38 protein-coding genes, 3 tRNA genes, 1 other RNA gene and 2 pseudogenes are annotated in these 47,399 nt (G+C 70.2%); 22 read left to right on the top strand and 22 right to left on the bottom strand.

Translation table 11 applies throughout. From position 1 onward, the window contains the following. Positions 1-694 (bottom strand): annotated as a pseudogene (locus tag QM626_RS08325) (hypothetical protein); the annotation flags it as partial. A 121-nt stretch (positions 695-815) separates the two neighbouring features. Here QM626_RS08325 and QM626_RS08320 point away from each other — a divergent pair. Beyond that, positions 816-1,523: a DUF4191 family protein gene (locus QM626_RS08320; RefSeq protein ID WP_415075905.1), complete on the top strand. Its 708-nt coding sequence runs from the start codon at positions 816-818 to the stop codon at positions 1,521-1,523. 6 nt (positions 1,524-1,529) lie between these two features. On the opposite strand, the gene QM626_RS08315 is transcribed toward QM626_RS08320, so the two are convergent. After that, positions 1,530-1,976 (bottom strand): RDD family protein, encoded by a 447-nt coding sequence (locus QM626_RS08315; protein WP_415075903.1) that lies wholly within the window; start codon positions 1,974-1,976, stop codon positions 1,530-1,532. Positions 1,977-2,110: 134 nt separating this feature from the next. Between QM626_RS08315 and glnA (QM626_RS08310) the strand changes: the two genes are divergently transcribed. Next, complete coding sequence (glnA, locus tag QM626_RS08310) at positions 2,111-3,535, top strand: type I glutamate--ammonia ligase (RefSeq protein ID WP_415075901.1); 1,425 nt, start codon at positions 2,111-2,113, stop codon at positions 3,533-3,535. Between the two features lie 60 nt (positions 3,536-3,595). Here glnA (QM626_RS08310) and QM626_RS08305 read toward each other — a convergent pair whose 3' ends face one another. The 6 genes from QM626_RS08305 to QM626_RS08280 are packed head-to-tail and all read right to left on the bottom strand — an operon-like array spanning position 3,596 to position 12,322. Continuing rightward, positions 3,596-4,582, bottom strand: coding sequence for an ROK family protein (locus QM626_RS08305; RefSeq protein WP_415075899.1), 987 nt, complete (start codon positions 4,580-4,582; stop codon positions 3,596-3,598). Further along, positions 4,579-7,818: a GH92 family glycosyl hydrolase gene (locus QM626_RS08300; protein ID WP_415075897.1), complete on the bottom strand. Its 3,240-nt coding sequence runs from the start codon at positions 7,816-7,818 to the stop codon at positions 4,579-4,581. The genes QM626_RS08305 and QM626_RS08300 overlap by 4 nt, the downstream gene beginning before the upstream one ends. Further along, the gene (locus tag QM626_RS08295; RefSeq protein WP_415075895.1) at positions 7,815-8,711 is read right to left on the bottom strand and encodes a carbohydrate ABC transporter permease; all 897 of its coding nucleotides are present in this window, start codon (positions 8,709-8,711) and stop codon (positions 7,815-7,817) included. Before QM626_RS08295 ends, QM626_RS08300 begins: the two co-directional genes overlap by 4 nt. Next, positions 8,708-9,682 carry an ABC transporter permease gene (locus QM626_RS08290; RefSeq protein ID WP_415075893.1) on the bottom strand — a complete coding sequence of 325 codons (975 nt, stop codon included), beginning with the start codon at positions 9,680-9,682 and terminating at the stop codon, positions 8,708-8,710. The genes QM626_RS08295 and QM626_RS08290 overlap by 4 nt, the downstream gene beginning before the upstream one ends. 16 nt (positions 9,683-9,698) lie before the next feature. Next, positions 9,699-10,745 carry a LacI family DNA-binding transcriptional regulator gene (locus tag QM626_RS08285; protein ID WP_415075891.1) on the bottom strand — a complete coding sequence of 349 codons (1,047 nt, stop codon included), beginning with the start codon at positions 10,743-10,745 and terminating at the stop codon, positions 9,699-9,701. Next, positions 10,742-12,322 carry an FAD-dependent oxidoreductase gene (locus QM626_RS08280; protein WP_415075889.1) on the bottom strand — a complete coding sequence of 527 codons (1,581 nt, stop codon included), beginning with the start codon at positions 12,320-12,322 and terminating at the stop codon, positions 10,742-10,744. Before QM626_RS08280 ends, QM626_RS08285 begins: the two co-directional genes overlap by 4 nt. 237 nt (positions 12,323-12,559) lie before the next feature. Between QM626_RS08280 and QM626_RS08275 the strand changes: the two genes are divergently transcribed. Genes QM626_RS08275 through QM626_RS08245 form a run of 7 tightly spaced genes read left to right on the top strand, consistent with a single transcriptional unit; the run spans position 12,560 to position 20,971 of the window. Continuing rightward, a complete protein-coding gene (locus QM626_RS08275) occupies positions 12,560-14,182 on the top strand; it encodes an extracellular solute-binding protein (RefSeq protein WP_415075887.1) in 1,623 nt (540 codons plus the stop codon). 28 nt (positions 14,183-14,210) lie between these two features. Beyond that, on the top strand, positions 14,211-15,878 hold the full coding sequence (locus QM626_RS08270; protein ID WP_415075885.1) for an FAD-dependent oxidoreductase: 1,668 nt from the start codon (positions 14,211-14,213) through the stop codon (positions 15,876-15,878). After that, positions 15,875-17,512, top strand: coding sequence for an FAD-dependent oxidoreductase (locus tag QM626_RS08265; protein WP_415075883.1), 1,638 nt, complete (start codon positions 15,875-15,877; stop codon positions 17,510-17,512). The genes QM626_RS08270 and QM626_RS08265 overlap by 4 nt, the downstream gene beginning before the upstream one ends. 2 nt (positions 17,513-17,514) lie before the next feature. Then, complete coding sequence (gene tatA, locus QM626_RS08260; RefSeq protein ID WP_415075881.1) at positions 17,515-17,697, top strand: twin-arginine translocase TatA/TatE family subunit; 183 nt, start codon at positions 17,515-17,517, stop codon at positions 17,695-17,697. Between the two features lie 13 nt (positions 17,698-17,710). Then, positions 17,711-18,016, top strand: a complete 306-nt coding sequence (locus QM626_RS08255) for a Sec-independent protein translocase TatB (RefSeq protein WP_415075879.1) — start codon at positions 17,711-17,713, stop codon at positions 18,014-18,016. 16 nt (positions 18,017-18,032) lie between these two features. Next, positions 18,033-18,845 (top strand): twin-arginine translocase subunit TatC, encoded by an 813-nt coding sequence (gene tatC / locus QM626_RS08250; RefSeq protein ID WP_415075877.1) that lies wholly within the window; start codon positions 18,033-18,035, stop codon positions 18,843-18,845. Next, positions 18,842-20,971: a hypothetical protein gene (locus QM626_RS08245; RefSeq protein WP_415075875.1), complete on the top strand. Its 2,130-nt coding sequence runs from the start codon at positions 18,842-18,844 to the stop codon at positions 20,969-20,971. The genes tatC and QM626_RS08245 overlap by 4 nt, the downstream gene beginning before the upstream one ends. A gap of 32 nt (positions 20,972-21,003) precedes the next feature. Here QM626_RS08245 and QM626_RS08240 read toward each other — a convergent pair whose 3' ends face one another. The 3 genes from QM626_RS08240 to QM626_RS08230 form a co-directional block, all read right to left on the bottom strand. Further along, the gene (locus QM626_RS08240; RefSeq protein WP_415075873.1) at positions 21,004-23,991 is read right to left on the bottom strand and encodes a bifunctional [glutamine synthetase] adenylyltransferase/[glutamine synthetase]-adenylyl-L-tyrosine phosphorylase; all 2,988 of its coding nucleotides are present in this window, start codon (positions 23,989-23,991) and stop codon (positions 21,004-21,006) included. A 7-nt stretch (positions 23,992-23,998) separates the two neighbouring features. Beyond that, entirely contained in the window at positions 23,999-25,336 is a 1,338-nt protein-coding gene (gene glnA, locus QM626_RS08235) for a type I glutamate--ammonia ligase (protein ID WP_415075871.1), read from the bottom strand. A 62-nt stretch (positions 25,337-25,398) separates the two neighbouring features. Then, positions 25,399-25,584, bottom strand: coding sequence for an SPOR domain-containing protein (locus QM626_RS08230; RefSeq protein ID WP_415075869.1), 186 nt, complete (start codon positions 25,582-25,584; stop codon positions 25,399-25,401). 66 nt (positions 25,585-25,650) lie between these two features. Between QM626_RS08230 and ppgK the strand changes: the two genes are divergently transcribed. Then, positions 25,651-26,451, top strand: a complete 801-nt coding sequence (gene ppgK / locus QM626_RS08225; protein WP_415075867.1) for a polyphosphate--glucose phosphotransferase — start codon at positions 25,651-25,653, stop codon at positions 26,449-26,451. Between the two features lie 5 nt (positions 26,452-26,456). Here the strand turns inward: ppgK and rnpB are convergent. Together rnpB and QM626_RS08215 are read right to left on the bottom strand one after the other, a co-directional pair. Next, positions 26,457-26,817, bottom strand: an RNA gene (gene rnpB / locus QM626_RS08220) — RNase P RNA component class A. A gap of 26 nt (positions 26,818-26,843) precedes the next feature. Beyond that, positions 26,844-27,578: a zinc ribbon domain-containing protein gene (locus QM626_RS08215; RefSeq protein WP_415075865.1), complete on the bottom strand. Its 735-nt coding sequence runs from the start codon at positions 27,576-27,578 to the stop codon at positions 26,844-26,846. 129 nt (positions 27,579-27,707) lie between these two features. On the opposite strand from QM626_RS08215, the gene QM626_RS08210 reads away from it, so the two are divergent. From QM626_RS08210 to QM626_RS08190, 5 genes are all read left to right on the top strand, one after another. After that, a complete protein-coding gene (locus QM626_RS08210; RefSeq protein WP_415075863.1) occupies positions 27,708-28,511 on the top strand; it encodes an ABC transporter ATP-binding protein in 804 nt (267 codons plus the stop codon). A 63-nt stretch (positions 28,512-28,574) separates the two neighbouring features. Next, positions 28,575-29,576: an aliphatic sulfonate ABC transporter substrate-binding protein gene (locus tag QM626_RS08205; protein ID WP_415075861.1), complete on the top strand. Its 1,002-nt coding sequence runs from the start codon at positions 28,575-28,577 to the stop codon at positions 29,574-29,576. Positions 29,577-29,595: 19 nt separating this feature from the next. Further along, positions 29,596-30,426: an ABC transporter permease gene (locus tag QM626_RS08200; RefSeq protein WP_415075859.1), complete on the top strand. Its 831-nt coding sequence runs from the start codon at positions 29,596-29,598 to the stop codon at positions 30,424-30,426. A 112-nt stretch (positions 30,427-30,538) separates the two neighbouring features. Beyond that, complete coding sequence (locus tag QM626_RS08195; RefSeq protein WP_415075857.1) at positions 30,539-33,739, top strand: lamin tail domain-containing protein; 3,201 nt, start codon at positions 30,539-30,541, stop codon at positions 33,737-33,739. 124 nt (positions 33,740-33,863) lie between these two features. Continuing rightward, positions 33,864-33,939, top strand: a tRNA-Val gene (locus QM626_RS08190). Here QM626_RS08190 and QM626_RS08185 read toward each other — a convergent pair. Beyond that, positions 33,940-34,566 carry a GNAT family N-acetyltransferase gene (locus QM626_RS08185; protein WP_415075855.1) on the bottom strand — a complete coding sequence of 209 codons (627 nt, stop codon included), beginning with the start codon at positions 34,564-34,566 and terminating at the stop codon, positions 33,940-33,942. A gap of 53 nt (positions 34,567-34,619) precedes the next feature. Further along, on the bottom strand, positions 34,620-35,078 hold the full coding sequence (locus QM626_RS08180) for a peroxiredoxin (RefSeq protein WP_415075853.1): 459 nt from the start codon (positions 35,076-35,078) through the stop codon (positions 34,620-34,622). A 126-nt stretch (positions 35,079-35,204) separates the two neighbouring features. Here QM626_RS08180 and aceE point away from each other — a divergent pair, with 126 nt between their 5' ends. From aceE to QM626_RS08150, 6 genes are all read left to right on the top strand, one after another. After that, a complete protein-coding gene (aceE, locus tag QM626_RS08175; RefSeq protein WP_415075851.1) occupies positions 35,205-37,931 on the top strand; it encodes a pyruvate dehydrogenase (acetyl-transferring), homodimeric type in 2,727 nt (908 codons plus the stop codon). Between the two features lie 4 nt (positions 37,932-37,935). After that, the gene (locus QM626_RS08170; RefSeq protein WP_415075849.1) at positions 37,936-39,153 is read left to right on the top strand and encodes a PucR family transcriptional regulator; all 1,218 of its coding nucleotides are present in this window, start codon (positions 37,936-37,938) and stop codon (positions 39,151-39,153) included. Positions 39,154-39,238: 85 nt separating this feature from the next. Then, positions 39,239-40,159 carry an ACP S-malonyltransferase gene (locus QM626_RS08165; protein WP_415075847.1) on the top strand — a complete coding sequence of 307 codons (921 nt, stop codon included), beginning with the start codon at positions 39,239-39,241 and terminating at the stop codon, positions 40,157-40,159. Then, the gene (locus QM626_RS08160; RefSeq protein ID WP_415075845.1) at positions 40,156-41,160 is read left to right on the top strand and encodes a beta-ketoacyl-ACP synthase 3; all 1,005 of its coding nucleotides are present in this window, start codon (positions 40,156-40,158) and stop codon (positions 41,158-41,160) included. Before QM626_RS08165 ends, QM626_RS08160 begins: the two co-directional genes overlap by 4 nt. Before the next feature lie 80 nt (positions 41,161-41,240). After that, positions 41,241-41,489, top strand: a complete 249-nt coding sequence (locus tag QM626_RS08155) for an acyl carrier protein (RefSeq protein WP_415075843.1) — start codon at positions 41,241-41,243, stop codon at positions 41,487-41,489. 54 nt (positions 41,490-41,543) lie between these two features. Beyond that, a complete protein-coding gene (locus QM626_RS08150) occupies positions 41,544-42,782 on the top strand; it encodes a beta-ketoacyl-[acyl-carrier-protein] synthase family protein (protein WP_415075841.1) in 1,239 nt (412 codons plus the stop codon). A 142-nt stretch (positions 42,783-42,924) separates the two neighbouring features. Here QM626_RS08150 and QM626_RS08145 read toward each other — a convergent pair whose 3' ends face one another. From QM626_RS08145 to QM626_RS08135, 3 genes are all read right to left on the bottom strand, one after another. Then, positions 42,925-43,428: a DUF3145 domain-containing protein gene (locus tag QM626_RS08145; protein WP_415075839.1), complete on the bottom strand. Its 504-nt coding sequence runs from the start codon at positions 43,426-43,428 to the stop codon at positions 42,925-42,927. A 141-nt stretch (positions 43,429-43,569) separates the two neighbouring features. Beyond that, positions 43,570-43,643 (bottom strand) — tRNA-Ile (locus tag QM626_RS08140). Positions 43,644-43,666: 23 nt separating this feature from the next. Further along, complete coding sequence (locus QM626_RS08135; protein WP_415075907.1) at positions 43,667-44,644, bottom strand: DMT family transporter; 978 nt, start codon at positions 44,642-44,644, stop codon at positions 43,667-43,669. Between the two features lie 56 nt (positions 44,645-44,700). Here QM626_RS08135 and def point away from each other — a divergent pair, with 56 nt between their 5' ends. Further along, positions 44,701-45,267, top strand: a complete 567-nt coding sequence (gene def, locus QM626_RS08130; protein ID WP_415075837.1) for a peptide deformylase — start codon at positions 44,701-44,703, stop codon at positions 45,265-45,267. Between the two features lie 6 nt (positions 45,268-45,273). On the opposite strand, the gene QM626_RS08125 is transcribed toward def, so the two are convergent. The 4 genes and pseudogenes from QM626_RS08125 to QM626_RS08110 all read right to left on the bottom strand — a co-directional run. Continuing rightward, complete coding sequence (locus QM626_RS08125) at positions 45,274-45,615, bottom strand: YbjQ family protein (protein WP_415075835.1); 342 nt, start codon at positions 45,613-45,615, stop codon at positions 45,274-45,276. 86 nt (positions 45,616-45,701) lie between these two features. Next, a tRNA-Asn gene (locus tag QM626_RS08120) sits at positions 45,702-45,774 on the bottom strand. 291 nt (positions 45,775-46,065) lie between these two features. Next, positions 46,066-46,815, bottom strand: a complete 750-nt coding sequence (locus tag QM626_RS08115) for an ATP-binding cassette domain-containing protein (protein ID WP_415075833.1) — start codon at positions 46,813-46,815, stop codon at positions 46,066-46,068. 33 nt (positions 46,816-46,848) lie between these two features. Further along, positions 46,849-47,399: pseudogene (locus QM626_RS08110) on the bottom strand (DNA primase); the annotation flags it as partial.

The following is a 47,399-nucleotide window of genomic DNA, read 5'->3' as shown; positions in this document are numbered from 1 at the left end:
CGACGCCGGCGACCAGGGCCGCCGCTCGGCCCCGCGGCTCGGTGACCAGGGCGCGACGCCTGTCGGCAGGACGCGGCCGCGCCGCATCGGCTCGTCGCAACGTCGGCGCGGCGGCCGAGCCCATCGACACCGCGCCCGGGACGTGCAGCGCGAACAACCGCTCCTCCCAGTCCGCGACGTCTCGCGGTTCGAGCTCGCACACCTGCTCGGCGAGCTCGGCGAGCAGCGCGAGACCGCTCGCCGACGCCGCCTCGCGCAGCACGTCGGCGGTCGTCGCCGTGGCATCCGGGCCCGACATCATGGGCACGAACAGCGGACGGCCGTCGTCACCGAGCCACCACGCCCCGCACGGACGCGTTTCGCCGAGCTCGGCGAGACCTCGCACCAGGCTGACCGCGATCGTCACCGCCGCGCCCGCATCGGACGCCATGCCGCCGACGATCGGACGCAGGACCCGCGGCATCAGCACGGCGTGCCCGGCGCTCGTGCGGTACACCTCGCACGGCCGTGCGACGTGCTCCCCGGCCGGCCGGTACACCTCGTCCGGCAGCAGATCGGCGTCCACCAGCAGCCCGGTCTGCGCGCCCGCTCGCACCAGGGCCGCCGGCCAGGGCGACTCCGGCGGCGCGACGCGGCGGAGCACCGGCGGCAGCGCCGTCAGGAACGGGTCGTCGACGGGAGGCGTGTCGGTCATGCCCTCACCGTGCCCCGCCGCGCCGGGCCGCGCGGGCAGGTCTCCCCGCACGGCGCACGGCGTCGCGCACCGGCGCCGCTGGGGAGAAGAGGATGCACGCCGCGCCGCTAGGCTGGAACCCATGGCCCGCAGCACCGCCCCCGAGAAGCGTCCCGGCTTCTTCTCGCAGCTCAAGACCCTCTTCCGCTTCACGAAGGAGGCGTATCCGTGGCTGCCGTGGCTGCTGGCCGGCATCCTCGTGGTCGGCGTCGCGATCGGTGTGCTGGTCGGCTTCCTGCTGCCGCCCGTCGCGGTCTGGAGCGTCATCCTGTGGGCGATCACCGGCCTCGTCTTCGGCGTGCTGGGCGCCATGTTCACCATGACCCGCCTGTCGACGACCGCGATGTACAAGAAGATCGAGGGGATGCCGGGCGCGGCCGGCTATGTGATGTCCAGCTCCCTCGGCCGCAACTGGCAGGCCGGCGAGACCCCGGTGGGCGTCAACCCGCGCACCCAGGAGGCCGTCTACCGCGCGATCGGCCGGGGCGGGGTCGTCGTCGTGGGCGAGGGCGCCCGCGGCCGGCTCACCCGCCTGGTCGCGGACGAGCGGGCGAAGGCGCAGCGCGTCGCCACGGGCGTGCCGGTGACGGTCATCTTCATCGGTCACGGCGAGGACGAGGTGCCGATCGCGAAGCTCGCGGCCACGATCAAGGGTCTGCCCAAGGCGATCGACCGCACCACGATGGCCGCCGTGATCAAGCGGCTCGACTCGGTGTCGCAGTCGCTGTCGTCGCTGCCGATCCCGAAGGGCATCGACCCGACGAAGGCGCGCGCGCCGCGTCAGCGCTGAGTCGTCTCAGCTCCGGATGATCGCGGTGCCCGCGATCTTGTCGTGCAGGCCGCGCTGATCCGCATCCCAGATCACCGCGGGGATCACCAGGACCAGCAGCAGGCTCCGCACGATCGGGCGCCACAGGCCGATCCACCGGCCGTTCAGCGCCACGACCCGCATGCGCAGGACCCGGTGCCCGGGACTGCCGCCGAGCGTCGGGATGAACAGCACCTGCACGATCACGAACACCGCCATCGGCGCGAACTGCACCAGGCCGGACTGCGTCTGGACATCGGCATCCGACGGGATCAGCTGATAGCCGAGGAACGCGACCGCGATGATCGTCGCGCAGGCCCAGTCGATCGCCAGCGCGCCGAGACGCCGCGGCACGCGGGCGACGCTGCGGGGACCGCTCCGGGGCAGCCCGAGACGCTCGCCGGGATAGGAGTTCTCGATCGGGGTCTGCGCCACTCATCAACCCTAGACGGGGACGCGTAACATGCCCGAAACATTAGGGATACCGCCGGGCAATGCCCTCCCGATAGCGTCGAGGCAGTCCGCTGTGGCGGGCGGAACTTCCCGAATGCCCTACCTCTGGAGTCTCCATGTTCAGTGATTCATCCGAGGTGCTGAAGTTCATCAAGGACGAGGACGTCAAGTTCCTCGACATCCGGTTCACGGATCTCCCTGGTGTGCAGCAGCACTTCAACATCCCCGCCAGCACCGTCGACGAGGAGTTCTTCACCGTCGGCCAGCTGTTCGACGGCTCCTCCATCCGGGGTTTCGCCAACATCCACGAGTCGGACATGCAGCTGATCCCTGATGTGTCCACGGGGTACGTGGATCAGTTCCGTGAGGCGAAGACCCTCGTGATGGTCTTCGACATCTACAACCCGCGCACCGGCGAGATCTATTCGAAGGACCCGCGCCAGGTCGCCAAGAAGGCCGAGAAGTACCTGGCCTCGACCGGCATCGCCGACACCGCGTTCTTCGCCCCCGAGGCCGAGTTCTACATCTTCGACGACGTGCGCTACGAGGTGAAGCAGAACACGAGCTTCTACGCGGTCGACTCCGAGGAAGGCGCCTGGAACACCGGTCGCGTCGAGGAGGGCGGCAACCTCGCCAACAAGACGGCGTACAAGGGCGGCTACTTCCCCGTGGCCCCGGTCGACAAGACCGCGGATCTGCGCGACGACATCAGCCTCAAGCTGATCGAGTCCGGCCTGATCCTCGAACGCGCCCACCACGAGGTCGGCACCGGTGGTCAGCAGGAGATCAACTACCGCTTCGACACCATGGTGCACGCGGCCGACGACATCCTGAAGTTCAAGTACATCGTCAAGAACACCGCCGAGCAGTGGGGCAAGGTGGCGACGTTCATGCCCAAGCCGCTGTTCGGCGACAACGGCTCCGGGATGCACACGCACCAGTCGCTGTGGCTGGGCGGCAAGCCCCTCTTCTACGACGAGAAGGGCTACGGCGGGCTGTCCGACATCGCCCGCTGGTACATCGGCGGCCTGCTGGCCCACGCCCCGGCGGTACTCGCGTTCACCAACCCGACCCTCAACTCGTACAAGCGCCTGGTCAAGGGCTACGAGGCCCCGGTCAACCTGGTCTACTCGGCCGGCAACCGCTCCGCCGCCATCCGCATCCCGATCACCGGCTCGAACCCGAAGGCCAAGCGCATCGAGTTCCGCGCTCCCGACGCCTCCGGCAACCCGTACCTCGCCTTCGCCGCGCAGATGATGGCGGGCCTGGACGGCATCCTGAACCGCATCGAGCCGCACGAGCCGGTCGACAAGGACCTGTACGAGCTTCCCCCCGAGGAGGCCAAGAACATCCCGCAGGTACCGAACTCGCTGCTCGACTCGCTCGAGGCGCTGCGCGCCGACCACGAGTTCCTGACCCGCGGCAACGTGTTCACCGAGGAGCTCATCGAGACCTGGATCGAGTACAAGATCGAGAACGAGATCAAGCCGCTCGCGGCACGTCCGCACCCGTTCGAGTACGAGCTGTACTTCGGCGTCTGAGCGACGCCGTCATCGAAGAGGGCCCCGGGGATCGTCTCCCGGGGCCCTCTTCGATGTCGCTCACAACCACCTCACGGCCCTCTCGGTCGCGATGACCCGGTGCGGCTCGAGGACGAGCCCCGCAGCCCCGATGAGCGGGCCGCTGTCAGCGAGCGTCGAACTGACGACGGCGATGCCGCGGAGCGTCTCGAACGGTGCCGCGTCAGCGAGGACCATCGCGACCCTGTCTGCGAACCCGGGGATCGCATTCGCGAAGCCTCCGCCGATCGCGACGGCTTCCAGGTCGAGCAGCGCGCCCGCGTTCACGATCGCTTCCGCCACCGCGTTGACGGAGCGGGCGATCGCCGCGGAAGGGACCGGCTCGCCCTCCAGCATGGCCGCCACGAGAGCCTCACCGGATGTCCCCTCCCAACCGTGGCGACGTGCCCATGCGACAGCGCGCGGTCCCGCGGCGATGCCTTCGAGCGTCGCCGCGGCATCCGGGCCGGAGTCGGCGCGCTCGCGGATCTGGATCTGCCCGATGTGGCCGGCATTGCCGGTGCGGCCGGCATGGAGGCGACCATCGATGAGGAGTCCTCCACCGACGCCCGTGGATACGACGATCGCCATCGCATCGCGACACGCGGCCAGCGCGCCGATCCAGTTCTCCGCGAGCGTGATGCACAGACCGTCGTGGCGAAGACACGCCTGCTCGAGTCCGGTCGCGCGGCGCACGACGTCCACGATCGGGTGGTTCCGCCACTGCGGCAGGTTGATCGGGGACACGGTGCCGCGCGCCACGTCGATGGGGCCGGCCGACCCGATGCCGACGCCGACGACCTCCGTCGAGTCCGCGGCGGCCGTGAGCGCCGCGCGCGCGACGGTCGCGACGGCGTCATCGAGCTGTCGCGCGGTCCGCACGCGACCGGTCTCCGCACGATGCCGAGTGCCGGGCAGGAGGCGTCCCCGACTGTCGACGAGAGCCGACTCGACCTTCGTTCCGCCGATGTCGAGCGCGAGCGCGGCGCGGCGGGAGCGCACGGTGGGACGCGGCGTGCTGTCGTTCACTCCGGCGACCTCCGTGGTGCGGGGCCGACGGCGAGGAGCTCGAGTTCGGCGATGCTGGCCGGCGCGCCTCCGGCGGTGGCGTGGAAGCGGATACGGTAGGCGGAGCACGGCACCGCGGGAACCGCGAGCCCGAACGGGCGCGTCTGCCGGTCCCACGCGAACCGCTCCTCCCGTCGCGAGTCCAGCTCGATCCACCCGCCGTCCGCCTCGCCCTCGAAAGTCCAGGAGGCAGGCGCGGAGGACCGGTCGCCGCTGGTGAGGGTGTACATCTCGATGACGGTCGCGGCGGGGAGGCGGATGGTGACCGTCGGACGGGCGGTGGCGAAGACGGCATCGGTGGTGGCGTCATCGTCGATCAACGTGCCGGTCTCGGTCCCGTCGTCCGAGGTGACGACGGCCGTGCTCGCGAGGTCGCGGAGGAGCGGGGAGGGCGGCGACGTGACGATCGCCGTGCCCCACTGCGAAGGCGCCGAGCCCATCCGGAAGGTGAGGACGCCGCCGGCGAGGAGTCGACGGTGGTCGATCCACGGCGACTCGATCGGCTCACCGTTCAGGTGCACGGCCTGCACATAGACGTTCCGGTCGGCGTGGTTCTGCGCCACCACCTCGAGCACCTGGCCGCCTGCCAGACGGAGTCGGGCCCGGGGGAACAGCGGTGAGCCCAGCGCGTAGATCGGGGAGCCGACCGCGAGGGGATACATGCCGAGCGCGCTGAAGAGGTACCAGGCCGACATCTCGCCGTTGTCCTCGTCGCCCGGATAGCCCTGTCCGATGGCGCTGCCGCGGAAGAGCCGGTGGAGGACCTCGCGCACGAGCCGCTGCGTCTTGGCCGGCGTCCCCGCGTACAGATACAGATACGGCATCGCGTGCGCGGGCTGGTTGCTGAAGCCGAACTGGCCCATGCGCACGTCGCGCGCCTCCACCATCTCATGGATGACCGAGGGATAGGTGCCCGGCTTCGCGGCGAGCTCCGGGGTGGCGAAGTAGGCGTCGAGCCGTCGTTCGAGACCGGCCCTGCCGCCGTACATCTCAGCCAGGCCGGCGCCGTCGTGCGGGGCATGGAAGGCGAAGGTCCACGCGTTCGTCTCGGTGTACGCGCCTCCCCAGGACTCCGGGTCGAAGGATGCCGCGTCCTCGAAGGCGCCGGCGCGATCACGCGGGCGGAGAAACCCCGTCGCACGGTCGAACAGGTTCCGGTAGCCCCGGGAGCGATGCCGGAAGTAGGCGGCTTCGTCGCGAAGCCGCCCTCGGCGGCGTTCCGGGGTGGCCGGGTGGGCTGCCAGATAATCGGCGAGGTTGCCGATGCCGGCATCGTTGATCGCGTTCTCGGTCGTCCAGGACACGCTCTCGGGGACCTCGATCGGCACGTAGCCGAGGAACGGGCTGAGCGCGCCGCCCTTGCGTCCGACCGCGTCCGAGGGCGGTGCCACCGTCGCGCTCTTCAGAAGAGCCTCGTACACTTCCCACGGGTCGGGCACCGGAACGCCTTTGAGGATCGCGTCGGCGAAGGCCACGTCCGCGTTCGTCCCGGTCATCAGGTCCGCGTGCCCCGGCGATGACCAGCGGGCGATCCACCCGCTGTCGCGGTACTGCTGGACGAAGCCGTCCAGCAGCTGCGCGGCCCGCTCCGGGTAGAGCAATGAATACGCCGGCCAGACGGTGCGATAGGTGTCCCAGAAGCCGTGGTTCACCGCCATCCTGCCGCTGCGCACGACCGCGCCCGTGCTCGTGCGGGTCGAGGGGCGTTGCGCGAGCACGGGGCTCGCGTACCGCGGTCCGGCATCCCAGTCGCCACCGGGCTGTTCGTGCTGCCAGTTCGGATAGAGGTTCACGCGGTACAGGCTCGAGTACAGGGTGACCAGCTGGTCGTGGTTCGCGCCCTCGACCTCGACGACCCGCAACCGGGTGTTCCATGCTTCACGCGCGGCATCCCGCAGCCGATCGTAGGATTCGGCCGTCTCCTGGAGGTTCGCCCTCGCCTGATCGAGTCCGATGAACGACGACGCGAGCCGCAGTTCGACACCGGTGACCCCGGCGGTGAAGGTCACCGCCAGCGCGGTCGGGCGTTCGGCGAAAGACCTGCCGTCTGCAGGCGGGTGGTCGAACCGGCCGACGAAGAACATCCGGCTGCGCCCCGCCGACAGCGTGGTGCCCCCGTCGACCCAGCCCTCGATCTCCCCCGCGTCGGTGAGCCGGAAATGGGAGGCGCCCGCAACCCGATCGACCACGACGGCGATGTCCGACGGCGACGTGAACCGGAAGCAGGCGCCGTGCATCGTCGGCACCATGCGCGCGCGGATGCCGCCGTCGAACCTCACGTCGTACTCGTGCGGATGCGCCTTCTCCGCATCGTGCCCGAACGGTTGCGCACGTGCGGCGGGTGAGACGGGTACGGCCCCGGCTCCCCCGGCCAGGACGGGCATGACGGCGAGCTGATTGCGGTCGCCCATCCACGGGCTGGGCTGGTGGGAGAGACCGAGACCCTGCAGCACGGGTCGGTTGTCGGCGTTGTTCGCCCGCGCGTACTGATACAGCCACTTCTCGGATTCGGCGTCCGTCATCGGAGTCAGGAGATTGGCGCCGTTGGGCATCGCCGTCGCCGGGATGGTGTTGCCGCGGGAGTAGTCCCGGCTGGAGTTCGTGCCGCGACGGGTGTCGACGTAGTCCACCGGATCGAGGCCGGTCCGCGGCGGAATGCGTGCGATCGTGACGTCGTCGAGCCAGCCGCTGAACGGTGCGCTCGAGGCAGGAGCATGGACGCTCAGTTCGATCGCGGACACGGTGCGGCCGGCGGCCGGCGCCAGCGGTACCACGACGCGGTTCCACTGCTCGGGAACGAGCACGCGCGACCGCCCCTGCGCCCGGGCGGTGGCGGGCGTGCCATAGTCGTCGCGCGCACCGATCTCGGACAGCCGCGCACCGTCGGCGAAGACCAGGTCGATCGCGACGGCTGCGGCCGCGTAGCGGTCGCCGGCGGCCTCGGGGAAGACGAGGTAGCTGAGCTCGCTGTCGACCGCGAGGCCGACCGCCAGGCCCCGCTCCACCGCCACGGCGACGTCTCCGGGCGCGCGCCCGGTGTGCCGGTACGCGAGCGAGAGGGGGCCGCTGAACCCCCTGCGCAGGGCAGCGGTGGGGCTCGCGACCGGCCCGTCGCCGAGCGCGGTCGTCAGCGGGCCTGCGCCGGCCGGTGCGTTCCCGGAGCGGTCGCCGAACGCACTGCGGTAGCAGTCGGTCATCCCTTCACTGCGCCCACGAGGACGCCCTTGGCGAAGTGCCGCTGCAGGAACGGGTACACCAGGAGGATCGGGATGATGCTCAGCACGAGAATCGCCATCTGCAGCGACTGCTGCGGCAACTGGGCGACCTCGGAGCTGCCGCTGTCGGTGCCGAGGGGGCTGCCGTTGATCACGTAGGTGCGCAGGATCAGCTGCAGCGGCCACATGGAGGTGTCGTTGAGATACAGCAGTGCGTTGAAGAAGCTGTTCCAGTAGGACACGGCATAGAACAGGCCGACGACGGCCAGCACCGCCCCGGACAGCGGCAGCACGATGCGCAGGAAGATGCGGATCTCCCCGGCGCCGTCGAGCCGGGCGGACTCGATCAGGTCCGGCGGGAGGTCCATGAAGAACGCCCGCATGATGATCACATTGAACGCGTTCACCGCCACTGGCAGGATCAGCGACCACCAGCTGTCGATGAGGCCCAGCTGGTCGACGACGAGATACGTGGGGATGATCCCCGGGCTGAACAGCAGTGTGAACAGCACCATCAGCAGGATGGGCTTGTGGGCGAACGAGCCCGGGCGCGACAGCGCGTAGGCGAGCGTGGCGGTGCAGGCCAGCGAGACGGCCGTCCCGACCACCGTGATCCCGATGCTGATGACGACCGCACGGGTCACCGTGCCGCCCGAGAGGATCGCCTCGTAGGCGTCGAACGAGGGATGGTCCGGCCACAGCACGAACCCGCCGGCGGCGTTGACCTGGTCAGGGGCGGCGAGGCTGGTGGAGACCACCATGACGAACGGGATGATCACCGCGATGCACGCAGCGGCGAGGACGATGCCTTTCAGCGCGCTCCACGGCAGCGAGCGGAGACGGCGGCGGACGGGACGCGACACGGTGGCAGTCATGACTGGTAGATCCCTCTCTCGCCGAAGATGTGGGCGACTTTGTTGGCGCCGAGCACGAGCGCGACGCTGACGAGGCCCTTCACGAGGCCGACGGCGGCGGCGGTGCCCCATTCGCCGTTGATGATGCCGTTGTTGTACACGTAGGTGTCGAGGACCTCGGACACCTCACGTCCCACCGACTGCTGTTGCAGGATGATCTGCTCGAACCCGACCGTCAGCACGTCGCCCAGCCGGAGGATCAGGAGGAGGACGATGATGCTCCGGATGCCGGGCAGCGTCACGTGCCACGTCTGCTGCCATCTGTTGGCGCCGTCCATGTCGGCGGCCTCGTACAGATTCGGGTCGATGCGGGAGAGGGCTGCGAGGAACAGGATCGAGGCCCAGCCGACGTCCTTCCACGCGGCCTGACTGGTTATCAGCATCAGGAACGCGTCCGGGTTGCCGATGATGTTGAACCCTTCGGAGCCGATCGAGTGCAGCCATGTGTTGAAGAGTCCGCCGTTGCCCAGGACGTTCTGGAAGATGGCGACCACGATCACCCATGACATGAAGTGCGGCAGGTACAACACGGTCTGCACGACCTTCTTGACGGTGTCGCTGAGCAGGCTGTTCAGCATGAGGGCGAGAGCGATCGGCAGCGGGAAGACGACGACGATCTGGATGAAGGAGATGACCAGGGTGTTGCCGAGGGCGCCGAGAAACGCGCGGTTCCCGTCGAAGATGAGCTGGAAGTTGTTCAGCCCGACGAAAGGAGAGTCCCAGATGCCGATGTACGGCTGGTAGTCCTGGAACGCGATCACGTTGCCCAGCAGCGGCAGATAGTGGAAGAGCAGCACCAGGACGATCCCGGGCAGTGCCAGCAGCAGCAGCATCCGATCGCGCCGGAACCGCGTCCGGAAGGCGACCCTGCGCGTCGGGACCGCGGGCGCGATCTCGCGTGCGGTCAGGTGTTCATGCTGCATGGTGACCATGTCTCAGTCCTCGACTTCATTGGCGGAGGCGGGGTGCGCCGACGGTGGTGCCGAGCGTGTATCGGCACGGCAGCAGCACCTGGCGTTCGTAGTCCCCGGTGGGGTTGCGGATGGTCTGGATGAGCAGCTGCACCGAACGCCGCCCCATCTCGGGACGGGGCACGGTCAGCTGCGCCCAACGGGCCTGCCTCGGCCCGTCTTCGGGGAGGTCGACGAGGAGCACGACCGAGAGGTCGTCGGGGATGCCGATGCCGGTGAGGGCCGCCAGGGTCTGGAGCACCTTCAGCTGCGAAGCCGCCTCGACCAGGAGGGCCGTGACACCGGCGGCGCGCTGGGCCTGGAGCCAGGCCGCGCTGATCTCATCAGGCGCGAGGTAGCTCGGCTCCGGGGGCGTGAGACCGAATCGCGTCACGACGTCCCGGAACCCCTCCCATCGCTGCGTCTGGAGGCTGGTGCGCAGCGGCTCGCCCAGATACGCGAACCTGCTGTGACCGAGCGTCAGCAGTTCAGCGGTGATCTCTCCCGATGTCGACCGATAGTCGGCGCCGACGTAGTTCACCGCGTGCCCGTCGACGGCGCGCTCGCCGACGTAGACGAAGGGATACCGGTCCGCGATCAGACGCGCCAGATCCTCGTCATTGGTCGACCGGCCCAGGAGCAGGCTCCCGGATGCGTGCCGCAGCTCGTTGCGACCCTCCGGATACAGCCGCCCGTCCCCGCCCGCCTGGTGCAATGCGGTGAACAGCAGCAGATTGCATCCTTCGGCCGCCGCCTGCTCCTCGATCGCCGTGAGGAACTGGCTGTAGTAGTCGCCGGCCTGCGTCGGGAACACCGGTTCGAAGGTGTGCACGCCCAGCTGCAGACGCCGGCTGCGCGGTCTCGTCGCGATGGGACCGTCATAGCCGAGCTCCGTGGCAGCTCTGATGACCCGCGCGTACGTCGCAGGCGCGACCCGGGACAGATCCCCCGACCCGGTGAGCACGAGGGAGACCGTGGACTGCGAGACGCCGGCCTTGCGGGCGATGTCGGCTTGGCGTGCGGGGGCGGCGCGTTCGGAGGTCATGACACATTCTCCCGCGCGGCATCCGCGGTCACCGAGCGGGGCCGCAGGATGACGCCTCGCGCCTCCAACGCCGCGGCCAGCTCGGCGTAGTCGACGTCGTGGAGCGCGGTGTCCGCCTCGACCGAGATCGCCGCGGCCACCGCGGCCGCATCTCCGAGCATCATGAAGACCGGCTCCATCCGTACGGCCGAGTACGCGACATGCGAGGCGGAGATCGCGGAGATCACCAGCAGGTTCTCGCACTCGCTGCGCACCGGGAGGATCGACCGATAGGAGACGCCGAACGGCTCGTCGACCTCCTGCTGCACGTTGCCCTCGTTGACGACGCGGCCGCGATCGACGTATCGGCGCACGTGATGGGAGTCCATCGTGTAGGAGGCCAGAGCGATCGGATCGGTGACGGCGTCCGGTGCGAGTGCGTCGTGCTGGGTGACGACGCGCTCGCCGACCATGCGGCGCGCCTCCCGCACGTACAGCTGGGCGGGCCAGTTGCTCGTCGAGGTGTACTCGTGCGGCGACAGTCCGAAGGCGTTCGCGACGTCCCGCGTCGCCGCGGGCACGCGCGGGTCGTTCGCGAGGAAGTAGAGCATTCCCGCCTGGTAGTTCACGTGGTCGTCGAAGAGCTCCTGACGTCGCTGGTAGGTCGCCTCCGGCCACTCCCAGGAGCCGCCGATCAGATCGCTGGAGACCGCGCCGTGGTTGTTCATGTCGTACACGTCGCCGTGGACCGGACACGTGCGCCCGGTGAGGTCGAACTCGCTGGTGGCGATATAACGCAGCAGAAGCTCGTACCTCTCCGGTGCGTACCCTCTCGGCCGCGGGAAGGGGATGCGGTCGGATGCGGTGGTGACGCACAGCCGGAAGTTGTAGGCCTGGACGCGACGGTCGCCCTTGCCCACCGCCCCGAAGCCGTCCGGGTCGATGCCGGGAAGCAGTCCGCTCGTGGGCATCCCGGGGATCGTATGGGGGTCGACGGGAGCCACGAACTGATGCCCGCGATCGTGCCGGGCGCCCGCCGACGGCTCTCCGTAGACGTCGGCGTCCTCCCGCCCGACGACATAGGTCACCCCGGCGCCCGCCAGCAGATCGCCTTCGTAGCTGGCATCGATGAAGATCTCGGCGCGGAAGCGCGAGCCGTCTCCGGTGGCGATCTCTCGGATCCTCCCGTTCTCCACCTCGACCGCGGCCAGCTGCTGCCGCGATCGCACCGTGATCGAGGGGTGCGACAGCCACTGCGCGAACACGTCCTCCGCCACGTGCGGCTCGAAGTACCACTCGGGTCTTTCCACGCCGTAGCGATCGGCGACGCCGTCGTAGAACGCTCGCGCCAGACCGCCCACGGTCTCCGGGTCACCGACGTCGGTCAGCCCCAGGCCGCCGGTGCTCATGCCGCCGATGTGGTCGCCGAACACCAGCAGCGCCACCCTCAACCCCTCCAGTGCGGCGCGGTAGGCCGCAGCGACGCCGCCCGATGTGGCTCCGTACACGACCAGGTCACAGTCGACGTCGATGGGCGGCGACTCCGGTTCGAGCAGATAGCGGACGCCTTCGAGGGACGTGGGTGCCGGGTCGGACAACGGGGGCTCCTCTCGTGACGGCGATGTCGCAGGGCTGCGGCGCGACATGTCTATCAAGAACCCAATCAATACACAAGCTGAATATGACCAATATCTACGTAGAGAGAAAACTCCGAATTTTTCGGTTGACAAGCCGCCTCGAAGGCCGGATATAGTGCTCGAAGCGACTGAGCTCCAGTTCTGGAGCATAGATTATGACCAATAATTGCGTCACGTCGAAGCCAAAGGAGGAACGACATGGCACCGTCCGAGATCACACGCAGGCAGCTGATCGTGGGGGTCGGGGGCGTCGCGCTCGCCGGCGCGCTGACCTCATTGCTTGCCGCCTGCAGCACCGGCGGGACCGCCACAGCGGCGGCGAGCGTCGCGGGGGGCGTCGCGCTGCCCACGTACATCCCGTGGGACAAGGTCGCGCCTGATCTCGCAGCCAGCGGCAACGCGATGGCCGGCTTCTTCCGCTACCCGTCCGATCTGATCACGGGGATCGACTCGGTCCCCGGCTCGGGCGGAGACGTCTCGGTGCTGGTCAACCTCTTCTCGTCGGTGCCGCCCTCGCTCGATCAGAACGCGTACTGGCAGGAGCTGAACCGACGGCTCGGTGTGAACCTTCAGCTCAACATGGTGCCCGACAGCACCTACACGCAGAAGCTGGCCACCGTGTTCGCCGGCGGCGACCTGCCGGACATCGTGCAGATCAGGCTGAACCAGACGCGGCGCGATCAGATCCTTCCCGCACTGTTCGCCGATCTCACCGAGTACCTGTCCGGCGACGCGATCGCCGACTATCCCTTCCTGGCGAACATCCCCACCTACGCATGGAAGAGCATGGTGCAGTCGGGTGGGATCCGCGCGATCCCGACGGCGCGCGCCCCGATCGGCCAGATCTACTTCGGACGGCAGGACCTCCTCGAGGCGAAGGGGCTGACCCTGGAGCCTGCCGACTTCGCCGAGTTCGAGGAGATCTTCAAAGAGGTCACCGACAGCGGCGACAACGTGTACGCGACCGCGAACGGTCCAGGGACGGTCGGGGTGGTGCAGGAGATGAACGGAACCCCGAACAACTGGGCGGAGGAGGACGGCGAGTTCACCTTCGGGCTCACCACCGATCAAGCCCGCCAGGCGATCAGCGACGTCGCTGGGCTCGTGAAGAAGGGCTATTTCCATCCCGACGCCTTCGCCGGCTCACTCGACTCCCGGCAGCTGATCGAGGCGGGGCGGGTCGTGTTCAACCGTGACGGCTACGCCGCATGGGACGTGATGGCCAATGCGAACTCGGACGCCACCTTCGGCGCACTGGTAGCGCCGAAGTACGACGGCGGCGGCGACGCGCGGCACTGGTTCGGGCAGACGACGTTCGCCCTGACGGCGATCAAGAAGTCTGACAGCGCAGAGCGGGTGCAGGAACTGCTGCGGATCGCGAACTGGCTGGCTGCGCCGATCGGCACCTCGGAGGAACTGTTCCGGAAATACGGTGTGGAGGGCGTGAACTACACGATGGACGCCGGGACGCCGGTCGCGATCGACGGTGCCACCGCCGATCTCGGACTGCCGCTGAACTACATCGTCGACGAGCCGCCGATACTCGGCCCCGGCCCGCAGAGCCGGGTGCAGGCGCAGTACGACTATCAGGTACGGGTGGGTCCCAACCTGCTGCCCGATGCCGCCGCTGACCTCTTCTCCACCACGGACAACAGCCAGGGCGCTGCGCTGAAGAAGGCGCTGGTGGACGCGCAGACCGAGGTTCTGAAGGGATCGCAGGACCTCTCCTACTGGGATGACGCCGTCGCGACCTGGAAGAGCTCCGGGGGCGATCAGATCAAGCAGGAGCTCGAGGCCGCCTTCGCCGAGGCGAACGGCTGAGCATCCACTCCGAAGGAGCATCCTCATCGTGCCCATCCCGCAACGCAGTCGGATCCTCGTCGTCGGCGGAGGCCTCGGCGGCGTCGCCGCGGCTCTCACCGCCGCGCGACTCGGGGTGCCTGTCGTCATCTCCGAGGAGACGAACTGGCTCGGAGGTCAGCTCACCGCCCAGGCCGTCCCGTCGGACGAGCATCCGTGGATCGAGTCGGCGCACATCTCCCGCACCTACAGCGAGCTGCGGCGCCGCATCCGCGACTACTACCGACGCAACTATCCGCTCACCGCTGCAGCACGGGGCATCCCCGCGCTCAATCCCGGCCTCGGCAACGTGAGCAAGCTCTGCATCGAACCCGCCGTCGCGGTCGCGGTGATCGACGAGATGCTGGCCGGATACCGCTCCGCCGGCCTGATCACGGTGGCCTACCGCCACGTGCCGGTCGCCGTGGACGTCGAGGGCGACCTCGTGCGGGGCGTCACCCTGCGCGAGACGAGAACGGGAGAGGAGACGCACGTCACCGCCGACATCGTCGTCGATGCCACCGAGCTCGGCGACCTGCTGGAGCTCGCGGGCGTCGAACACGTCGTCGGAGCCGAGTCGGCCGACGAGACCGGCGAACGCTTCGCGGCGGAGGTGGCCGACTGGCGCGATCAGCAGGCGGTCACCTGGTGCTTCCCGCTGGAGTACCGCCCCGGGGAGGAGCATGTCATCGACAGGCCCGCCTCCTACGACCACTGGCGCACCCACGTGGATCCGTTCTGGCCGGGACCTCAGCTGTCGTGGTTCAAGATCGACATCCATTCGAACTCGGGGCGTGAGAACCGGATCTTCGAGGCGGACATGGATGCCCCTCACGGGGCCGACCTGTGGCATTTCCGACGCATCCGTGCGCGAAGTCAGTTCGATCCGGCGAGGATCACCACCGACATCTCGCTCGTGAACTGGCCCAACACGGACTACTGGGAGGCACCGCTGGTCGGTCCCGGTGTCGGCGAGTCCGAGCGAGAGACCGGTCTGCGGCGAGCGCGCGAACTCTCGCTGTCGTATCTGCACTGGATGCAGACGGAGGCGCCGCGCCACGACGGAGGTACCGGATACCCGGGACTCATGCTCCGCCCGGATCTCACCGACACGTCCGACGGGCTCGCGAAGCAGGTGTACATCAGGGAGTCCCGCCGCATCGCGGCGCAGTTCACGATCCTCGAACACCACGTCGCGGTCGTCGACCGCCCCGAAGGGGCTGGTGCCCACCTCTTCGACGACGGGGTCGGAGTAGGTCATTACAACATCGACCTGCACCCCTCCGCGGCCGGCGTGAACTACGTCAACCTCGAGTGCTACCCCTTCCAGATCCCGCTGCGTGCGCTGGTCCCCGTGCGGGTGCGCAATCTGCTCCCCGCTGCCAAGAACATCGGCACGACGCACCTGACGAACGGGTGTTACCGACTGCACCCCGTGGAGTGGTCCATCGGCGAGGCGGTGGGGGCGCTCGCCGCGACCTGCGTGGAAAGCCGCACGGAGCCGCACGCGATCACCGCCTCGGACGAACGCATCCGAGATCTCCAGCGCGTTCTCCACGAGACGCTCGGAGCCCCGGTCCGATGGCCCGACGAGATCCGGCGGACGCGCCCCTCGCAAGCCGCCGGAGCCACGCCGCTCTACCCCCTTCCCGGTGAGCGACGCGGAGCGACCCCATGACGACCCCGACCGCATCCGCCCCGCACCACGTCGACGTCGTGATCTACGGGGCGAGCCTCGCCGGGATCATGGCAGCGGTCCGGCTGAGTCGTCGAGGCCACACGGTGTGCGTGCTCGAACCGACCGGACACGTCGGCGGTGTGATCGCGGCGGGCCTGGTCAAGACCGACATCCCCAACATCATCTCGGCGCTCGGCGGCCTCACCCTCACCGAGTACTTCCAGGGGATCGGCCGGGCCTACGGCAAGGACCAGGCGCAGTACCGGTTCGAGCCCAAGGTCGCGGAGCGCGTCAGCCGGCGTCTGCTCGACGATGCCGGTGCGACCGTGCATCTGAACTCCCGCATCGAGGGACCCCGAGACGTGCACGTCCGCGGCGGTCGCATCCGCGGCGTGCGCCTCCGCGACGGCCGGGAGCACTGGGTCGCCGGCGACTTCTTCATCGACGCCTCCTACGAGGGCGATCTGCTTGCGGCGGCCGGCGTCTCCTATCGCACCGGCCGTGAGGGGCGCGACGAATACGGCGAGTCGCACGCGGGATACCTCCCCGAGCGTGCGCACCGCGTCGACGGGTTCACCTCGACGCAGGTGTATCCGGTACGACCGACCCCCGCGCTGCCGTCCGGGAGCGCCGACGAGGCCGTGCAGGCCTACAACTTCCGCGGAGTGCTCACCACGGCGGCGGACCGCATCCCCTTCACGAGGCCGGACGGGTACGATCCCGCCGACTACCGGCTCTTCGCCGATCTCGTACGACTGCGCGGGATGGGCGGGCTCGACGCGGTCGTCACCGACACGGCTCTGCTCCCACAGGAGAAGTACCAGACCAACCAGGGGCCGATCGTCGGCTTCGATCTCCCGGGGGTGAACTGGGACTATCCCGACGGCAGCTGGCAGCGACGCGACGAGATCATCGCCGAGCACGCGCGGTGGCATCAGGGGCTCCTGCACTGGATGACGAACGACTCCTCCCTGCCGGCGACGTTCCGCGAGCGGTCGGCCCGCTTCGGCTATCCGCCCGACGAGTTCGTCGACAGCCCGTACGGACAGGGCTTCCCGCACGCCCTCTACGTGCGCGAGGCCCGTCGCATGGTCGGCACGTACGTGCTGACCGAACACGATCTGCTGGCGCCGGGCAACGAGAAGGCCACGGCGGTCTGCTGCTGGAAGTACGGCATGGACTGCCACCTCACCCAGTACAACGGCGACGGCGCGCATCGGCTCGTCGGGGAGGGCACCCTGACCGGCAGCACGCTCAACGCCGCCGTCGACCTCTACCAGCTGCCCGCCGAGTCGCTCATCCCCCGCCGCGGCGACGCGGAGAACCTCGCGGTCGCGGTCTGCTTCTCGGCCAGCCACATCGGCTACCTCTCCGCACGGATGGAGCCGAACTTCGGCATGCTCGGCGAGGCGTGCGGGGAGCTGGCCGCGCAGTCGTTGCGCACCGGCCGCCCCGTCCAGGACTACGACTACCCCGACCTGGCCGCGGCGCTGCGAGAGCACGGCAGCGTGCTGCAGCTGAGCGCCGACGATCTCCACTCGGCCATCGACTACCCCGACACCCTCTACGTCGGGGATCCCACCGGTGCCCACGCCGGCACAGCAGAAGGCACCGACCGACAAAGTAAGGAATAACGATGTTCGCAAACCTCACCGGCTGGCATCTGATCGTCATCGTCGCGGTCGTCGTGCTGCTGTTCGGCGCCTCGAAACTGCCGCAGCTGGCCCGCAGCGTCGGCCAGTCCACCCGCATCCTGCGCACGGAGTTGCGGGACGCGAAGACCGATGATGCCGCCTCCCCCGACGACCCTGCAGCATGACCGGGGTGACCGCGTGTTCGGCCTGACTGTCGAGAAACTCCTCCTGCTCGGTGCGCTCGCCGCCTTCCTCATCGGCCCCCGGCGGCTGCCCACGGTCGCGGCCGGCCTGAGACGCCTGATCGTGCGGATCAGATCGTACGGCGCCGTCGCGCAGGATCGTCTGCGCGACGACCTCGGCATCGACGCCGCCCAGTGGCGCGAACTCGACCCACGGCGCTACGACCCGCGCCGGATCATCCGCGCGGCCCTTCTCGAAGATGCCGTGCCCACCCGCACACCGCCGCCCTCGGATCGTTCCGGGACGTCCGGACGGCCCTGAGACGGCAGGAGCGAAGATGCGTCCACGTTCCCGTGCCGACGGCGTCCGGCGCGGCACGATGACGTTCGGCGGTCACCTGGCCGAGCTGCGTCGCCGGCTCATGGTCAGCGCTGCCGCGGTGCTCCTGGGAGCCGTGGCGGGATGGCTGCTGACCGATGCCGTCTGGGCGTTGCTGTCCGATCCGGTCGCCGGCGCGGGGCAGGCGGGCGGTCGCGCCGCGGCCATCAACTTCGGCAGCGTGACCGCTGCATTCGACCTCCGCATCCGGCTCGCCCTGCAGCTCGGCATCCTTCTCTCCGCACCGATCTGGCTCTACCAGGTCTTCGCGTTCATCGTGCCCGGTCTCACACGCCGCGAGAGCCGTGTGACCGTCGCGTTCCTCGGCAGCGCCGTTCCCCTGTTCGCGCTGGGCTGCGCCGCCGGTCTCTACGTGCTTCCCCACGTGGTGCTCCTGATGACCGCGTTCGCGCCCGAGCAGTCCGCCACCCTTCTCGACGCCGCCACCTACTACGACTTCGTCCTCAAGCTCGTGCTCGTGGTCGGCGTCTCGTTCGTGCTTCCGGTGTTCCTCGTGCTGCTCAACGCGATCGGCGTGATCTCGGGGCGGACGATCCTCCGGTCGTGGCGGTATGCGCTGCTGGCGATCTGCCTGTTCACCGCTGTCGCCACCCCGGCCGCCGATGTGCTCACGATGTTCGTGCTCGCAGCGCCGATGGTGGTGCTGTACTTCGCGGCGGTGGGGGTGGCGATGATCCACGACCGCCGTGCCACCCGTGCGCTCGCCGGAGCGCCCCCATCCCACCCCACAACGAAGGAGATCACCCCATGACCGTCACGTCGGAGCGCGCCGGAGGGCCGAACGTCGGACGACGCGCATTCACCCTGCTGGGACTCGGCGGGGTCGCAGCGGCCGGGGCGTCGATGCTGGCCGCGCCTGCGGCGGCAGAGGAGCTCGCGGGCATCCCCACCATCGCCGGGGCCGACGCGGCCCGGCAGACCGCCGGCACGGCCGACGGGGAGGTCGTGTACCTCCTCGGCTACCGTGCCGATCGTCCTGGCGTGGGCGCGAGCATGCTGATGTGGGATGCGGCCGCCACCGACGACGACGACGGCGGCACGGTCTTCGCCGTCGACGGAACCGCGACCGGCCGGTGGCGGCGACCGGTCACGACCGAGATCCCGGCCGCCTGGTTCGGCACGCTGCCGGATCCGGACGAGGACCAGTCGGCTCGCATCCAGGCCGCGGTCGATGCGCTGCCCGACGGCGGGAAGATCCTCTTCGACGCCGGCGTCTACCGCATCGAGAACACCATCACGGTCACGCTCGCTCCGATCACCTTCATCGGCGCGGGGATGGGCGACGGGCGCGACGCGACCAGCGGCGCGGAGCTCGACCTCGGCACCCAGCTGCTGATCAAGACCGGCGACCAGGACGCGTTCGTGCTGCGCGGCGCCCGCGGCGGCGGGTTCCGTGACCTGCAGATGCGGGGAGACATCGATGCAGACGGGGTGCCCACCCTCACCGGCGGCGCCTTCGTGCGCACCGAGTACAGCCCCGACGGCACCCTGAACAACTACTTCCTCTCGTTCTCGGCATGCCGGTTCAAAGAGGGCTACAACGCGATCGTGCTGCAGGGCTGCAACACCGTGCGTTTCCAGAACTGCGTGTGGAACGGCTTCCGCGGCGAGCAGGTCATCCTGCTGAACGGGGCGAGCGACGAGCTCCGGGCCGACCCCGTCGAGTTCGTGCAGTGCGCGATCGCCGCCGGCACCGCGAACCCGGGCACCGACAACGTGGTCATCGACGGACTCGGCGGGTCGATCAAGTTCATCGCCACCGCGATCCTGTTCGGACGCCACGGCATCTGGATGCGCAACACCACCGGAAGCAGCAGCCTGCCCAAGTTCCTCTACTTCGCCGGAGGCGGGTTCGAGAACGGGCACGGCTATCCCATCCTGCTGGAGGCGGGAGCGGACGCGAAGTTCTCCAACGCGTACGTCTCCGCCGACGGCCTCCTCGACTGCGTGCGGATCACCAGCGGCTTCGTCGGCTCGGCCATGTTCTCGGACGTCATCGTGCGGGGCGCGGGGCGTCACGGCTTCGACCTCGACTCGACCCGGATCACGATCACGGGCTGCATCATCGGCAACAACGGCCGTGCCGCGCATCCGAACTTCGCCCAGCAGATCACGGCGGCTGTCGCCGACGGCGACAACGTGCGGATCACCACCGCGAGCGCGCACGGCTGGGAGACCGGCGACTACGTCACCGTCGTCGACGCCACGGGGACCACGCTCAACGCGAAGTGGCCGATCACCGTGGTCGCGGACGACCAGATCGACCTGGTCGGGGCCGAGCTCGGCGGCTACAGCGGCGGCGGCTCCGTCTATCGCCACGGGTCCGGCATCAACCTCCGGGAGAACGCGTCCCGCACCGTGATCACGGGCAACGCCATCGGCGGCCTCGCCGATGGTACGAACCGCCAGGACTACGGTGTCGTGAGCGCATCGACCGATGTGCTCGTGGCCTCCAACGACCTCGCCGGAAACCTGTCGGGCCCCTCCCTCCTCCTCGCGCAGGGGCCGCAGACCGTCTTCGCCGGCAACAAGGGGGCATTGCAGTATGACGGATGGTTCAGCCTGCACCTCGCAGGGGACGTCAGCGACGGCGCCTACGACCTCAGCGACATCCTCTACCTCGACGGACGGCGCGTGCGGGTGATGAAGGTCATCCGCAGGACCGGCGCGGGCACCGCCAAGGTGAGGCTGCTGGTGGACGGAGAGCCGGTCGGGGGCGCGGACAGCACGGCGACCACCGCGACCGGCGCGAGCACGCTGCAGTCGCCCTTCGTCATCGACGGGATCGACACGCCGCGGCGCATGCAGCTGCGCGTCGCGAACGCCTCCGATGCGCAGGACCTGGAAGTGCAGTTCGCCTACCAGACCGTCGGATGACGCCCCGGGACCGCCACCTCGTCACCACCGCGCTAGCCGTAGAAGAGCTTCTCGAACACGCGGCGGGCGCGGCGGGCGGTGCCCATCCAGTCCTCCTCGACACGGGTGGCCGAGCGGGGCGGATAGTCCAGGAGCCGGCCGATGCCGTCCAGGCGCTGACGGTCGGCGGGCAGCACGTCGCTGGTCTGGCCCGACAGCAGCGTGTTCGCCGAGCGCAGCCGGCTCGCCAGCCGCCACGCCTCCCAGAGCCGGCCGGCGGAGGCCTCCGGCACCAGCCCCGCCTCGGTGGCTGCGGTCAGCGCGGCAGCGGTGGAGGTCGTGCGCATGCCCGGGACGGCGTGCGCGTGCTGCAGCTGCAGCAGCTGCACGAGCCACTCGACGTCGCTGAGTCCCCCCGGGCCGAGCTTCAGGTGCCGCGCCGGGTCGACGCCCTGCGGCAGCCGCTCGTTCTCGACGCGTGCCTTGATGCGTTTGATCTCGCGCAGGCCCTGCGGGTCGGGATCCACCGGGTAGCGCACCCGGTCGGCCAGCTCGACGAACGCCCGGACGAGCTTCACGCTCCCCGCCACGCCGCGGGCGCGCAGCACCGCCTGCGCCTCCCATGACAGCGACCAGCGGCTGTAGTACTCGGCATACGCGTCGAGCGAGCGCACGAGCGGGCCGTTGCGCCCCTCCGGCCGCAGGTCGGCGTCCAGGTCGAGCGGCAGCCGGTGGTCCTCGGAGTGCTTGCGGAGCCCGGCGACGAGCCGCAGCGACAGCTCGTGCGCGCGCTGCTCGTCGACGCCGTTGGCCCGGTAGACGTACAGCACGTCGGCATCCGACCCGAACCCGAGCTCGCGGCCGCCGAACCGGCCCATCGCGATCACCGAGAAGTCGAGCGCATCGTCCTCGGGGGGCACGACCTCGCGCCGCACGGCACGCAGGGTCGCCTGGATGGTCACCTCGGTGACGGTCGACAGGGATGCCGCCAGCTCCTCCACCGTGATCGAGCCGACCACGACCGCCATCGCGATGCGCAGCATCTCCCGCCGCCGCAGCGCGCGCACCGACCGCATCGCCTCGTCGATCGTGTCGTGGCGCGTCTGGATCGCGCGCGCCTCCTCCTCGAGGGCCGCGCCACGGCGCGGACGCAGCTGCTCCTCGTCGTCGAGCCAGGCGACGGACTCCGGGATCCACTCCATCAGGTCGCCGATGTAGCGCGAGCCGGACAGCGCGTGCGTGAGCCGCTCGGCGGCGCCGGCGGAGTCGCGCAGCATCCGCAGGAACCACGGCGTGTCCCCCAGCCGTTCGCTGATGCGCCGGAAGGCCAGCAGCCCGTAGTCGGGGTCGACGCCGTCGGCGAACCACCGCAGCATCACCGGCATCAGATGCCGCTGGATGGTCGCCTTGCGGCTCAGGCCGCTGGTCAGCGCCGCCATGTGCCGCAGCGCGCCGGCCGGATCGCGGAACCCGATCGCGGCGAGGCGGTCGTGCGCCTGCTCCGCGGACAGCGCCCGGTCGGCCTCCGGGAGCGCCGCGACCGCGGACAGCAGCGGCCGGTAGAACAGCCGCACGTGGATGTCGCGGACCTCGCGCTTGATGTCCTCCCACATCTCCCAGACGCCGTCGCCGGTGTCGGCGAGCCCGCTCGCCCGTGCGAGCACCCGGCGCTCGTCGTCGCCGGCCGGCATGAGGTGGGTGCGGCGCAGCCCGCGCAGCTGCAGGCGGTGCTCGAGCACGCGCAGCACTCGGTAGTCGCGTTCGAAGGCCGCGGCATCCGACCGGCCGATGTACCCCTCGGACACGAGCGCGTCGAGGGCCTCGAGCGTGCCCCGCTGACGGATGCGGTCGTCGCTGAGCCCGTGCACGAGCTGCAGCAGCTGCACCGTGAACTCGACGTCGCGGATGCCGCCCGGTCCGAGCTTGAGCTGATACGGCACGTCGGCGGCGGGGATGTGGTCCGTGACCCGCTCGCGCATCCGCTGCACGTTGTCGACGAAGTTCTCCCGCGCCGAACTGGTCCACACCTTCGGCTGCACGGCCGCGACGTAGGCGTCGCCGAGCTCCGCGTCGCCGGCGATCGGGCGGGCCTTCAGCAGCGCCTGGAACTCCCATCCCTTCGCCCAGCGGTCGTAGTACGAGACATGCGAGTCCAGCGTGCGCACCAGGGCGCCCTGCTTGCCCTCCGGGCGCAGGTTCGGGTCGACCTCCCACAGCGGCGGCTCGATGTCGTCGCCGGAGATCCCGCGCATCGTCTGCACCGCCAGGCGCGTCGCGATGTCGATGACACGGCTCTCGCCGAGCTCGTCGACCGCGTCGCCGGCGGCACCGCAGACGAAGATGACGTCGACGTCGCTGACGTAGTTCAGCTCACGCGCACCGGTCTTGCCCATGCCGATGATCGCGAGGCGGGTCCGGGCGACCTGCTCGCGGGGGAAGAGACCGTCGCCCACCCGCGCCCGGGCGACCGCGAGCGAGGCCTCCAGGGCGGCGGCGGCGGCATCCGCGAGCACCGACGCGACCCGCGGCAGCACCGCGACCGCGTCGGGCGCCAGCAGGTCGAACGCCGCGATCCGGGCCAGCATGCGCCGGTACCGCACCCGCATCGCCATCCACGACGTCTCGTCGCCCGACGCCGCGAACCCGCCCATCGCCCCGACCGCGTCCAGCAGCTCGTCGTGCAGCTCCGCCGCCGTGGGCAGCCGGTCGGGTGCCGTGGTCAGGTCGGCCAGCTCACGCGGATGCCGGAAATAGAAGTCCCCGAAGCCCTTCGATGCGCCGAGCACCGCCCACAGGGCGACGCGTCCGCGCGGCGAGCGCAGCACGTCGCCCACCACCGCGGCGTCGCGGCGGGCGATCTTCGCGAGCGCCGAGATCGCCCCGTCCGGGTCGGCGGCCCGCCCCGCCTCCGCGATCCATTCGCCGCGCGGCAGGTCCGTCAGCTCCTCCAGCTCCGCCAGCAGCCGCTCGGCGTCGGTGATCGCGCCGAAGCCGAGCCGGGCGAGGTCGGTGCGCGCCGAGAAGCGGTCGATGCCGGCCACGACGGCCTCAGAGCATCTCGAGGTTGCTCTGCAGCTCGAAGGGCGTCACCTGAGAGCGGTAGCCCTGCCACTCCTTGCGCTTGTTGAGCAGCACGTAGTTGAACACCTGCTCGCCGAGGGTCTCGGCGACCAGCTCGGAGTCCTCCATCGCGTGCAGGGCCTGGTCGAGGCTCGTGGGCAGTGGCGCGTAGCCGAGGGCGCGGCGCTCGGCGTCCGTCAGCGACCAGACGTTGTCCTCCGCCTCGGGCGGCAGCTCGTAGCCCTCCTCGATGCCCTTGAGACCGGCGGCGAGCATCAGCGCGTAGGCGAGATAGGGGTTCGCGGCGGAGTCGAGCGCACGGTACTCGACCCGCGAGGACTGTCCCTTGCTCGGCTTGTACAACGGCACGCGCACGAGCGCGGAACGGTTGTTGTGTCCCCAGCAGATGAAGCTCGGGGCCTCGTCGCCGCCCCACAGGCGCTTGTACGAGTTGACGAACTGGTTCGTCACGGCGGAGATCTCGTTCGCGTGACGCAGCAGACCGGCGATGAACTGCCGCCCCACCTTGGAGAGCTGATACTGCGCGCCCTCTTCATAGAACGCGTTCTGGTCGCCCTCGAACAGCGACATGTGCGTGTGCATGCCGCTGCCGGGCTGGCCGCTGAGGGGCTTGGGCATGAACGTCGCGTACACGCCCTGCTCGATCGCGACCTCTTTGACGACCGTGCGGAAGGTCATGATGTTGTCCGCGGTGGTCAGCGCGTCGGCATACCGCAGGTCGATCTCGTTCTGGCCGGGGCCGCCCTCGTGGTGGCTGAACTCCACCGAGATGCCGAGGTCCTCCAGCATCCGCACCGACCGGCGCCGGAAGTCATGCGCGGTGCCGCCGGGCACGTTGTCGAAATAGCCGGCCGAGTCGACCGGCTCCGGGCCCTCTGCGCCGTAGGTGGACGACTTCAGCAGGTAGAACTCGATCTCGGGGTGCGTGTAGAACGTGAATCCCGCGTCGGCCGCCTTCGCGAGCGTGCGCTTGAGCACGTGCCGCGGGTCGGCGACGGCCGGCTGGCCGTCCGGCGTCGTGATGTCGCAGAACATGCGCGCGGTCGGGTCGACCTCGCCGCGCCACGGCAGGATCTGGAACGTCGTCGGGTCGGGCAGCGCCAGCAGGTCCGACTCGTACGACCGGGTCAGCCCCTCGATCGCCGATCCGTCGAACCCGAGCCCCTCGCCGAAGGCGCCCTCGACCTCGGCCGGCGCGATCGCCACCGACTTCAGGGTGCCGATGACATCCGTGAACCACAGGCGGATGAACTTGACGCCGCGCTCCTCGATCGTGCGCAGCACGAAGTCCCGCTGCTTGTCCATGGCTTCTCCTCTACGCGCCGGATCCTCCGGCGATCACAGTCTCGACGCGCCGATCGGCGCGCTCAGTCGTCTTCGCGGGCGTCTTCCTCGGCCCACTGCCGGGACCGTTCGCGGATCACTTCCGGCGCGTTCGCGGCCTCCTCGGCCGTATCGAAGGGGCCGGCACGGTCTGCGGCGGGTGACTCGAAGCCACGCTCCACGTGACCGGTCTTCAGGTTGTACCAGTACTTGTCGTTCTCGTCGCCCACGATGCTCCCGTCGATGCCTGATCCGATCCTACTGATCGGCCCGCGCCGGGTCGCTAGGCTGGGCCCATGGCTTCGACAACCGATCGCGCAGTGGGGATCGACATCGGCGGTACCGGCATCAAGGGCGGCATCGTCGACCTGGAGAAGGGGGAGCTGGTCAGCGATCGGGTGAAGGTCGCGACGCCCGAGGGCGCGAAGCCCGACGACGTGCTGGCGGCGGTGGAGCAGGTGCTCGGCACGCTCGAGGTGAGCGACGCCGGCATCCCGCTGGGCGTCGCGTTCCCGGCGATCGTCAAGAACGGGCACACCCTGTCCGCCGCGAACGTGTCCGACGAGTGGCTCGACTTCGCGGCGGAGGACTTCTTCGAGCAGGGCCTCGGACGCCGCATCCACTTCGCCAACGACGCCGACGTCGCGGGGGTCGCCGAGGTGCGCTACGGCGCCGCGAAGGACGCCGAGGGGCTCGTCATCCTCACCACGCTCGGCACCGGGATCGGCTCGGCGCTCATCTACCGCGGCGAGCTCGTGCCCAACAGCGAGCTCGGTCACCTCCAGCGGGCCCAGCACGGGAAGGACGCCGAGGCGTACGCCGCGTACTCCGCGATGGAGCGCGACGACCTGAGCTGGGAGCAGTGGGCCGAGCGTCTGCAGTGGTACTACAGCCACGTCGAGTTCCTGTTCAGCCCCGACCTGTTCGTCGTGGGCGGGGGCGTGTCCAAGCACGCCGACAAGTTCCTGCATCTACTGGAGCTGCGCACGCCCATCGTCCCGGCGGTGCACCGCAACAACGCGGGCATCATCGGCGCTGCGGCGCTCTCGCGCGGCGCCGCGCCGGCCCACCTGGCGGCCACGACCGCGAAGGTCTGAGAGGGCGAATGGGCCGGCCTGTACGCCGGGTTCTGTTCGGGGGCTGACGCCCCGTCGACGGTCATCTCTCTCGGCGACACGTTGCCGTGCCGCTCCAGCGGCCTACCCGGGGACTCGGCGGGCCGCGTCGTCATCCCCTGTCTGGCCTTGCTCCGGGCGAGGTTTACCTTGCGAGCCGTGTCACCACGGCCCCGGTGGTCTCTTACACCACCCTTTCACCCTTACCGCGGCCGAGGCTGCGGCGGTCTGCTCTCTGTGGCACTGTCTCGCGGATCGCTCCGGGTGGGTGTTACCCACCGCCCTGCCCTGTGGAGCCCGGACGTTCCTCGGCGCGGATACCCGCGACGCGACCGTCCGGCCGACCCATTCGCACCCGGAAGTCTACCGGCGGGTCACAGCCCCGACTCACCGGTGCGGACCAGGATGCAGCCGCACTCCGGGCAGAGGGCGACGTCGTCGGCCTCAGCCTGTCGCAGCACGCCGAGGTCTGTGCCGGAGAGCATCATGTGGCATCCCGTGCAGGTGCGTGCGCGCAGCAGCGCGGCGCCGACGCCGCCGCGGGCCGTGTTGCGCTCGTACTGCGCGACGAGGTCGGCGGGAACGGATGCCGTGACCGCCGCGCGATCGCGGGCGAGCTCCTCGACGCGCGCCGTCGCGTCCGCGACCAGCTGCTTCGCCTCGGCGGACAGACGCACCCCCTCCGCATTGGTGTCCGCCAGCAGCGCCTCCTGCGCGGCGACGGCCGTCTCGGCGGTCTCGAGCTGCTCCATGACCTCGAGCTCGGCGTCCTCCAGCTCACGCTGCCGGCGTGCGAGCGAGGCGAGCTCGTGCTCGAGGCCGGCGGCGTCCTTGGGGTTCGACACCGTCTGCAGCAGGGCCGCGTCGCGGTCACGGCGGGCCTGGACGACCTTCACATCCGCCTCGATGCGGTCCTGTTCGCCACGCAGGTCGTCGACCGCGGACTGCCGCTGCGCCAGCTCATGGGAGAGCGCCGGACGCGACTCGAGCAGCTCCTTCACCCGCGCCGCCTGCGGCGGGTTGCGCCGCGCATGCTCGGTCTGCCGAAGCCGCGCGTCGAGGTCGGCGAGGTCGAGCAGGCGGAGCTGGTCTGCAGGCGCGGCTTTCACTCCTCCAACCTACGCCAGCCGCACGGACGGAGCCTGCGTCGCTGTTACCGCCTGTGTCGCGCGGATTCGCTCGGCGGGCCTCCTCCCGGCTAGGGTCGGCTGGCCCCTGTCCCTGCCCGGAGGAGAACGATGTCCGCGTCCGCGCCCGCCGCTGAGATCCTCGGTGATCGCTCCGTCGGCGCGCAGCTGCGATTCCGCGGCCTGGGCCGCACGTTCGGCACGCGTATCGTGCTCCGCGACATCGACCTCGACGTCGAGCCGGGAGAGCTCGTCGCGATCCTCGGCGCCTCCGGTTCGGGCAAGTCGACGCTGCTGCGCATCGCGGGCGGCCTCGACGCCGCCAGCGCCGGCACCGTCACGCTGGACGGAGAGCCGGTCACCGGCATCGACCCGCGCATCGCGATCGGGTTCCAGGAGCCACGACTGCTCCCCTGGCGGTCGGTCGCCGACAACATCGCCCTCGGCGTGCCCGCCGGACTGCCGCGTGCCGAGCGCACCGCCCGCATCTCCGAGCTGCTGCACCTGATCGGCCTCACCGACTTCGCCTCCCACCGGCCACGAGAGATCTCCGGCGGCATGGCCCAGCGCACCTCGCTGGCCCGTGCGCTCGCCCGCCGCCCCGAGGTGCTGCTGCTGGACGAGCCGTTCGGTGCGCTGGACGCCCTGACCCGGCTGCGGATGCAGGACCTCCTCCTCTCCGTGCTGGCGGAGGCTCCCACGACCACGCTGCTGGTGACGCACGACGTCGACGAGGCCCTGCAGCTGGCCGATCGCATCATCGTCCTCGGCGCCGACGCCGGCGCGACCGGCGCCCGCATCCAGCAACTCGTCATCGTGCCCGGCGAGCGTCCCCGCGACCGCGGCTCGGCCGAGCTCGCCGAACTGCGCGCGGGCCTGCTCGGCGCCCTCGGCATCGACCGGCACGCCCACTGACACGGGGCCCTCGCGCCCCACCCCCGCACAGCACACAGCACACAGCACACGAAAGGCACCACCATGTCTCTGACTCGCCGCCTGATCGGCGTCGCCGCCGGCGCAGCCGTCGCCGCGCTCGCCCTGTCCGGATGCGTCGCAGGGGAGAACTCCTCCTCCGACGACGCCGCGTCCGGCGACACCGGCACGACGATCAACATCGACTGGGCCACCTACAGCCCGCTCAGCCTCATCGTGAAGGACCAAGGCTGGCTCGAGGACGAGGGCTACACCGTCAACTGGGTGCAGTCGACCGGCTCAGCGAAGGCCAACGAGTCGCTGCGCGCCGGCGCGATCGACTTCGGCTCCACCGCCGGCTCCGCGGCGCTGCTCGCACGCGCCAACGGCGCTGAGCAGCAGATCGTGGACGTCGTCGGCCAGCCGGAGTGGACCGCTCTCGTCGTCCCGGCCGACTCCGACATCACGTCGGTCGCAGATCTGAAGGGCAAGTCGGTCGCCGCCTATCTCGGCACCGACCCGTACTTCTTCCTGGTGCAGGCGCTGGACGAGGCCGGACTCTCGATCGACGACGTCACCGTGCAGAACCTGGTCCACTCCGACGGCTGGGCGGCGCTGCAGAGCGGTTCTGTCGACGCATGGGCGGGCCTGGATCCGATCATGGCGTCCGCCGAGGCTTCCGGCGCACAGCTGCTGTATCGCAACATCGACTTCAACTCCTACAGCGTGCTCAACGCGAGCGAGTCGATCATCAACGACCACCCCGAGGTCGTGCAGGCCGTCGTCGACGCATACGAGAAGGCGCGCGCGTGGGCGATCGCGAACCCGGAGGAGACCGCGCAGATCGTCGCGGACGCCGCGAGCATCGACCTGTCGGTGGCCGAGACCGTCGTCAACGAGCGCTCCGGCTTCGACGTCGACCCGGTCCCGGGCGACACGTTGGCTGCGGTGCTGGGCCCGATCGGTGCGATCGAGGTCGCTAACGGCGACGTCGCCAGCCAGTCCGATGTCGACGAGGCGCTGAGCACGCTGTTCGCACCGCAGTTCGCCCAGCAGGCGACGGACTGAGCCCGGGAGGATCTGAGCCATGAGCACGACCGGTGTCGACGCGCCGACGACCACCGAGACGCCTTCCGGGACAGCGGGCTCGAGTCCGCTGTCCCGGAGGGGCGTCCGCATCGCGGTCGGCGCCGCGCTGCCGGTCGTGCTCATCGGCCTCTGGTTCCTGCTGACCATCCCCGGGTCGGCGATCATCCCCTCCTTCAAGCTGCCGAGCCCGCAGTCGGTGTGGGATGCGGCGGTGAGCCTGTCCGACCGCGGTGAGCTCTGGCAGTTCACCGCGATCTCGGTGCAGCGGGTGCTCATCGGGTTCGCCTTCGGGGCGGGGCTCGGCATCGCGATCGGCGGCCTCGTGGGCCTGTCCAGGTTCTGGGACCTCGGGCTCTCCCCCACACTCGGAATCATCCGCGCCGTGCCCAGCCTGGCGTGGGTGCCGCTGCTGATCGTCTGGTTCAGCATCGGCGAGGAGTCGAAGGTCATCCTCATCACGATCGGCGCGTTCTTCCCGGTCTTCACGACCGTCTCCATCGCACTGCGACACGTCGATCCGCATCTGGTCGAGCTCGGACGCTCGTACGGCTTCCGCGGCATCCGCCTGTTCTTCGCCGTCCAGCTGCCGGCCGTGCTTCCTTCGCTGTTCGCCGGCCTGCGGCTCGCCCTGGTGCAGGCATGGCTGTTCCTCGTCGCCGCGGAGCTGATCGCGGCCTCCATGGGACTCGGCTTCCTGCTCACCCGCGGCCAGTCGAACGGCCGCGTCGACCAGATCGTGCTGGCGATCATCCTGCTGGCGCTGCTCGGCAAGATCACCGACTCGATCCTCGCGCTGGTCGAGCGCTGGGCGGTGCGCCGCTGGGGCTGACGACGGCGATCGGCCGTGGCTCGGATGTGCCGCGACGGCGCGCAGACCGTTCTTCACCTGCCGCACGCATCCTGTTCACATTCCGTTCGGATTCGCTCGACAACGTGAGCGCGTGCGTATCTCCTCTCGTCCGTTCCTCGCCGTCGCGACCGTCGCGGCGCTCACCTCCGCCGGCGTCGTCGCCCTGCCCGTGGCCGCCTCGGCCGCGTCGACCGCGGACGTGAGGATCACGGAGTTCGCCTACGGCGGCCTCATCGCGGACTCCAGCACCGGCGGCGACGGCGAGTACGTCGAGATCACGAACCTCGGCGACACCTCCGTGGACATGTCGGGGTGGTCGTACAACACGAGCAGCACGGCCGGAGGGGTCGACCTGTCCGATTTCGGCACGCTCGCCCCCGGCGAGTCGGCGATCGTCACCGACGTCACCCCGGCCGAGTTCCGCGCCGACTGGGGGCTCACCGACGCGGTCGCCGTCGTCAACGACGGCTCCGTCACCCTCAACAAGGGCCCGAAGACGCTCTTCCTCTTCGACGCGGATGCCACCGTCGTCGACTCCGTGAGCTATGTCTCCGGCTTCTTCGACGGCAAGGGCCAGTCGGCCTGGGTCGACGCCGCGCACGTCGGCGCGATGTCCGGCACCACGGGCTGGACGCACTCCACGCTCGGCGACGACGAGGACAGCTGGACCAGCGCCGCGGGCTCGATCGGATCCCCCGGCATCTCGTCGCTCGCAGCCCTCTCGAGCGCGACGGCGAACGTGAAGATCACGGAGTTCGCCTACGGCGGTCTCATCTCCGGCTCCAGCACCGGCGGCGACGGCGAGTACGTCGAGGTGACCAACGTCGGCCGGACGCCGGTGGACATGACCGGCTGGTCGTACAACACGGCCGACTCCGCCAGCGGCGCGGTGTCCCTCTCCGGGCTCGGGACCCTCGCACCCGGCGAGTCGGCGCTGGTCACCGACGTCACGCCCGACGAGCTGCGCACGGACTGGGGCTTGAGCGACGCCGTGAAGATCGTCAACGACGGCTCCGTCACCCTCAACAAGGGTCCGAAGACGATCTATCTCCTCGACGCCACGGACACCGCCGTCGACTCCGTCTCCTATGCGTCCGGATTCCTCTCCGGCAAGGGCCTGTCCGCCTGGGTCGACGCCGCACATCTCGGCGCGATGTCCGGCACCACCGGCTGGACCGTGTCCGCGGTCGGCGATCAGGAGGACAGCTGGACCAGCGCCACCGGCGCCGTCGGCTCCCCCGGCGCCTCGACGTTCGGCATCCACACCGCCGCGTTCGTGCAGGCCGGGACCGACGGGGACGACGACGGCTCGACGACCTCGACCGACCCGAACTATGCGGACATCGTCATCAACGAGATCAGCTCGGACAACAGCGACCTGGGCTACGCGCCGCTGCCGAGCCTCAAGGACGGCATCGAGCTCTACAACACCGGCGACGAGGCGGTGAGCCTCGAGGGCTGGAAGCAGATCGACAGCGGCTCGGCCGACTCGGCGACGGTCTTCTCCGACCGTCTCTACGTGGACGGTGTGCTCGCGACCACGATCCCGGCGCACGGCTACGGTGTCTTCCAGTCCGGCGCGGGTCTGTCCAGCGGCGGGGACTCGGTGAAGATCTACACGGCGGACGGCACGCTCGTCGACCAGGTCGACTACGAGGCCGGCCAGGCCGGCGTCGACGAGACGGTCAACACCGACGGCACGTACCAGGCGCTGGCCGCCTGCCCCGACGGCTCCGACACCTTCCTCGAGGTGACCACGGCGAGCTTCGGCGCGTCCAACGAGGCCGCGTGCGCCACCGGCGTGACTCCCCTGGGCGATGGCACCACGACGGAGCCGGAGGCCGCGTGCGACACCGAGGATGCCGGCGACGCCACCGGCACCGTCCCGGACGGCACGGTGGCATGGCCCGGCAGCGCCGAGGTGTCCACGATCGACACCGAGTGCGAGTGGGTGACCACCCTCTCGGGGCAGGATCTCAGCGGCCTCGCCTTCGACCCGAACGACTCGAACGTGCTCTACGCGGTGAAGAACAAGAGCCACGTGTGGCGTCTGGTCAAGGACGAGAACGGCGACTGGGTGAAGGACACCACGGACGGCTGGAGCGACGGCAAGGACATCCGTTTCCCCGACGGTTCCGGCCTGCCCGATTCCGAGGGCCTCACCGTGGGCTCGGACGGGATGCTCTACATCACCACCGAGCGCGACAACGCCGACTCAAGCATCCCCCTGGACTCGATCCTCCAGTTCGACCCGAACACGTCCGACACCACGATCTCGGCGACGAACCAGTGGGTGCTGACCAGCGACCTCGGCTTCACGGCCGACGACTCCGCGGACGCGAACCTCGGCTTCGAGGGCGTCGCGTACGTGCCCGACAGCGAGCTCGTCGCGCAGGGCTTCCGCACCGATGACGGCGAGCTCTACGACCCGGCCGACTATCCGGACAAGGTCACGGACGGCGTCTTCTTCGGCGCCATCGAGAAGAACGGCCACCTCCACGCCTACGTGCTCGACGCCGACGGCGGCTACGAGCGGCTCGCGGACGTCGACAGCGGCCTGGCGGGCGTCATGGACGCCGCGTACGACGCCGACCTCGGCGCGATCTGGGCGCACTGCGACAACACCTGCGACAACACGACCGCGGTGCTCGCCATCGGCGACGACGGTCATTTCGCGGTGGAGACGTACTACGACAAGCCGGCGGGCCTGCCGAACTACAACCTCGAAGGCTTCGCCGTGGCGCCCGCCTCGACGGCCGTGGACGGTCAGCGCCAGGTGCTGTGGACGGACGACGGCAACCGCTACGGCCACTCGCTGTGGGCGGGGACGCTGCCGGTCGATCTCGGCGCCGACTACAACGCCGCGCTGACGACGACCACCGCCACCGTCCACCCGGGTGACCAGATCACGGTCACGGCGAGCGGCCTCACCGCCGGCGAGGAGTACACCCTCACACTGCACTCCGACCCGGTGATCCTCGGCACGGCGGTGGCGGCGTCCGACGGGACGCTCACGCTGACCGGCCTCGTCCCGATGAGCACCACGATCGGGTCGCACACCATCACGATCGCGCTGAGCTCGAATCCGAGCGCCACGCTGACCTCGCTGGCGCTGGAGGTGACGGCCGCCGCGACCGACACCGCCGCTGCCGTCACCACCACCTCGAGCGGCTCCCTCGCCAGCACCGGCGGTGCGGACTGGCGCCCCTGGGGCGTGGGCGCCGGCATCCTGGCGCTGCTCGGCGCCGGCCTGGTGCTGACCGGACGCCGCCTCGCGCGCCGCTCCGCCTGAGCCGGGCTCGGCACCCGACGGTCGCAGAATGCGACGGATGTCGCAGGATTCCGCCGATATCCTGCGACATCCGCGCGTTCCTCCGACGCTCGCGACGCGAGCCCGCCCCGTAGACTCTCCGCGGGGGCCTTTAGCTCAGTTGGTAGAGCGCCACGTTTACACCGTGGATGTCGTCGGTTCGAGCCCGGCAGGGCCCACCATCACGCGGAGCCGCCCGGCGCCGACTCGCGCGCACGGACGAGCGCGGCGAGCCGCTCGGTCAGATCGAGCCGCACGGTCGGCCATTCGCCGTCGATGATCGAGAACACGACGGTGTCGCGCACCGTGCCGTTCTCGAAGACGGTGTGGTTGCGCAGCACTCCGTCCTGCTTCGCGCCGAGCTTCGCGATCGCGGCGCGCGATTGCCGGTTGTGCCAGTGCGTGCGGAACTCCACCGCGATGCAGCCGAGGTCCTCGAACGCCCGCGACAGCAGCAGGAGCTTGGCCGCGGGGTTGATGCCGGTCCCCTGTGCGCTGCGCGCCAGCCACGTGGAGCCGATCTCCAGCCGCCGGTTCGCGGGATCCAGGTGCAGGTAGGTCGTCATGCCCACGGCCCGACCGGCAGACGGGTCGACCACGGCCCATGCCGCGATCTCCCCCGCTGCCGCACGGGCCGTACGCCGCGAGATCTCCGCCGCCATGGTCTCGGGCGACGGGACGCGCGTGTACCACGCCCGCCAGATCTCGCCGTCGCTGACGGCGGCGGCCAGATCGTCGTGATGGCCGGCATGCAGCGGCTGGAGCTCGACGAACTCGTTCGCGAGCACCGGCGCCTCCGCATACGACATGCGCCCAGCCTAGGGTCGGACGCGCACCGTGCGGACGACGGCGGAGAGTCGGCTCAGAGCTCCGCGAGCGCCTCCCGGTAGGCGGTCAGCGGACGCGGGGTGGCGGGGTCGGTGATCAGGCTCCAGCGCACGACGCCGTCGGCGTCGATGAGGAAGCTGGCGCGGGTGGCGATGCCGCGCTCGTCGAGGAACACGTCGTAGGCGGCGGCGACCTCGCCGTGCGGCCAGAAGTCGCTGACCAGGTCGAACGTGTAGCCCTGCTGCTCCTTCCACGCCGCCTGCGAGAAGTGACTGTCGACCGAGATGCCGACGACGGTCACGGCTCTGTCCTCGAACACCGACAGGTTGTCGCGGATCTCGCACAGCTCGCCCTGGCAGCGGCCCGAGAAGGCCAGCGGGAAGAACACCAGCACGACCGGTCCGCCCCGCCAGACCTCGCTGAGAGTGAGCGTGCCGCCGCCGGCGCGGGGCAGGGTGAAGTCGGGTGCGGTGTCGCCGATCTCGATGGTCATGAGCGCCATCCTGGCATGTCCCGCGGGTCTAGGCTGATCGATGGTGCATTGTGCGTGGCAAACAATGCCTGCACCGATCCGATGGCTGTTTGCTGGCGAGACCCGTCAGATGACGAAAGGGCACACGTGACCGTTCACGATCAGGATCCGTATTCGCAGGGACCGCAGGACAGCGATCCCGAAGAGACCGCTGAATGGCAGGAGTCCCTCCAGCAGCTCGTGGATGCCAAGGGTCACGGTCGTGGCCGCGAGATCATGCTCAGCCTCCTGAAGACCTCGCACGAACTGCACCTGGGCGTGCCGCAGGTGCCCACGACGGACTACATCAACACGATCGCGCCGGAGAACGAGCCCGAGTTCCCGGGCGACGAGGACATCGAGCGTCGCTACCGCGCCTGGATCCGGTGGAACGCCGCGATCACGGTGCACCGCGCGCAGCGCCCCGGCATCGGCGTCGGCGGCCACATCTCCACGTATGCGTCCTCGGCCGCGCTCTACGAGGTCGGCTTCAACCACTTCTTCCGCGGTCTCGACCATCCCTCCGGCGGCGACCAGGTCTTCTTCCAGGGCCACGCCTCCCCCGGCATGTACGCCCGCTCGTTCCTCGAGGGCCGGCTCACCGAGGCGCAGCTCGACGGCTTCCGCCAGGAGAAGTCGGCCGCGCCGAACGGACTGCCCTCGTACCCGCACCCGCGTCTCATGCCGGACTACTGGCAGTTCCCGACGGTCTCGATGGGTCTCGGCCCGATCAACGCCATCTACCAGGCGATGACGAACAAGTACCTCACCAACCGCGGCATCAAGGATCTCTCCGACGCGCACGTGTGGGCGTTCCTCGGCGACGGCGAGATGGACGAGGTCGAGAGCCGCGGCCAGCTGCAGGTCGCGGCGAACGAGGGCCTCGACAACCTCACCTACGTCGTCAACTGCAACCTGCAGCGCCTCGACGGCCCGGTGCGCGGCAACGGCAAGATCATCCAGGAGCTGGAGAGCTTCTTCCGCGGCGCCGGCTGGAACGTCATCAAGGTGATCTGGGGGCGCGAATGGGACGACCTGCTCGCGCGCGACACCGGCGGCGCCCTGCTGAACCTCATGAACATCACCCCCGACGGCGACTTCCAGACCTACAAGGCGGAGAACGGCGCCTACGTGCGCGAGCACTTCTTCGGCCGTGACGAGCGGGCCGCCGCCCTCATCGAGGGCTATAGCGACGAGCAGGTCTGGAACCTCAAGCGCGGCGGGCACGACTACCGCAAGGTCTACGCGGCCTTCAAGGCGGCGGTCGAGCACAAGGGGCAGCCGACCGTCATCCTCGCCCACACCATCAAGGGCTACGGCCTGGGTCCGCACTTCGAGGGACGCAACGCGACCCACCAGATGAAGAAGATGACCCTCGACGACCTCAAGCACTTCCGTGACGCGATGCACATCCCCGTCTCGGACGCCCAGCTCGAGGAGAACCCCTACCTCCCGCCGTACTACAACCCCGGACCGCAGGACGAGACGATCCAGTACCTGCTGGAGCGCCGGCGCGCCCTCGGCGGCTTCCTGCCGGAGCGCCGCACCCATCACGTGGGTCTGGAGCTGCCGGGGGATGCCGCCTACGCGCTGCCCAAGAAGGGCTCGGGCACGCAGGAGGTCGCCACCACGATGGCGTTCGTGCGACTGCTGAAGGACCTGCTGCGGGCGAAGGACTTCGGCCACCGCATCGTCCCGGTCATCCCGGACGAGGCCCGCACCTTCGGCATGGACGCGTACTTCCCCACCGCGAAGATCTACAACCCGAACGGCCAGAACTACACCTCGGTCGACCGTGAGCTGCTGCTGGCGTACAAGGAGAGCCCGCAGGGCCAGCTCGTGCACGTCGGCATCAACGAGGCCGGCGCCATGGCCGCGTTCACCTCGCTCGGCACGTCGTACGCGACGCACGGCGAGCCGCTGATCCCGGTGTACATCTTCTATTCGATGTTCGGGTTCCAGCGCACCGGCGACGCGAACTGGGCGGCCGGCGACCAGATGGCGCGCGGTTTCGTCATCGGCGCCACCGCGGGCCGCACGACGCTGACCGGCGAGGGCCTGCAGCACGCGGACGGGCACTCGCTGCTGCTCGCCTCGACGAATCCCGCGACGGTCTCCTACGACCCGGCCTACGGCTACGAGATCGCGCACATCGTGCGCGCCGGCATCGAGCGCATGTACGGCGGGCAGCATCCCGACCCGAACGTCATGTACTACCTCACCGTCTACAACGAGCCGATCGTGCAGCCGGCCGAGCCCGAGGGGGTGGACGTCGACGGCATCGTCCGCGGTCTCCACCGCATCGCCGAGGGCGCCGGGGACGGTCCGCGGGCCCAGCTGCTCGCCTCCGGCGTCGGCGTGCCGTGGGCGCTCGAGGCGCAGCAGCTGCTGCGTGACGACTGGGGCGTGGCCGCGGACGTCTGGTCGGTCACCTCGTGGTCCCAGCTGCGCCGCGACGGCCTCGCCGCGGACGAGCACAACTTCCTGCACCCGGACGAGGAGCCGCGCACGGCGTACGTCACCGACAAGCTGAAGGATGCCGCCGGCCCGGTCGTCGCGGTCAGCGACTTCATGCACGCCGTGCAGGACCAGATCCGCCCGTGGGTGCCGAATCGCTTCGAGACCCTCGGCGCGGACGGGTTCGGCTTCTCCGACACCCGCGCCGCCGCACGCCGCTTCTTCAAGATCGACGGTCCGTCCATCGTCGTGCGCGCCCTGCAGGCGCTCGCCGCGGACGGCGCCGTGGATCGTTCCCTCGTCGGGCAGGCCATCGAGAAGTATCGCCTGCACGATGTGACGGCGGGCACGACCGGCAACGCGGGTGGCGAGAGCTGACCGCGTGCCCAACGTCGTGACGCCTGCCGAGAAGGCGGAGACCCTCGCCTGGCTGCGGCGGATCTCCGGCGACCTGGCCACCGCGACCATCAAACGGCTGGAGGACACCCTGCCGTGGTACGCGGACATGCCGCCGGCGCGGCGCTCGACCGTGGGGCTCGTCGCACAGGCGGGCATCACCTCGTTCATCCAGTGGTACGACGACCCGACCTCGACGCCGTGGATCGCGGCGGACATGTTCGCCGCGGCCCCCCGGGAACTGCTGCGCAGCGTCAGCCTGCAGCAGACGCTGCAGCTGATCCGGGTCACGGTCGAGGTCACCGAGGAGCGGGTCGCCGGCCACGGCGAGGACCTGCGCGAGGCGATCCTGCTCTACTCGCGCGAGGTCGCCTTCACCGCCGCCGACGTGTACGCGCGCGCCGCCGAGGCGCGTGGCCTCTGGGACGCCCGCCTCGAGGCGCTCGTGGTCGACTCGATCCTCACCGGCGAGGCGGACGAGGAGCTCCCGAGCCGCATCGCGGCGCTGGGCTGGCACGGGCACGGCGAGGTCTCGGTGCTCGTGGGCACGACTCCGCCCCAGTTCGACGTCGACCAGGTGCGCCGGACGGCGCGCAAGCTCGGCGTCGACGTGCTGGTGGGCGTGCAGGGCTCGCGACTCGTGCTCGTGATCGGACGGACCGAGCCGGCCGGCCGCAGCGGGGACGACGCGGCCGAGCTGCCGTTCCCCGAGATCGCGCGCCGGCTGGAGCCGGGCTTCGGCGCCGGTCACCTCGTGCTCGGACCCGCCGTCCCGGCCCTCGTCGACGCGAGCCAGAGCGCTCGCGCCGCGCTCGCCGGATTCGCCGTCGCCCGCGCGTGGCGCAACGCCCCGCGTCCGGTCGAGGCGGACGACCTGCTGCCCGAGCGCGCGCTCGCCGGCGACGCCGCCGCCAAGAACACCCTCGTCGAGCGGATCTACCGTCCGCTGAGCGCCCACAGCACCGACCTCGTCACGACGCTGTGGAGCTATCTCGACAACGGCCGGTCGCTCGAGGCCACCGCCCGCGAGCTGTTCGTGCATCCGAACACGGTGCGTTACCGCCTCAAGCGCGTCTCGGACGTCATCGGATGGGACGCGACCGGTCCGCGGGAGGCGCTGATCCTCCAGACCGCGCTCATCCTCGGAGCCATCGGCACCGACATGACCCGCCGCCGGAGTCCAGCGACACGCCGAACCCGATGAGATTTGTCCCGATCGGACAAAGCTCGTCGGCGATTCTGTGCCGTGTTCGCCAGAGACGTGACCCGAAGGTTGGCAGGATGGAACGGTGATCATCGGCGTCTTCCCGGGGCAGGGTTCCCAGACCCCCGGGTTCCTCTCCCCTTGGCTCGATCTCCCGGGCGCGCGCGAGCTCGTCGGCGGCTACTCGGACGCGGCCGGCGTCGATCTGCTGGCCGCGGGCACCGAATGGGATGCCGACGCCATCCGCGACACGAAGATCGCCCAGCCGCTGATCGTCGCGGCCAGCCTGCTGTCCTGGCGAGAGCTGGCCGAACGCACGGACGCGGTGTTCGCGGGCGTCGCCGGGCACTCGGTCGGCGAGATCGCCGCGCTCGTGGCCGCCGGCGTCCTGAGCGACGACGAGGGACTGCGCCTGGTCGGCATCCGCGGCCGGGCGATGGCGGATGCCGCGGACGCCGCGCCCACCGGCATGGCCGCCGTCGTCGGCGGCGTCGAGGACGACGTGCTCGCGCGCCTCGCCGGACTCGACCTCACCCCCGCGAACTACAACGGCGGCGGCCAGATCGTCGCCGCCGGGGCCCTCGACGCGCTCGCGTCCCTCGCCGCCGACGCTCCCCGCGGCGCACGGGTCATCCCGCTGCGGGTGGCCGGCGCCTTCCACACCCGCTACATGGCGCCGGCCGTCGAGACGCTGGCGGCCGCGGCCTCCGAGCTCGCCCCCGCGGACCCGGTCCTGACCCTGTGGACCAACGCCGACGGCACCGCGGTCGGCTCCGGCGCCCGCGCGCTCGACCTGCTGGTCGGACAGGTCGCCTCGCCGGTGCGCTGGGACCTGTGCATGGCCTCGTTCGCCGACGCCGGCGTCACCGGACTGGTGGAGCTCTCGCCCGCCGGAACGCTCACCGGGCTCGCCAAGCGCGGCCTGCGGGGGGTGCCGGCCGTCGCGGTGAAGACCCCCGACGACCTGGATGCCGCCGTCGCGCTGCTGACCGAGGAGGCCGCGTGAGCACCCCGCCCCTGAAGCAGGCCTCCGGCCCGGCGTTCACCCGCATCTATTCGTACGGCGCCGCCCGGGGCGAGAACGCGGTTCCCAACGACGACCTGGTCGGCCCGATCGACTCGAGCGACGAGTGGATCCGTCAGCGCACCGGCATCGTCACCCGCACCCGCGCGGTGCCCACCACCAGCGCGACGGATCTCGCGACGATCGCGGCCGCCGAGGCCGTGGCGCGCTCCGGCGTCCCGGCGGACCGGATCGACCTCGTCATCGCCGCGACCATCAGCAACTCGCGGCAGACGCCGTCGATGTCGGCCGTCGTCGCGGATCGCATCGGCGCTAACCCGGCCGCCGCCTACGACGCGAACGCCGCCTGCGCCGGCTTCGCCTACGGCGTGGCGCAGGCCGACGCGCTCATCCGAGCCGGAGCCGCGCACTACGCGGTCGTCGTGGGCGCGGAGAAGCTCTCCGACGTGGTCGACCCCACCGACCGCAGCATCTCGTTCCTGCTGGGCGACGGCGCGGGCGCCGTGGTCATCGGCCCGAGCGAGACGCCGGCGATCGGGCCGACCGTGTGGGGCTCGGACGGCTCGAAGGCCGACGCGGTGGGCATGAACGCGACGCTCACCGAGTTCCGCGACGGCACCGCCGAATGGCCCACCCTGCGACAGGAGGGCCCCACCGTGTTCCGCTGGGCCGTCTGGGAGATGGTCAAGGTCGCGCGCCAGGCGATCGAGGAGGCCGGCGTCGAGCCGTCCGATCTGGCCGCTTTCGTCCCGCACCAGGCGAACATGCGCATCATCGACGAGTTCGCCAAGCAGCTGAAGCTGCCGGAGACGGTCGTCATCGCGCGCGACATCGAGACCACGGGCAACACGTCGGCGGCATCCATCCCGCTGGCCACGCATCGGCTGCTCGAGGAGCATCCGGAGCTGCACGGCGGCCTCGCCCTGCAGATCGGGTTCGGTGCCGGCCTGGTGTTCGGCGCGCAGGTCGTGGTGCTTCCCTGACGCCGCGAGGCCCCGCCCTAGACTGATTCGCGGTCCAGACCCGACCGCCCCCCATCGCCATCACACAAAAGGAGAATCCCATGGCTTTTTCGACTGACGAGGTGCTCGCCGGCCTGACCGAGCTGATCACCGACGAGACCGGCATCTCGGCCGACGAGGTCGCGCTCGAGAAGTCCTTCACCGACGACCTGGACATCGACTCGATCTCGATGATGACGATCGTCGTCAACGCCGAGGAGAAGTTCGGCGTCACCATCCCGGACGACGAGGTCAAGAACCTCAAGACCGTCGGGGACGCCGTCACCTACATCACGTCCAACCAGGCCTGAGCCCGAGCGGTGGGGGCATCGCCCCCACCGGCTCCGCGGAGGAAATCCACACATATGAGCACGTCACGCATCGTCGTCACCGGCATCGGCGCATCGTCGCCGATCGGCGGGACCGCACCCGAGAGCTGGTCCGCCCTGCTGGACGGCGCATCCGGCACGAGCACCCTCGAGCACGACTGGGTCGAGGAGTACCAGCTGCCGGTCACCTTCGCCGCGCAGGCGGCGGTGCGCCCCGACACCGTGCTCGAACGTCCCGTCGCCAAGCGCCTCGACCCGGCGTCCCAGTTCGCGCTGGTCGCCGCGATGGAGGCGTGGGCGGATGCCGGCAGCCCGGATGTCGAGCCGGAACGGCTGGGCGTCGACTTCGCCACCGGCATCGGGGGCGTCTGGACGCTGCTGGACGCGTGGGACACTCTGCGCGAGAAGGGACCTCGTCGGGTGATGCCGATGACGGTGCCCATGCTGATGCCCAACGCCGCAGCCGGCAATCTCTCGCTGCACTTCGGCGCCCGCGCATACGCGCGGACCGTGGCCAGCGCCTGCGCATCGAGCACCGAGTCGATCGTCAACGCCGTGGAGCACATCCGTGCCGGCTACGCCGACGTCGTCATCGCCGGTGGCACGGAGTCCGCGATCCACCCGATCACGCTGGCGGCGTTCGCGTCCATGCAGGCGCTGTCCAAGCGCAACGACGAGCCTGCGACCGCGTCCCGCCCCTGCAGCATCGACCGGGACGGGTTCGTCATGGGCGAGGGCGCGGCGGCGCTGATCCTCGAGACCGAGGAGCACGCACGGGCCCGCGGCGCGAAGATCTACGCGTACGTGGTCGGCGGCGGCGTGACGGCCGACTCGTACCACATCACGGCGAACGACCCGGAGGGCCACGGCGCCGCCCGGGCCGTGGGACTCGCCCTCGCCATGGCGGACGCCTCCCCCGACGAGGTCACCCACATCAACGCCCACGCGACCTCCACGCCGGTCGGCGACCCCAACGAGTACCAGGCGCTGAAGGCCGTGTTCGGCCACCGCGTCGACGAGATCCCGGTCTCGGCGACGAAGGCCTCGACCGGTCATCTCCTCGGCGGTACCGGGGCGCTCGAGGCCGTGTTCACCATCCTCGCGGTCACCGAACGGACGGCACCGCCCACGATCAACCTGACCGAGCAGGATCCCGAGGTGCCGTTCCGCATCTCCGGGACCCCGGTGCCGCTCAGCGCCGGGGACCAGCTCGCGATCAGCAACTCGTTCGGATTCGGCGGCCACAACGCCGTCGTCGCGTTCCGAAGCGCCTGAGAACGTCTGCCGCGCAGACGACGGCCCCCCGAGGATCCGTTCCTCGGGGGGCCTTCCTTCGTATCGGGCGGGAGCGAGGCTTCCCCAGCCGCCGGGATGGACATCCGGCCTCCGGTACTCGCACCGCTCTCCGCCCGAGATCTCACCCGACCTTGTGCAGCCACACCACCGGAGCTTCGTCGCCGGCGTGGCGGAAGGGCTCGAGCTCCTCGTCCCAGGCCGCGCCGAGCGCGACCTCGAGCTCACGCTGCAACTCGGCGGCATCCCCGGCGGCGATCTGCATCGCGTACCGGACCCGGTCCTCGCCGATGACGATGTTGCCGGCCGTGTCCGTCTGGGCGTAGTGGATGCCGAGGTCGGGCGTGTGCAGCCAGCGACCACCGTCGCTGCGCGGGGTCGGATCCTCCGTCACCTCGAACCGGAGGTGCTCCCATCCGTGCACCGAGCTGGCCAGCGCCGCACCGGTGCCGGCCGGCGCCTCCCAGTAGAACTCCGCCCGACGGGCGCCCGGCAGCACCGGCTGGTCGCTCCACTCGAAGTTCACGGCACGCCCGAGGGCGCGTCCGATCGCCCACTCCAGGTGGGGGCACAGCGCTTTCGGCGCGGAGTGGATCAGCACCACGCCGCGCGCCATGTGTCCGGCCATCTCTCTTCCCCTCGTCAGGTACGTCTTCCCCTACGACCTGAGACGGAATGCGGCTCGGATGTTCGATTGTGCGTGGCCATTATCACCCGGCCGCCACCGAAATCACAAGTGTGTAACTCTGTGCGGCGGACCTGGCACGCGTAGGGCGGGCGGGACTTGAACCCGCGATCGTCGGGTTATGAGCCCGCTGCCTTCACCAGCTTGGCCACCGCCCCCTGCGGGTCCAGCCTAGCGCGGGCTATGCACCCGCCGAGGGATCGGAGCCGCGCGTGATGCCGAGCTCCTGGCTCTCGCTGATCACCTGCGGATGGTTCAGCGCGAGCGAGATCACTCCCCACACGGCGACGCCGCCGGCGACCACGAACACGATGAACCCCCACAGCGGCACGGCGACGCCCTCGCCGAGCACGAGCAGTCCGATCAGCACGGCGACCATCGGGTCGACCACGGTGAGACCCGCGATCGCGAGGTCGGGCGGACCGGAGGAGTAGGCGGTCTGCACGAAGTACGCGCCGAGCACGGTCGTGCCGACGAGGGCCACGACGCACACGAGGGTGAGCCATTCGAACTGGCCGGTCTGGATGCGGTTGATGACGGTCTTGGCCAGCGTCGCGACGAACCCGTAGAGCACACCGGCCGCCAGCACGTAGAACAGCGCGCGCACCTGCCGTCGTCGCACGATCAGCCAGAGCGTCACCAGGATCGCCGCGACGCCGAGGAGCACGATCAGCACGGTGATCGTCTGGGCGGCCGAGATCGCCTTCTCCGCGGCGAACAGCGCGGCGACCAGCACGAACAGGAAGATCCCGCCGACGCAGGCGATGATCGCGCGCAGCGAGCGCGTGGTGGGCGTGTGGCCGCTCACGCGCGCGTTCAGGAGCGTCGTGATCACGAGCGAGACCGCGCCGAGCGGCTGCACGACGATGAGCGGCGCGACGCTCAGCGCGCCGAGCTGGCAGGCGATCGCGAGGGCCAGCATGAGCGTCCCGACGACCCAGCTCGGACGGGTGAGCAGCCTCTTGACCTGTGCGAAGGTGAGCCCCTGCGCGCCTCCCTGGCCGCTCAGCCGCTCCACCTTGGTCACGCCGCGATGCTGGTACTGCGCGCCGAACGACATGAACACGGCGCCCGCGAGCGCGAGCGGGATGCCGAGCAGCAGCCCGGGGTTCTGGAACACCCCGACCAGCTCGCTCACGCCGTCGAGAGGCGACTGCATCCACCACCAGGTCACCCCTCGACCCTATCCGCGGACCCGGTCGATAGGCTCGAGACGTGGCCGTACTCCCGATTCGCATCATGGGCGATCCCGTCCTGCACGCCCCCGCCGCCGAGGTCGACGAGATCACCGAGGAGATCCGCACCCTGGTGGCGGACATGTTCGAGACGATGGATGCCGCGCCCGGCGTGGGGCTGGCCGCACCTCAGGTGGGTGTGCCGTTACGGGTCTACACGTACACGTACCATGACGACGACGGGGTGCCGTGGCGCGGCGTGCTGATCAACCCGGAGCTGTGGATGAGCCCCCCGGTGCCGGGCGAGCCCGATCCCGACGAGGAGTCCGAGGGATGCCTGTCGTTCCCCGGCGAGCGGTTCCCGCTGCGCCGGGCCGACCGCGTGATCGTGACCGCCGTCGACCTCGAGGGCGAGCCGGTGCGCATCGAGGTCGACGGCTGGCGTGCACGCATCATGCAGCACGAGTTCGACCACCTCGACGGCATCCTCTACGTCGACCGCCTGAACGACAGCGATGGGAAGACCGCGCGGAAGATCGCGAAGAAGCGGGGCTGGGGCCGCCCCGGTCAGTCGTGGCTGCCCGGGGTCGACGATCTCGAGGGGTGAGCCCGGCTACGCCGGCGGGGCGGGCGGCGGCGCGATCGGCTCGACCACGACGGCGGTGCCGTAGGCGCAGAACTCGGTGAAGTTGCCGATCGATCCGGAGTCGAAGCGCATGGCGATGACGGCGTTCGCGCCCCGCTGCTGGGCCTCGGCCCACATCCGCTGCATGACCTCCCAGCGGGACTCGTAGATGACCTTCGTGTACTCGGGCATCTCGCCGCCGCCGAGTGCGCGGAAACCGGCGGTGAAGTTCTGACCGAAGTTCGCCGAGCGAACGGTCAATCCCATGACCTCGCCGAAGACCTGGGTGACCCGGTACCCCGGAACGTCGTTTGTGGTGACCACGAACATGGCGCCCTCGTCTCTCTCGCGTCGTGCGACGAGGCTATCGCGCCCGGACGCAAAACCCCGGTCGACGATGCCGACCGGGGTGGAAGCTCCCCCTGATGGACTCGAACCATCAACCTGCCGGTTAACAGCCGGCTGCTCTGCCAATTGAGCTAAGGAGGATCAGCTGCCCTCGCGAGGACAACCCGTCTATCTTAGCAAAGCCCGAGCGGGGCTCGTGCATCCTGCTGGCCCGGTTCGCGGGAGTGGATGCGGAGGGGGCGCCGGTCGCGTCGGGTCCTTCGCGGTGCGCATGGTGCCGCATCCGCTGCGCAGGAGAAGTCCGCTGCGCAGGAGGAATCCGTCATCCTTCGTCCTGCTCAGCCGATTTCTCCTGCGCAGCCGAGCGGTCCGCACCCACGCACCGGGCTCTCGTGCCAGGTGGATCGCCCCGCGCCCTGCGGGAGTCCCGGGTCAGGGGGCCGGAACGGCGTCCGGGGTGCGGAGCACGTCGTCGCCGCGCCCGTAGGCGACCGGGTGTCCCGCCTTGAGTACGAGCAGGTCGGCGCCGAACGTCGCCGGTGCCTCCGGGTCGTTGGTGACCAGCAGCAGCGAGGTGCCGGTCGCGCGGCGGCGAGCGAGCGCCTCGCGGACGAGCCGGCGCGACTCCACGTCGAGGTTCGCGAACGGCTCGTCCCCGACGATCAAGCGGGGATCGAGCATCAGCGCGCGCGCGATCGCGACGCGCTGGCGCATGCCGGCGCTCAACTCGTACGGGAGCCGGCTCGCCAGGCCCAGAGGCAGCCCGAGCTCGTCGAGGAGACCGGCGACCTTCAACGCGACCGCGCGTCCGTTCGGGCGGCGGACGCGCCCGGTGAACGGCTCGGCGATGATCTCGCTGGCGCTCAGCCGCGGCGGCAGATCCGCGCCGTCGGTCTGACCGATGTGGCCCGCGTAGACGCCGAGGCTGCGCGCTCGCCGTCCGCCCCGGCGCACCGACACGCCTTCCACCGTGGCCTGACCGCCGTCGACGTGGATGCCGGTGCCGGCCCGGCCGGCGAGGACGCCCGCGAGCGTCGTCTTGCCCGACCCGGTCGCCCCGGCGATCACGAGCGCAGCGCGCCGCTCCAGCCGGAACGACACGCCGTCGATCAGGCGCCGCCCCTCGGTGTCCGCGATCGACAGGTCGTCGCAGACGATGCTCGGAACCTCACCCGTGGCCATGTGCACATCCTGCCCTGCCCGGCCTGCCGGGCGCTATGCCTCGCCGGTGAGCTGCTGACGCAGCGCGTCCAGCTCGCGCATCCGCACCCGCACCGCACGCCCCTCGTCGGAGTCGGGTGCGACGCGCTGGAGCGCGCCCAGGAGCTCGCGCTTCTCGCGATCGACGCCGCGCAGCCGGATCCGCTGGGCGAGATCGGCGGTCGCGATGACCGCCGCATCGTCGCTCGCGGCCGGGAAGGCGGAGGTGAGCAGCTCCGCCGCGAGGGTCCGGTACGGCTCACGCACCGTCTCGACGGCGGCGACGGCCCAGCCCGCGCGCGCGTGGTCGGGGGTGGCCGCGATGGCGGCGCGCACCGCATCCAGCGCCGGATGCCGGAAGGTCTGGCTCAGCGCGGCGCGCAACGCGTCCTGGTCGATGCGGTGGCCGTACTGCAGGAAGCCCTGCACCGCGTCGCGCTCGAGCGTCGCCTCCGGCGTGCGCGGCAGGCTCGCGATGGTGACGGCGACCATCTGCGGGGCGGCCTCGGGCGCGGGCTCCGCGCCGCGGGAGGGCGCGCGACCGGATGCCGTGGCCTCGCGGCGTG

This window comes from Microbacterium sp. (genome assembly GCF_047606385.1).
GTDB lineage: Bacteria > Actinomycetota > Actinomycetes > Actinomycetales > Microbacteriaceae > Microbacterium.
This window is presented reverse-complemented; position numbering and strand designations above follow the sequence as displayed.

What these genes read in the sequence shown, in the direction of transcription:
- QM626_RS08320 (WP_415075905.1), top strand. Translation starts at nt 816, where the DNA reads ATGGCCCGCAGCACCGCCCCCGAGAAGCGTCCCGGCTTCTTCTCGCAG.
- glnA (WP_415075901.1), top strand. Translation starts at nt 2,111, where the DNA reads ATGTTCAGTGATTCATCCGAGGTGCTGAAGTTCATCAAGGACGAGGAC.
- QM626_RS08300 (WP_415075897.1), bottom strand. Translation starts at nt 7,818, where the DNA reads ATGACCGACTGCTACCGCAGTGCGTTCGGCGACCGCTCCGGGAACGCA.
- QM626_RS08295 (WP_415075895.1), bottom strand. Translation starts at nt 8,711, where the DNA reads ATGACTGCCACCGTGTCGCGTCCCGTCCGCCGCCGTCTCCGCTCGCTG.
- QM626_RS08290 (WP_415075893.1), bottom strand. Translation starts at nt 9,682, where the DNA reads ATGGTCACCATGCAGCATGAACACCTGACCGCACGCGAGATCGCGCCC.
- QM626_RS08285 (WP_415075891.1), bottom strand. Translation starts at nt 10,745, where the DNA reads ATGACCTCCGAACGCGCCGCCCCCGCACGCCAAGCCGACATCGCCCGC.
- QM626_RS08275 (WP_415075887.1), top strand. Translation starts at nt 12,560, where the DNA reads ATGGCACCGTCCGAGATCACACGCAGGCAGCTGATCGTGGGGGTCGGG.
- QM626_RS08265 (WP_415075883.1), top strand. Translation starts at nt 15,875, where the DNA reads ATGACGACCCCGACCGCATCCGCCCCGCACCACGTCGACGTCGTGATC.
- tatA (WP_415075881.1), top strand. Translation starts at nt 17,515, where the DNA reads ATGTTCGCAAACCTCACCGGCTGGCATCTGATCGTCATCGTCGCGGTC.
- tatC (WP_415075877.1), top strand. Translation starts at nt 18,033, where the DNA reads ATGCGTCCACGTTCCCGTGCCGACGGCGTCCGGCGCGGCACGATGACG.
- QM626_RS08245 (WP_415075875.1), top strand. Translation starts at nt 18,842, where the DNA reads ATGACCGTCACGTCGGAGCGCGCCGGAGGGCCGAACGTCGGACGACGC.
- glnA (WP_415075871.1), bottom strand. Translation starts at nt 25,336, where the DNA reads ATGGACAAGCAGCGGGACTTCGTGCTGCGCACGATCGAGGAGCGCGGC.
- ppgK (WP_415075867.1), top strand. Translation starts at nt 25,651, where the DNA reads ATGGCTTCGACAACCGATCGCGCAGTGGGGATCGACATCGGCGGTACC.
- QM626_RS08210 (WP_415075863.1), top strand. Translation starts at nt 27,708, where the DNA reads ATGTCCGCGTCCGCGCCCGCCGCTGAGATCCTCGGTGATCGCTCCGTC.
- QM626_RS08205 (WP_415075861.1), top strand. Translation starts at nt 28,575, where the DNA reads ATGTCTCTGACTCGCCGCCTGATCGGCGTCGCCGCCGGCGCAGCCGTC.
- QM626_RS08200 (WP_415075859.1), top strand. Translation starts at nt 29,596, where the DNA reads ATGAGCACGACCGGTGTCGACGCGCCGACGACCACCGAGACGCCTTCC.
- QM626_RS08185 (WP_415075855.1), bottom strand. Translation starts at nt 34,566, where the DNA reads ATGTCGTATGCGGAGGCGCCGGTGCTCGCGAACGAGTTCGTCGAGCTC.
- QM626_RS08180 (WP_415075853.1), bottom strand. Translation starts at nt 35,078, where the DNA reads ATGACCATCGAGATCGGCGACACCGCACCCGACTTCACCCTGCCCCGC.
- QM626_RS08155 (WP_415075843.1), top strand. Translation starts at nt 41,241, where the DNA reads ATGGCTTTTTCGACTGACGAGGTGCTCGCCGGCCTGACCGAGCTGATC.
- QM626_RS08150 (WP_415075841.1), top strand. Translation starts at nt 41,544, where the DNA reads ATGAGCACGTCACGCATCGTCGTCACCGGCATCGGCGCATCGTCGCCG.
- QM626_RS08145 (WP_415075839.1), bottom strand. Translation starts at nt 43,428, where the DNA reads ATGGCCGGACACATGGCGCGCGGCGTGGTGCTGATCCACTCCGCGCCG.
- QM626_RS08135 (WP_415075907.1), bottom strand. Translation starts at nt 44,644, where the DNA reads ATGCAGTCGCCTCTCGACGGCGTGAGCGAGCTGGTCGGGGTGTTCCAG.
- QM626_RS08125 (WP_415075835.1), bottom strand. Translation starts at nt 45,615, where the DNA reads ATGTTCGTGGTCACCACAAACGACGTTCCGGGGTACCGGGTCACCCAG.
- QM626_RS08115 (WP_415075833.1), bottom strand. Translation starts at nt 46,815, where the DNA reads ATGGCCACGGGTGAGGTTCCGAGCATCGTCTGCGACGACCTGTCGATC.